This window comes from Streptomyces aurantiacus (assembly GCF_001418335.1).
GTDB classification, from domain to species: domain Bacteria; phylum Actinomycetota; class Actinomycetes; order Streptomycetales; family Streptomycetaceae; genus Streptomyces; species Streptomyces aurantiacus.
This window is the reverse complement of the sequence record NZ_LIPP01000037.1, coordinates 40,902-82,925: the sequence shown is the minus strand read 5'-3', so window position 1 is coordinate 82,925 and position 42,024 is coordinate 40,902. Positions and strand designations below refer to the sequence as shown.

General features: G+C 68.2%; 36 protein-coding genes and 1 pseudogene. 22 read left to right on the top strand and 15 right to left on the bottom strand.

Annotation, left to right across the window (positions count from 1 at the left end; translation table 11 throughout):
- Positions 1–646, top strand: a pseudogene (locus AOK01_RS06425) (serine/threonine protein kinase); the annotation flags it as partial.
- Positions 647–714: 68 nt separating this feature from the next.
- Here the strand turns inward: AOK01_RS06425 and AOK01_RS06420 are convergent.
- Positions 715–5,352, bottom strand: a complete 4,638-nt coding sequence (locus AOK01_RS06420) for an FtsK/SpoIIIE domain-containing protein (RefSeq protein WP_055509335.1) — start codon at positions 5,350–5,352, stop codon at positions 715–717.
- 364 nt (positions 5,353–5,716) lie between these two features.
- On the opposite strand from AOK01_RS06420, the gene AOK01_RS06415 reads away from it, so the two are divergent.
- A complete protein-coding gene (locus tag AOK01_RS06415; protein WP_063792743.1) occupies positions 5,717–6,016 on the top strand; it encodes a WXG100 family type VII secretion target in 300 nt (99 codons plus the stop codon).
- 93 nt (positions 6,017–6,109) lie between these two features.
- On the opposite strand, the gene AOK01_RS06410 is transcribed toward AOK01_RS06415, so the two are convergent.
- The 5 genes from AOK01_RS06410 to AOK01_RS06390 form a co-directional block, all read right to left on the bottom strand.
- Positions 6,110–6,709, bottom strand: a complete 600-nt coding sequence (locus AOK01_RS06410) for a hypothetical protein (RefSeq protein WP_055509332.1) — start codon at positions 6,707–6,709, stop codon at positions 6,110–6,112.
- Positions 6,706–7,344, bottom strand: a complete 639-nt coding sequence (locus AOK01_RS06405; protein ID WP_055509330.1) for a hypothetical protein — start codon at positions 7,342–7,344, stop codon at positions 6,706–6,708. The genes AOK01_RS06410 and AOK01_RS06405 overlap by 4 nt, the downstream gene beginning before the upstream one ends.
- Positions 7,337–7,729 (bottom strand): hypothetical protein, encoded by a 393-nt coding sequence (locus AOK01_RS06400; RefSeq protein ID WP_157871203.1) that lies wholly within the window; start codon positions 7,727–7,729, stop codon positions 7,337–7,339. The genes AOK01_RS06405 and AOK01_RS06400 overlap by 8 nt, the downstream gene beginning before the upstream one ends.
- A gap of 34 nt (positions 7,730–7,763) precedes the next feature.
- Positions 7,764–9,119 carry an AAA family ATPase gene (locus AOK01_RS06395; protein WP_157871202.1) on the bottom strand — a complete coding sequence of 452 codons (1,356 nt, stop codon included), beginning with the start codon at positions 9,117–9,119 and terminating at the stop codon, positions 7,764–7,766.
- A gap of 86 nt (positions 9,120–9,205) precedes the next feature.
- Complete coding sequence (locus AOK01_RS06390; protein WP_055509325.1) at positions 9,206–9,508, bottom strand: hypothetical protein; 303 nt, start codon at positions 9,506–9,508, stop codon at positions 9,206–9,208.
- A gap of 350 nt (positions 9,509–9,858) precedes the next feature.
- Between AOK01_RS06390 and AOK01_RS06385 the strand changes: the two genes are divergently transcribed.
- Entirely contained in the window at positions 9,859–10,422 is a 564-nt protein-coding gene (locus AOK01_RS06385) for a hypothetical protein (RefSeq protein ID WP_055509323.1), read from the top strand.
- Positions 10,423–10,502: 80 nt separating this feature from the next.
- Here AOK01_RS06385 and AOK01_RS06380 read toward each other — a convergent pair whose 3' ends face one another.
- The 8 genes from AOK01_RS06380 to AOK01_RS06345 form a co-directional block, all read right to left on the bottom strand.
- Positions 10,503–11,258, bottom strand: a complete 756-nt coding sequence (locus AOK01_RS06380) for a hypothetical protein (protein ID WP_055509322.1) — start codon at positions 11,256–11,258, stop codon at positions 10,503–10,505.
- 38 nt (positions 11,259–11,296) lie between these two features.
- Positions 11,297–12,214, bottom strand: coding sequence for a hypothetical protein (locus tag AOK01_RS06375; RefSeq protein ID WP_055509321.1), 918 nt, complete (start codon positions 12,212–12,214; stop codon positions 11,297–11,299).
- A gap of 106 nt (positions 12,215–12,320) precedes the next feature.
- Positions 12,321–13,556 carry a hypothetical protein gene (locus AOK01_RS06370; protein WP_055509319.1) on the bottom strand — a complete coding sequence of 412 codons (1,236 nt, stop codon included), beginning with the start codon at positions 13,554–13,556 and terminating at the stop codon, positions 12,321–12,323.
- Positions 13,557–13,558: 2 nt separating this feature from the next.
- On the bottom strand, positions 13,559–13,864 hold the full coding sequence (locus AOK01_RS06365; protein ID WP_055509316.1) for a hypothetical protein: 306 nt from the start codon (positions 13,862–13,864) through the stop codon (positions 13,559–13,561).
- 72 nt (positions 13,865–13,936) lie between these two features.
- Positions 13,937–15,004: a hypothetical protein gene (locus AOK01_RS06360; protein ID WP_055509314.1), complete on the bottom strand. Its 1,068-nt coding sequence runs from the start codon at positions 15,002–15,004 to the stop codon at positions 13,937–13,939.
- A gap of 14 nt (positions 15,005–15,018) precedes the next feature.
- Positions 15,019–15,687, bottom strand: a complete 669-nt coding sequence (locus tag AOK01_RS06355) for a hypothetical protein (RefSeq protein ID WP_055509313.1) — start codon at positions 15,685–15,687, stop codon at positions 15,019–15,021.
- Between the two features lie 222 nt (positions 15,688–15,909).
- Positions 15,910–16,266 (bottom strand): hypothetical protein, encoded by a 357-nt coding sequence (locus AOK01_RS06350; RefSeq protein WP_055509311.1) that lies wholly within the window; start codon positions 16,264–16,266, stop codon positions 15,910–15,912.
- Positions 16,263–16,520: a hypothetical protein gene (locus tag AOK01_RS06345; RefSeq protein ID WP_055509309.1), complete on the bottom strand. Its 258-nt coding sequence runs from the start codon at positions 16,518–16,520 to the stop codon at positions 16,263–16,265. The genes AOK01_RS06350 and AOK01_RS06345 overlap by 4 nt, the downstream gene beginning before the upstream one ends.
- 159 nt (positions 16,521–16,679) lie before the next feature.
- Between AOK01_RS06345 and AOK01_RS06340 the strand changes: the two genes are divergently transcribed.
- The 15 genes from AOK01_RS06340 to AOK01_RS06270 all read left to right on the top strand — a co-directional run bounded on the left by AOK01_RS06340 (position 16,680) and on the right by AOK01_RS06270 (position 35,649).
- The gene (locus tag AOK01_RS06340; RefSeq protein WP_055509307.1) at positions 16,680–16,961 is read left to right on the top strand and encodes a winged helix-turn-helix domain-containing protein; all 282 of its coding nucleotides are present in this window, start codon (positions 16,680–16,682) and stop codon (positions 16,959–16,961) included.
- Positions 16,962–17,162: 201 nt separating this feature from the next.
- The gene (locus AOK01_RS06335) at positions 17,163–17,810 is read left to right on the top strand and encodes a hypothetical protein (protein WP_055509305.1); all 648 of its coding nucleotides are present in this window, start codon (positions 17,163–17,165) and stop codon (positions 17,808–17,810) included.
- 288 nt (positions 17,811–18,098) lie between these two features.
- Positions 18,099–22,565 (top strand): RHS repeat-associated core domain-containing protein, encoded by a 4,467-nt coding sequence (locus AOK01_RS06330; RefSeq protein WP_157871201.1) that lies wholly within the window; start codon positions 18,099–18,101, stop codon positions 22,563–22,565.
- Positions 22,562–22,927, top strand: coding sequence for a hypothetical protein (locus tag AOK01_RS06325; RefSeq protein WP_055509301.1), 366 nt, complete (start codon positions 22,562–22,564; stop codon positions 22,925–22,927). The genes AOK01_RS06330 and AOK01_RS06325 overlap by 4 nt, the downstream gene beginning before the upstream one ends.
- Before the next feature lie 406 nt (positions 22,928–23,333).
- Positions 23,334–27,833: a DUF6531 domain-containing protein gene (locus tag AOK01_RS06320; protein WP_055509299.1), complete on the top strand. Its 4,500-nt coding sequence runs from the start codon at positions 23,334–23,336 to the stop codon at positions 27,831–27,833.
- A complete protein-coding gene (locus tag AOK01_RS06315) occupies positions 27,817–28,341 on the top strand; it encodes a hypothetical protein (RefSeq protein WP_157871200.1) in 525 nt (174 codons plus the stop codon). The genes AOK01_RS06320 and AOK01_RS06315 overlap by 17 nt, the downstream gene beginning before the upstream one ends.
- A gap of 483 nt (positions 28,342–28,824) precedes the next feature.
- Positions 28,825–29,559: a hypothetical protein gene (locus AOK01_RS06310; RefSeq protein WP_055509296.1), complete on the top strand. Its 735-nt coding sequence runs from the start codon at positions 28,825–28,827 to the stop codon at positions 29,557–29,559.
- A 21-nt stretch (positions 29,560–29,580) separates the two neighbouring features.
- Positions 29,581–30,432 carry a hypothetical protein gene (locus AOK01_RS06305; protein ID WP_055509294.1) on the top strand — a complete coding sequence of 284 codons (852 nt, stop codon included), beginning with the start codon at positions 29,581–29,583 and terminating at the stop codon, positions 30,430–30,432.
- Positions 30,433–30,508: 76 nt separating this feature from the next.
- Complete coding sequence (locus AOK01_RS06300) at positions 30,509–31,819, top strand: TadA family conjugal transfer-associated ATPase (RefSeq protein ID WP_055509292.1); 1,311 nt, start codon at positions 30,509–30,511, stop codon at positions 31,817–31,819.
- A gap of 70 nt (positions 31,820–31,889) precedes the next feature.
- Entirely contained in the window at positions 31,890–32,858 is a 969-nt protein-coding gene (locus tag AOK01_RS06295; protein ID WP_055509346.1) for a type II secretion system F family protein, read from the top strand.
- Complete coding sequence (locus tag AOK01_RS06290; RefSeq protein ID WP_055509290.1) at positions 32,855–33,781, top strand: type II secretion system F family protein; 927 nt, start codon at positions 32,855–32,857, stop codon at positions 33,779–33,781. The genes AOK01_RS06295 and AOK01_RS06290 overlap by 4 nt, the downstream gene beginning before the upstream one ends.
- 134 nt (positions 33,782–33,915) lie before the next feature.
- Positions 33,916–34,167, top strand: a complete 252-nt coding sequence (locus AOK01_RS06285; protein ID WP_055509289.1) for a hypothetical protein — start codon at positions 33,916–33,918, stop codon at positions 34,165–34,167.
- 52 nt (positions 34,168–34,219) lie between these two features.
- The gene (locus AOK01_RS06280) at positions 34,220–34,669 is read left to right on the top strand and encodes a TadE family protein (RefSeq protein WP_055509286.1); all 450 of its coding nucleotides are present in this window, start codon (positions 34,220–34,222) and stop codon (positions 34,667–34,669) included.
- Complete coding sequence (locus AOK01_RS06275) at positions 34,670–35,098, top strand: TadE/TadG family type IV pilus assembly protein (protein WP_055509284.1); 429 nt, start codon at positions 34,670–34,672, stop codon at positions 35,096–35,098.
- A 59-nt stretch (positions 35,099–35,157) separates the two neighbouring features.
- On the top strand, positions 35,158–35,649 hold the full coding sequence (locus tag AOK01_RS06270; RefSeq protein WP_055509282.1) for a pilus assembly protein TadG-related protein: 492 nt from the start codon (positions 35,158–35,160) through the stop codon (positions 35,647–35,649).
- 35 nt (positions 35,650–35,684) lie between these two features.
- On the opposite strand, the gene AOK01_RS06265 is transcribed toward AOK01_RS06270, so the two are convergent.
- Complete coding sequence (locus AOK01_RS06265) at positions 35,685–36,032, bottom strand: hypothetical protein (protein WP_055509280.1); 348 nt, start codon at positions 36,030–36,032, stop codon at positions 35,685–35,687.
- Between the two features lie 339 nt (positions 36,033–36,371).
- On the opposite strand from AOK01_RS06265, the gene AOK01_RS06260 reads away from it, so the two are divergent.
- The 4 genes from AOK01_RS06260 to AOK01_RS06245 all read left to right on the top strand — a co-directional run bounded on the left by AOK01_RS06260 (position 36,372) and on the right by AOK01_RS06245 (position 41,962).
- The gene (locus AOK01_RS06260) at positions 36,372–39,437 is read left to right on the top strand and encodes a BTAD domain-containing putative transcriptional regulator (protein ID WP_055509278.1); all 3,066 of its coding nucleotides are present in this window, start codon (positions 36,372–36,374) and stop codon (positions 39,435–39,437) included.
- Positions 39,434–40,216 (top strand): prepilin peptidase, encoded by a 783-nt coding sequence (locus AOK01_RS06255; protein WP_055509275.1) that lies wholly within the window; start codon positions 39,434–39,436, stop codon positions 40,214–40,216. Before AOK01_RS06260 ends, AOK01_RS06255 begins: the two co-directional genes overlap by 4 nt.
- A 71-nt stretch (positions 40,217–40,287) precedes the next feature.
- A complete protein-coding gene (gene mqnC, locus AOK01_RS06250; RefSeq protein ID WP_055509272.1) occupies positions 40,288–41,487 on the top strand; it encodes a cyclic dehypoxanthinyl futalosine synthase in 1,200 nt (399 codons plus the stop codon).
- A 25-nt stretch (positions 41,488–41,512) separates the two neighbouring features.
- A complete protein-coding gene (locus AOK01_RS06245) occupies positions 41,513–41,962 on the top strand; it encodes an imidazolonepropionase-like domain-containing protein (RefSeq protein ID WP_425424721.1) in 450 nt (149 codons plus the stop codon).
- Positions 41,963–42,024: the final 62 nt, after the last annotated feature.

Sequence of the window (42,024 nt, the reverse complement as noted above, 5' to 3'; positions counted from 1 at the left end):
TCCCACCCATGTGCCGGCACCGCGGGAAGCCGCCGGTTCGACCGCCGGTTCGACCGTGGGTCCGGCCGCCGCGGCAGCCGGCAAGGTGTCCGTCAGCGTGGCCGCGACGTCCGTGCCGGGCGCGGGAGGCCGGGGCCGCAAGCTGAGTTGCACGGTCGCCCTCGCGGTGGCGGGAGCGCTGGCGGCGGTGACGTTCGGCTCGGTGTTCGTGTTCGACCTGCTGCCGGGCAGCGACTCGGAGGACAGCGCCGACGCGGGAGCCGCGGACCCGGGGCCCGGGGCCGGCGCGCGTTCCGCCGTGCCCAAGTCCTACCTCGGCACCTGGGAGGGCGACGGCTTCGCCCTCGACGGCAAGCTCCCCATGGGCACGTTCCGCGTCACGGTCCACCAGGCCGGGAAGGGCGACCGGCTCGGCACCTTCCGCCAGACCGACCTCATAGGCGGCACCTGCGAAACCGACCTCTTCCTCAAGAAGGTCGCGGCGGGCCGACTGGTCGCCACGAGCGTGGCAAAGCCGTCCACCACGTCCAAGTGCACGACGGGCCGACACGAGGTCCGCCTGACCCCGACCGACACGGACCTGCGCTACGAGACTGACAACGCGGAGGCGGGGGACCCGGTGGCCCGCATGTCCAAGGTCGAGTAGCCGGGCGGGGGGGGCCGCACNNCGTCAACACGTCAACACGTCAACACGTCAACGTGTCAACGGGACTCCTACAGCGGCACGGTGACCGTGACCGTCTCGCCGTTCCCCAGGTGCAGCATGCCCTTGCCGGGGGTGACCGGTCCGCCGACCATGCTGCGGGTCGTACGGATGCCGATCAGTTCGCCGGCGCCGGAGTCCTGCGGGGAGAGCAGGAGACCGCGGCGGCCCTTCTTGGCCTCGACCTGCCAGCCGGAGAAGCCGCTGCACACCTCCTCCTCGTCACCGCCGATGACCAGGGCGAGACCGCGGTCGGCGCCGCGCTGGACGAGGCGCTTCAACTCGCGCTCGCAGTCCGCGTCCTCCAGGACCTCACCGTCGTCGACGATGACCACGACGGGTTCCTCCGGGCTCGCCGACTCGATCGCCTCGTTGAAGTCGTCGCTCTCGATGTCGTCGTCGGTGAAGACCTTCAACACGCCGTCCTGGCCGTCGAGTTCGCGCAGCGGCGACGGGCGCGGGGCCGCGATGACGAGGCGTACGCCCTGGAGGAGGTACGAGCGGGCGAGGTTCAGCAGTGCCGTGCTGCGGCCGGACTTCGCCGGACCCGCGACCACGAACGTCGGCACCCCTTGCGAGAGGTCCGGGCCGAAGGCCATGACGTCGTCGCCGCCGATGCCCGCCAGGCCCCACATGCGGGACTGCGCGACCGCCGGGTCCCGCATCTCCCAGGCCTCGGTGAAGCCGATCCGGGAGGGCAGCGAGTCCACCCTGAACGGCCCCCGCGCACGCGGGACTTCGGCGTCACGAGCCGCGGCGGCCTCGCCGATCACGGCGAGCGCGGCGGCCTGGCCCTGCCCGGTCACGTCGTCGGAGAGCAGTGCGAACTGTGTCTCGATCGCCGACTCGTTCTTGAAGCCGCGTCCGGGCGGGATCTCCTCCGGTACCTTGCGCGCGTTGATGCCGAGCATCGTGAAGTCGGAACGGTCGGCGAGCCGCAGACCGTACTTCTCCTCGGTGAGCGAGGCCATCCGGCCGAGCAGCACCTGCCGGTCACCGGTGACCACGAGGTGGATCCCGACGCTCGCGCCCTCGCGCATCATCGTCTGCAACTCGTCCGTCAGCTCTCCGTGGTTGTACTCGCCGAGCGTCGGCAGCCAGCCCTCCCACCGGTCGAGCAGCACGACGATGTGCGGCAGGCGCTCCTCCTCGGTGACGGACGCCCGCTGCTCGCCGATGTCGGCGAACCCCTTGTCGGACAACAGGTCCTGGCGTCGGGTCAACTCGCCCTTGAGGCGGGTGACCAGCCGTACGGCCCGCTCCGTCTGGTTGCGCGCGACGACGGCCCCGCAGTGCGGCAGCCGCGTCAGGGCGTTGAGCGCGCCGTTGCCGCAGTCGATGCCGTAGAGGTGCACGTCCGCCGAGGAGTTGGTGCGGGCGAGGGAGCCGGCGAGGGTCCGCAGGATCTGCGAACGGCCACTGCGGGGCGCACCGCCCACGATGAGGTGCCCGAAGGAGGAGAAGTCGACGAGCACCGGACGGCGTGCCTGGTCGGCGGGGATGTCCTCGACGCCGAACGGGGCCGGGGGCAGCTTGCCCGGCGCCAGGGCGGCGACGGCCGGTACCTCGACCTCGTCGAGCAGCAGTGTCTCGGAGAGCGCGGGCAGCCACGGGCTGTGCTGCGAGGGGATGCCGAGTGAGGTGTTGGCGTCGCGAACGGCGTCGACGAGCACCTTGAGGTCGGTGATCTCCTCTTCCTGGCGCGCCTCGACCTTGGGCTTGACCAGTGCGGACCGTCCCAGGTCCGCCCAGCTGAGCGGTCCCGCCCAGGGCGCGAGCAGTTGCGGGTCGGCGGCTCCGGGCCGCCGGCCGCCCACGCGGCCGGACTGGAAGGGTACGAGCGAGGCGTGTCCGAGCCGGACGTACGCGCGGCCGGGTGTGTTCTTGGAGATGTGCCCGGCCTCGGGCGAGTCGATGACGTCGCTCGACTCGCCGCCGTCCGTCACCCGCAGTGCGATACGGAGGTTGGTGTTGGCCCGGATCTCGGGCGACACGACACCACTCGGGCGCTGGGTGGCGAGCAGCAGGTGGATACCGAGCGAACGGCCCCGCTGGGCGATGTTCACGAGTCCCGTCACGAAGTCGGGCAGGTCGCGCACCATCGAGGCGAACTCGTCGATGACGATGAGGAGTCGGGGCAGCGGCCGGTTCGAGGGCTCGCGGCGTACGAGGTCCTGGTAGTCCTCGATGTCCTTCGCGTCGGCGGCGGCCAGGATGTGCTCGCGCCGGTGCAGTTCGGCGCCGAGGGACTCCAGGGCCCGCTCGACGAGGTGGGCGTCGAGGTCGGTCACCATGCCGACGGTGTGCGGCAGGTTGACGCAGTCCTTGAAGGCGGCGCCACCCTTGTAGTCGACCAGCACGAACGTCATGTTCTCCGGCGTGTTGGCCACGGCCAGCGCCGCCACGATGGTCTGCAGCAGCTCCGACTTGCCGGAACCGGTCGTTCCGGCGATCAGGCCGTGCGGTCCGTCCCGCCGGATGTCGATGCCGAAGGCCCCGTCGTACGACTCACCGACGACGGCCATCGTCGACTGCCCACCCATGCGCCAACGGGCGGAGATCGCGTCACTCGTCGGCGGCTCCAGCTGGAGCACGTCGAGCAGCCGGCTGGAGCCCGGCAGCGCCGAGTCCTCCGTCTCGCCGCTGATGTCGCGGAGGGGGGACAGGGCGCGGGAGAGGCGGGCGCACCAGGCGGAGGACACGAAGTCCGGCCGTACGTTCCTGACCCGGGCCGTGCCCGTCTGCTCGACGCGCAGCCGCAGTTCGAGCGGCTTCTGGTCGCCCTCCTGCTGGTCGTCGGCCTCGGCGGTGTGCCAGGCCTGGAAGGAGGGGAAGCCGCCGGGGCCGGCCTGATAGCCGCGGCCGGCCGACGCGGCGGTTCCGCGTTCCAGATGCCCCTGTCCCTGGTGTCCCTGGTGTCCCTGGTGTTCTTGTGGCTTGGGCTCGGCGATGACGATGGCCTGGCACTCGCCGGGCAGGAACCGCTCCTCCGCGTCGAGGCAGATCGCGTACATGCTGACGGCAGGGCCCTCCCGCAGCAGTCGTACGACGCCGGGCATGGACCGCAGGCGCCGCGAGCCGTCCCAGACGACCACGATGTCCGGGTCGGTGAAGTGGGACTGGCGGCCGTTCTCCTTGGCCGCCTTCTGGCGGGCGTCCAGGAGCTGGGTCAGTTCGCCGATACGGGCGCCGACGGTCTCGGCGTCCGTACCGATCAGGATGTTGGTGTCCTGGGCGCCGGAGGGCCGGGAGTGCGGCAGCCACCGGACCCAGTCCCACGTGCTCTGGGCGCTGGTCTCGGTGAGGACGTAGAACTGTACGTCCAGCGGGCTGTGCAGCACGGCGCTCTGCGCCACGATCCACCGCCCGATGGCCTGCGCCGAGTCGCCGGGCCCCGCGATCCCGACGACCCCGCGCTCGCGCAGCGGTACGGCGACGGGGGCGTCCTCGATCTTCCAGGTGACCTCGCGCTTGTGGTCGTCCTGCTCGGGGTCGTCGAGCACGACCTCGGAGGACAGTTGCCCCGTGCCGACCCTGATGACCAGATGGTCGGCGTCGGTGCGGCGGCGCTCCCACAGGCGTGTACGGGGGCCGGTACTCATCGACAGCACGGCGGCCGGGTCGGGTACGGCCTGCCGCCGGTCGAGGCGCTCGTCGATGAGGGCGTCCTGCGCGTCCTTCTCGATCCGCTCCTTGTGCTCCTTGTACTCCTTGACCTGCTTGGCATGGGACTTGCGCCCGTGCTTCTTGTCCATGAAGTAGTTGCCGAAGAGGATGAGCGGGCTCAGCAACGCCATGATCAGGTAGTACCAGCGCCCGAAGATCATCACGGCCACGACGGCGCCGACGAGCGGGGTCAGTGCCATCAGCCAGGGCAGCGGCCGGGCCTCGAAGTCATGCGGCGGGGCGGGCAGCTTGAACCGGGTCTGGCGTTCCGGGGGCTGGAGCCGGGGCGGCCGGTTGTAGTCGAGGCCGGTCCCGTCCTCGGACCACTTCAGCGCGGCGTTCGGCGGGGTGTACCGGTCGAGTTCGAAGAGGGTGTTGCCGACGGCGATCTGGGCCCCGAGCGGCCAGTCCGTCCCCTTGACCGGCTCACCGTCGAGTGTGACGCCTTCCTTGTCCTTGTCGTCCCCGTGCAGGGCGACCTGGCATGTTCCGTCCGTTGCAACTGACAACGTGAGCGCTCGCGCGGCGAGCTCGGGGTCGTCGACGCGGACGGAGGAGGCGGGGCCGCTGCCGATGTCGTAGCGCCCGATGCCGAGCCGGTGCACGGAGCCGGCGGCGGGCCCGCCCGCCACGCGCAGTTCGACGAGCCCGGTCGGCTCGCCGGGCAGGCACCCGGCGGGGTCGTGCAGGCTGACGACGGCGCCCTCGCGCAACGCCGAGGTCCCGACGGTGGCACTCGGGTCGACGGGATGGCCGTCGACGTACGCGACAGGCGCACCGCCGCCGGGCTGCGGCCCATACTGCCCATGTTGTCCGTGCTGCCCGTGTTGCCCGATGGGGATGATCTGCGCCCCGCCGCTGTAGCCGACGTGTGCGGCCAGCTCCTTCGCTATGTCCCCCATGGAGGACTCAGGATCCGCGTCGAGCACCACGTCGGCGCTGGCGCCGCCGAGCGGATCGACGACGGTCAGAGTCAGGCGCACGATCGTCCTCCCCGAAACCCCTGGGCCGCGGTCCCCGACGGACCGCGCACCACAGTGACCACTGAACTGCTTGCGGGCTGCATGTCGGCCGCATGCCGGTCGCTGGTCGACCGTCGGCCGACCGCCGGTCGGCTGCCTGTCGAGCGCCTCATGCTGCCGAATACTGCCCAGTGACGATATCCGCTCCACCCTTCCCACAGGCAACGGCGTAGGTGCTGATTCCCCGAAGTCTCTTGCAGGATCCGGGGTGTGCGGCTGCAAGCGTCCTGCGTAAGCTGCAGGCTGAGCGGACGATCGCATCATCCGCAACGGGAGCCACGGGGGTTGGCCCTGCGGCAAGTCGAGTTGTTACGGAGGACGCCACATGGCCAAAGACGCAGATATCACATATGACGAGATGAACAAGGCAGCTACCAAGCTGACCGATGCGAAGGACAAGATCGACGAGAAGCTCGACGCCCTTGAGCGCTACATCCAGGGCCTCGTCAAGGACGGCTACACCACCCGCAAGGGCTCGCAGGCCTTCGAGGACGCCTTCACGGAGTTCAAGAAGGGCGCGAAGGACACGATCGAGGGCCTGACGGGCATGTCCAAGTTCCTCACGAGCGCCGCGAAGGCGTACCAGGACCTGGACGACGAGCTGGCCAAGGGTGTCAAGGGCTGAGGTTGCCTCCGGGTGACTTCGACTGCCTCTGGTGACTTGGGCTGCCGAGCAGCGGTACGGCGAGGGACTTGTGGCCCTCGCCGTACCGCTCGGTCAGGCGGGTGGCGTGTCCTCAGCGGCGGATGTCAGCCACAAGCTCCGCGCAAAGACGTCCACCTCGTCGAGGTGGGCCGCCAGCCAACCGGGATCGTCGGCCACTGTACGTACCGACAGGTCGATGCCGAACTGCTCGGAACGCCATGCGAAGTTGAGTGACATCATCAGCGCACCCTCGCGGGAGCCCCAGTACCGGAGGGAGCGGAGCCCTTCGCCCAGCCGCTCGGTGGTGAATGAGTCCACCTCGGTCGGGCGCACCGGGCTGTCCCGATCCGCCTGCACCGCCTCGCGGAGTTGCGCCAGACGGTCGCCCTCGGCGGGAACTGTGACGGCGAAAAAGGCCAGCGGGACGCGACGCGGGTCCGGTGCGTAGAGGAAGACCTGGTGCGCGGGAACCCGTCCGGGAATTCCTTCCGCCAGCATGTCCAGCCGCTTTGCCAGCGCGCGGATCTCACGCCGTTTGGGCCGTTTCTCGCGCAGCCGCCAGAGCATGTCCGCGTTCTTCTGTGCCCAGTCCTGACGTTCGTCGGAGCTGTCCCACTTCAGTGGCATGAGCAGCCATTCCGTGGGATCCGAATCGGTTTCAAGAAAGATCACGAATAGCTCCAGCGGAACGTGGTCATCACGGCATCGAAGAGTTCGACGAGGACTTCGGCGAACTCGCTGTGGGGGTTCCCGTCGGCGATGGTGCTGAAGCAGACTGTCACCCACTGGGCGACGCTGGATTCCGGGACCGGAAGCACATAGTCGATGCGGCGGGAGGAGTGCTCCACTTCCCGATCCGGGTCGGCGGCCACGGTCTTGTCCACGCGGACTCCGTCGGCTCCGTCGACGGAGACCGGCTCGCTACCCGCTCCGTCCGCAAGCAGGTGAGCAACGACCTGCCCGCTTCCGGTTCCTGTTCCTGGGCCGGTGAGCGCTTCCGAGACGACGATCGAGGCGGCGATGAGAGTGCCGTGAATTCGCTCCACCGGCAGGTAGAGCGTGAGCCCGTCTGCCTTGCGTGCCTGCTGCACCGCTTTGTTGAGTCGCTTCATCAGTTCCAGACGCGCCTTGATGACGTCGTCCTTGGGGATTTCCTCGGACAGCTGGCTCACGCCCCGGTCGACGATGCGCTTGACGGCTTCGGCCGCGCCGTCGCGCAGCGGGATCATGTCCCAGCCCGGCGGTGGGACCAGCCGGTAGCCGATTGGCATCGTGGACGTACGTACGTCGTCGGAGACCTCAGGCATGCCGGAACCTCTCCACCAGGACAGAGCCGGCCACCAGTACCGGAGTGACGAACGCACCGATGACGGCCGGCCAGAACCCTGTCACCAACGCCGGCAGCAGGAGAGCGACGGAGACGAGGAGGGCGTGGGTGAGGCCTTCCGGTCGCCGACTGTGCCAGGGATGCCGAATGAAGATCCAGAAGACTCCGAGGATGCCTGCGGACACCACCGCTCGCTCCGTCCAGACCCAGACGTGCACGAATGACTGTGGGCTCACGACGGCCAGCAGGAAGTACACGAGAATGAAGACGGCAGGAACGATGACGCACAGCCGCGCCGCTGCCACGACACCGCCGCCGAGGCGGGTCACCACTGACGAGGTGGGCGGTGATTGGTTGGGGGGCATCAGTTCTCGACCTTTGCTCGGGCGTCCTGACGGCCTACCAGTGCGTGTCGACGGGTGGTAGCCACGTGTTCGCCTTCCAGTCGTTGTAGGTCTCGCTGAACGGCTTGTCCGCGGTGCCCAACGCGTCGTGCGCGGCGGCGATGGCGTCACTCTGCCCGAGGCTCTTGTCGATGACGTCGGCGGCGGTTCCGACATACGCGCCGGCGAGGGACAGGCCGTACCCCGCATTCGAGCCGACACGTGCGACGGCCGAGACCGCCTCGGGGAATGCCTCCCCGTTCTTCGCGATGTTGGCGTACAGGCCGGCGGCCTCGTCATCGCCCAGGTGAGCGGCTTTCGCGAGCTTGCTGAGCTGCGGGGAATCCATGGACACCCGGCCCGCGTCGTCGAGGATCTTCTTGCGGACGAAGAGCCGCATCTCTTTGGCGAAGATCTTGGTCGCGTCGTCCGAGGATGTGGCGGCGAGCCGGCCGAGTTCGTCCATGAAGCGAGAGTTGGCTCGGATACCGTCCTTGAGCTTGCCCACACGGGACAGTGAGGCCGCCACCTTGGTGGAGGCGTTGGCGCCCTTCAGCAGGGACACCCCGAGCCGTCCCATACCCATGGTGACCAGACCGATGGAGTCCATGGCGACGTCCATCCAGCTGGCGTCGCCGGAGGCCACGAGGAGAACTCTGGTACCCAGGACGAGAAGTCCCGCGACCACCAGGAAGACTGCGATGTTGAGGCCGGGAACGAACATGGCGATGACGCCCACGATGGTTGCGATCCACCCCAGGACGTCAATGACGACCTTGATCCAGTCCGCGTTCTCGTGGACCCAGCCCTTGACGTTGTCCCACCAGCTGTCTTCGATGACGTCGTCGAGTTGATCGCGGATCTTCTTGGCGTAGTGACGCGCACGTTCGTCGCGATCGCCTGTGATGCGGTCGAGCTGGTCGCGGAATCCTTGCAGTGGATCTTGCTCGGTTCCGCTTTCGGACGGCTTGGCTGCCTTGTCGTCCGCAGATCCTTTTTTGGCTTTCTCCGCGTCGACCTCGTCCTGCTTCTCCTGGGCTTTGCGCAGAACGGCGTCGGCTTCGCCTTGGTAGTGCTCCAGGTCATTGGCCCAGTTGCTCAAATGACCGTGTACGCGTTCGTAGCGGCCGGCCACCTCGCGCAGATGCTTCTCCAGGGCGCCTGACTCATCCTTCAGCTTTGCGGCGAACTTTCCCTTGAGCTCGTCGTCGTCGCTGATTCCGCGCAGCAATCGGGACTGTTCACGGAGCGACTCCGCGACGCCCTTCATGTGCTTCACTTCAGCGCGAATCTCTTCGGCATCCCCGGGGACCGGGTCGGACTCTGCGAGCGGATGCCATTCACGCGGCCTGACTCTGGCTGGTGCGGCCACTGTTGCGTCTCCCCCTTGCTGAACTTGCCGAATCCGGTTCGCGGCTGGTGCGCTGGTGCAGGTCCGGGCGCACGACGGGCAGGAGTTTACTTCTTCTTGCCCTCTTGCAAGCCTTTGGCCAAGTCCCCGTCCAGTCCACCGAATCCATCGATGGTTGATTTGACCAGCTTGCCCACGGTATCAATGCTATTGATCATTTTCGCTCGGTAGTCGTCCCAGTTGTCCACAAATTCGTCCATGGAGTCTGCGATCTCACTACTGCCCCAGTGGGAGTGCATATCGTCGGCCCGGTTCCCGAGGTTGTTGAATTCCCTCTTTAGATTCTTGAGTCGGGACTCGGATTCCGATAGCAGCTCGGCATTGACCCTGAGGTCGGCATCTTTCCCCATTGGTAACGTACCCCCGTGACGTGAGTTGGTTCGGTAGCAACGGCTGGCGGGACGGCGAGACTTGCTCTTCCCGTTGCCCTGCACCGTACCGAGCGGACGTGGCAGGCTTGGCGGCAACGGGGACGACGGTATCTGTGAGGTGCGGGATCTCGCCAGTGCGGGCCTGGAGCGAAAGTGCAATGACCTCACCGGGTGAATGGCGCTCCCCTGGTTGACGCGTTCGAGCGGCAAGTCGGCCCTCCACCGGCGCCGACTTGGGTGAAGTGTTGGTGCGGGCTTTGTGGTCGAAGACTCACCGAATCATCAAATATGCCGTCTATGCGTCGGCTGAGGGACAGGGGGAGCCACCGTTGACCGGACAGACTGACGGAAAATTTCAGATTCGCGAGGGGGTCGGGCTCGCGGTCGGAGCGCTCGTGTTGCTGGGCATGGCCGCCGTGGGACTGTGGATCCTCGGAACCGGCAAGCGGTTTGTGCGGGAGACGGCGCCTGCCCTGCTCGACTGGCTGGGCGGTGCCTGGGGGCTCGGGTTCACCTTCGGGCTGGTCACCGCCTTCGGCGGTTTCGCTGGGCTGTGGTTCTGCGATCAGGCTACGAAGACGACCCGGTTGCATCGAGCGGCGCGCATCGTGGGCATGACGGTCTGCTGGGGCACGGCGTTCGGGGTGCTGATGTACCTGTTGGGATCTCTGCCGGGGAAGAACTGCCCTTCGTCCGAGGAGCATTGCTCGTACATTCCGGGCTCGGGCACCGCGCTTGTCGCTCATCTTCTGACAGCCGGGCTGGTCGGGTGGGCTGTCCATCGTGCGGTGAACTCGCGAGAGGAGAAGCGGAACGCACGTGAGCGGCAGCGGCTACGGAAGCTTCGCAAGAAGGGCAAGGGAAGGAGTCGGGCGGCTGCGCGGCGGAGCTGACCGGGCGGGTGTCTTCGTGAGCCTTGGCTTCGACTCTGCGCACGTCGTCGGCGGAGCCGACTGCCCTCCACTAGATCTTGTCAGGAACTGGGAGAGGCGATCGTGTTCGCGGACGGCTCCTCCATGGGATCCACGAAGGACACCGTCTGGAGGACCGCGGTCATCAACCCGTAGATCTCGGACCACTGGTCCATGGAAGCCGTGTAAAGGGTGAAGACCGCAGTGAACGGGCCCGTGGGGAAGGGGACATGGACCTGGATCTGACCGGTGACGAGCGACGTCTCCTCGCCGCTTGCCGTAACTTCCGGACCGAGGCTGTACTCGCGCACCGTGATGCAGGAGACCGCCGGACCGCACGGCAGGTCGAGCCAGATGGCGTCGTTGTACGGGTCGTTGGAGAGCGTCGCGAGAATGCCCTGAGCGATGACGTCCGGATCGGGTTCGGCCTGGTCCGTGGGGGCGATGGCTATGGAAAGGGCGCATTGGGCGACGCCGTCGGAAGGTTCGTGCCTGACCACTTCCCCGTCTGCGGCCCCTGTCTCTTCCGTCTCCTCCTCCGCCGTGGAGAACAGACCCATCGCGGCGTAGGAGACACCGGTGTCCCCCATGAGCTCGGCCACTGCCGCGTAATAGGGAGCGGCGGGCTCCCAGATGCTTTCGTCACCCCGGGAGTACAACTCCCTTACGAAGGACAGGGCGCGTTCGCTGCGTTCCTCGGCGGTGGCGGCGATGGGGAGGGCGAAGAAGCCTTCCGGGGCGAGGAACCAGAGGGGCGGGAGGGTCCCGTCGGCGGGGCTGACGTGCAGGGTGTTCGCGGAGTCGGCGGCGGGACTCATGTGAAGTGGCGGGCCATTCTGGTCGTGTGCGGCGAGTGTCAGGACAGGAAGTCTTCCGGGTGGTACTCCGTGAGTTCTAGTTCGTTGCCCTGTTCATCCATGACCGTGTCCAGGCCGGAGTGGCCGAAGAGCGCGTTGATTGTGCTCGGTGCCAGAACCTCGATACGGAAACAGCCGCACGGGTTTCGCTTCACCAGCGGCGGCTGGGAATCGGGTGCCTGGGCCAACGCAAAGGATTCTGCGGTGTTTCGTTGCGCCGCTGTGAGGGATGCCAGTGGAATGAAGTCAGGAGGTTCGATCAGGTACCGGGTCAGTCTCTCCCGGCTCACGCTGCCCAGCCTGCACCATGAACCATCCGTAAAGAAAATCTTCGCGTCGTGGCCGATTTTGAAGTTTCGCAGTTCAACTTTCGTGATGGCGGACCGGGGGATTTCCCAGAGGAACTCGTCGTCAATGAGGCGGTCGTTGCCTTTGACGTTGGGGAATCCCACGATCACGAGTCGACGGTCGGTGACCACCGCGTGTGTGCGGTAACGCTTCTCGGAGGAGCGGCCGGGGTCCAGCTGCCAAGGCAGGGTACGGGCGATGGTACCCGGCGCCGCCCACATGACAGGGAAGTCGTCGACCTCGTCCGCATGGTCGTGCGAGGTGTTCGTGCCGTGACCGGTGCCCGGAGTGCCTCCGACATTGCCGCCGTGAGACGAAAGGAAGCCCAGGACGGCGACGCCCGCGGCGATTGCGGCACCCTTGACGGTATTTCGTGCGACTGTGCTGCCCGTTGAACGGGCAGTGTATTCCGGTCCGGCGGGCCACCCGACCAGTTCATCCTGAATGTCGTTGCGCTGAGTGTCACGAAACCATCGCATTCCACTGACACGCATTGCCTCGCCCGTGGCAAAGGCAACCGGAGCGCGGGTGAGAAGCGTTTCGCCCGAATCGGGCTGCCAGACATTCATGTCGATGCAAATCCTCCCTGACGATAGGTGGGGGACCGGAATGCTTTCGCACGCCACCTTGCCACGCCGTGTCAAACACTCAGCTGTCCGAGGCGGATGTCCCGAATTAGTCACCAGCCACATGTCCGTAGATCTTGGGCGCAACTTTGAGGCCGGCGTCGACGGCCATGGCGCCGGCGCCGAACGGATTGATGGCCACCCCGGGGATGAGGTTCGCCCCCTTGGAACCGATCAACTGGCCTTGGTGATAACCCGCGACAGAGATGCCTCCCATGCGCGACATCAGACCGCTGCTTGCATGGGCGACCTCGTAGACGTGTTCGGACGTGCCTCCGATCTTGACCAAGCCAGGCTTGCCGAGCCCTCCGATGATGCCCGCGGAATCATCGCCGAAGGACAACAGGACTCGTGTGTTACCGGCGATCTTGGTTGACCGAAAACCCGCCCCCAGCTTGCCCGCCGTGGTCGCCGCCTTGGCCGCTCCGACCACCTTGATCCCCTTGCCGAACATCCCGATGCCCGGCAGCAGCCCCACCGCGTCGAGTCCGAGCTGTGCCCAGCTCACGTCCGCGCCGGCGGCCTTGGCCACGCCATGGGCTACCAGCGTGAGCCCCGCGCCGATGAGTGCGGCCGTGCCGAAGATGGCCGCGAGGGGCGGGAACGGCAGCGTGACGATGGCCAGCATGCCGAGCACCGCGGTGATGTCTCCGAGCACGTCGCCGATCGTCTTGATCAGGTCGGCGTGCTCCTTGAGCCAGTCGCCGGTGGCGTCCCAGCTGTCCGCGATCCCCTTGCCCAGCTTGTCCCAGAAGCCCGGCTCGTCCGGGGCTATGTCGCCGGCCCTGTCGAGTTCCTTGCTGATCCTTCCGGCGGCCCGCTTGTAGCGGTCCTCAAGGTCGTGGACCTTGCCCGTGACCTCGTCGACCGCGCCGGAGGCCTTGCCGAGTTCCTCGCTGCCCTTGCCGTCGCCCTTCTCGTCGGCCTTCTGCTGGGCCGTCTCCCTGGCCTCCAGCTTCTCGCCCGCTGACTTCTCCAGGCGGTTCGCCTCGTCCTGGAAGTCCTGGAGTTCGTTCGCCCACCGGTGCAGGGCGCGCGACGCCTTGTCGAAGGAGTCGTGGCTCTTGCGGATGAGTGGCGTGACGTCCTTGCCCACGTACTCGGTGAACGCAACCGCGGTCTTGCCCTTCCAGGCACCGGCCTCGATCCGCTCCAACTCGCGCAGGGTGGTGCCGAGATCGCCGGCCAGGCCCCCGAGTTTCTTGGCCAGATCCCGGGTGTCCTCGACGTCTCCCGGCGTCGGATCCCAGCCTATGTGGGGGAAGCCGGGGCGCTTGCCGGCCACGTCTACTTGCCCTTCTTCTTCGTCTTCGTCTTGAGGGACTCGGCGAGGTCGTGGTCGAGCTTGCCGAACTCCTCACCTATCTTGTTGATCATCTTCACGGCGCCCTGCGTGTGCTTGCCGAGCTGCTTGATTCCGTAGCCCCATTCGTCGGCGAACTCGTGCACGTCCTCGATGAGTCCGCTCTCGCCGACCGAGGAGCCGTCGGTTCCGCGGAGCGTGCGGCGTGCCTTGTCCATCCGGTCGCTGATCGTCGCGAAGGTCTTCTTCAGGTCCTCGAAAACGGTGTCCTCAAGGCGCAGGTCACTCATGGTGTGGTCCGGGCTTTCTGAGTGTTTGAGGGTGGGGGAATCGGCCGGAGGGTGGTGGAAGGAGAAGGGTGGTCAGCGGTTGACCGACTGGATCTCCTCGACCGTGATGTTCTGGACCGCCTCGATCGTGCCGTCCGGCATGTCGACCGCTCCCGCCTGGCCCGTGCCCGTCCAGCTGATCTCCCAGGTCAGTGCCGCCTTGAGTGGGAATGTTTCGCCGCCGGACGAACGGCGGTAGACGATGCCACAGGGAGGCGTCTCCCCGGCCTTCCCCTTGGCGTACGGCTCACCGATCCTGCCGTCCACGATGGGGCACCCGCCGTCGGCGGGGATCGTCGTCGCGTCCGCCGTACCCGGGCTGAGCGTCAGGGACTTGGGCTTCGCGGTTGTCGTCGCCTGGATGTTGAACCCGGGCACGTTGATGGCCGCCGTCGCCTGGACCTCGTCGAACACGGCCTTGTCCAGCCACGCCCAGGTCGGCAGGTTCACCTTGGTGATCGCCTCGGGAGCCAGAGTCACCTTGGTTCCGGGCAGTTCCATGTGCTGGTACGCGAGAGCCGCCAGCATCTCCGAGGTGATGGCCTCCTCGTACTGCGGCGGCGGGGCCTCGCCGTTGTCGACCCAGAAGGGCAGGTCGGAGCACGAGGTCCGCTTGAGGTAGTCCGGCTCGTTCGGGTTCTCGACACCGGCCCAGAACATCCCCTCGCCGTCCTTGTCGACGTTGTAGTCCTTGTAACCGGGGGTGTCGGTCCAGCCGTAGTCGTCCTCGTAGTGGCGCTCCATCTCACCGACCGCCGAGCCCGCCGAACCGGTGATGTCGGGGTTGTTCTTATACGATTCGATGGTGCCGGACATCTTCTTCTTGAAGTCCTTGGCGCCGAGGTAGGGGGCGTACCAGCAGGACGGCGGTGTCCAGTTGACGTCGGAAGAGGCTACGTTCCCGGCGCCGCCGCTCTTTGTCACGGCTCCGGAGTACTGGACGCTGGCCGCGGCGTAGATGCCGTCGTCGTCGCTGCCGCCCTTTTGGTCGGTGCTGGCACCGTGGCCATCGGCAGGGTCCTCGCCCGCATGGGCCGGTGCCGCGAGGATGAGGGTGCCGAGGGTCAGCGTCAGTGCAGCAGTGCTGATGCTGAGAGGCATACACCGTATTGCGTTCACTGGCACTTCGCCGCCTTCTCCTCGACGAACACCTTGGATGCCTGCCACAGATCGTCGCCCGTGGGGAACTTGACCATGATGACCTTGAAAAGGCTGAAGTCCCTGGGGCTGGGTTCGGTCTTCAGGACCTTCCCTGTTTTGATCTCTTTGCCGTAGAACTTGCTCGCGTCCGAGCAGAACGCGACCTCCACGGACTTGCCGTTCGAGGCGGACCGGGTGGAGACGTCGTAGTAACGCCGGGTGCCAGTGGCCGTCCAGTCGCCGTCGAGCCTGTCGCCGATCTGTACCTGCGCGTAACGCAAACCCTCGCCGGTGGCGTAGGTGGTCACGGCCGCTTCTTTGATTGTGCGCTTGTCGACGCCCCGGTAGATGGCACGGAAGAAGTTCGCGGCGTCATCCATCGCCGCCGCCTCGTTCTTCGCCTTCGGCTTGTCCCAGTCGAAGACCAGGTTCATGTCCTTGGGCAGGGACACGTCCACACCGTCCGGCTTGTCCTGCGACGCTCCCGCCGGCTCCGCCGATTTCGTCGGCTTCTTCGAGCCCTGGTCGGCGCCGGCGATCTTGTCGTTGTCGCTGGGCTTGTCGTCCCCACCGCCACACGCCGTGAGCAGCAGGGCTGCGGTCGCGGCGAGCGCGGCGGTAACGGGCAAAGAGCGGCGCTTCACAGTGAACCCCCGTGAGATTTGGACGCATTCGAGAGATGCGACGGTATCCGCGAGGCTGACGGTTTCGCTACCGCGAACTTCCTTACATGGCCGGTCGGACGTGGAGGAACTGGGGCAAGTCGATGGCGCAAGTGACCCGATCGTGTCTGAGTACGCAGTGGCGCCGGACATGCCTCGGGCCCCAGACGCCGACGCGCGTCCGGGGCCCGAGGGGCCTCGGTTCTACTGAACCCTGCTGCGCTCCGGCGCCCGGCAACGTGGGCACCCGCACGGTGGATACGCCGACGTCTGCGGCAACGGGGTGGCCCAGCTGTCGGTCCGGACTTCGATCGCTCCCCGTTCCCCGGTCACGGTGCCCTGCGTGTCGACCGTGTAGACCCGCAGGGTGAGGCGGGAGCGGCGGCGAGGTGTTTCCAGGAGGTCCAGTACGTCCGTCATGGGCGGGTACTGGTCGGCGCACCCGGGGCACGCGTAGACGTTGAAGCCGGGGCCCGTCGCCGCGTGCACCTCGTGGACCAGGACCGGGTTGCTCGTCGTGCGGTGGCAGCGGGCGCACATCCGCACGGCCGGGCGCGTCATCGGGCCGTCACCGGAACGCCGGGGATGCGGTCCGGGCCGACGTCGACGCCGACCGTCGCGAGGTACGGAGCGCGGCGTCGTTCCCGCTGGCGGCGGTGTTCCGGTACGAGGCCGCCGCGGAGCGAGCCGAAACGGGGCGGCGGGACCGGTGTGAACCGGAGTGGTGGGAGTGCTCCCAGGCGGTGACGGCCGCGCGGGCGAGGGGTGCACACATTCAGCACCTTGGCGAGGAGACGGAGGGTAAGGTCCAGCATGTTGACGCTCCTTGTAAGCGTTGGCCATGCCCCGGGACGGTTACCGCCGTCGCCGGGGTATTTCACGTTGTGAGCCTACATTGCTGCGCATGTCAGTGCATAGCAGTCTGCAGCTTTAGGACTATTACTGCAGCTCAGTGCTGTTTTACGGTGGTAGTCATGGCAGCAGACACAGGCGATTCACCGATCGATCCGAACAAGATCGCGTACGTCTATATGCAGGTGGCTGACCACATCGCTGCCCGGATCGCGTCGGGGGACTTGCAGCCAGGGGCGCGGTTGGCGGGGGAGCGGGACCTCGGTACGGAGTACGGGGTCGCTTACCTGACCGCCCGCCGAGCTGTCCGCGAACTCCGCGAACGCGGACTCGTCGTCACCCTCCCCGCGAAGGGCACCTTCGGCGCGTACCCCGAGACGACAGATGACGGCCAGGAGCCGTAGAAGTTCGCGTTCACCACGCGCGGGCAGAAAATAGGCATGCCATGCTGCCTCTCCGCTCCCCACGACATCCTCCGATCCGCTTCGTGCAGCTGTGCGGATGCGGAGCTGCGCGTACGAACCCGCGACGCGTAGGTTCGTACGCACGTCCTATGGGACGATCGTCCCCGTCGAAACGGCCGGAACCGGGGGAGAGCAGCCAACATGGCCCGCTACATGGAAACGCTCACCATCGAGCGCGGTGGCTTTCGGATCAAGGTGCCGGAGTCGTGGTGGGAGTTCGATGTGCGGCCCGAGTCGCGAAACGACTCGATCCGCCGCATGGTCGCCGAACGAGTGCGACAGCAACCTGACTTGGCGAAGTACAAGGACACGTACGCCGCCTTCCTGCAGAAGGCCGCGGCGGATGCCTGGAAGTCGGGCGCGCTGTACTGCGGCTGCATGGCCGAGAGCTTCGGCGGCGACACGCCGATCACCGGGTCGATCACCGTCTCCCTGGTCGGGGGGCGTACCAAGGACGGCGAGCCCCTCTCCACCGACCCTCAGGTCATGGCCGGCCAACTCGCCGTGCGAGAGGCCAAGAAGGAGGGCGACGCGTGGCGCAAGGTCACGACGGTCGACATCCCTGGCGTCGGCCCGGCCGCGCGTACGTACGGCATCGAGGACATCCCCGTACCCGATGACGCTCTCAAGCGCACCATCCGTGCCGTACTGATGCAGACGTTCGTTCCCGTGCCCGGGCAGGAGGGCAAGGTCGCCCTCGTCGCCGGGAGCAGCCAGGTGCTCGACCTCGCGGACTCGTTCTTCGACATCTTCGACGCGATCACGTCGACGTTCCGTTTCGCGGAGTAGGACGGCGGAGCGGGGCCGTGATGACACGGCCGCCCTCACCACCTCCACTGCCCTCGTGACCTTTCCATCGAACATCCGTAACCAGTAACTTCACTTGTGCGTACGTGAGGTTGACGAGGTTGGCGTGACGGGGGTTGCGGCGTGGCGGGTTATCGGCCGACGGACTGGCATGTGCTGGATCTGGAGAAGGATCCGACGCCGGGGGATCCGGTCCGGGTGAAGTCTCTGGCGAAGAGCCTGCATGACTTTGCCGATGACGTGCAGGATGCCCTGCGTCTGGTGAAGGGGATGGCGGAGGAGGATGCCGTCCTGACGATGGTGGGCAAGACCGCTGAGGTGTTCCGGGACGAGTTCTCCGGGGTTCCGAAGGATCTCAAGAAGCTGAAGAAGTCGTACGACCTGGCCGGGGATGCGCTGGCCGGGTACTGGCCGAAGCTGGAGCGTGCACAGGCTCTGGCCGACAAGGCCCTCGTGAAGGGCCGTGAGGCGCAGGCCGATCTCTCCTCCGCCAAGTCCCGTCTGTCCTCCGCCGATTCCTGGGTGACCCGGGCCAACAAGGAAGCGGACAAGTACAAGGACGATCCAACCGGCGGCAAGGACGTCGAGAAGCCGGACGAGGCCAAGGTCCGGGCGGCGACCCGGGACGCGCAGAGCGCCAAGGACGCCCACACTTCCGCCCAGTCGGATGTGACCACGGCCCAGAGTGCGCTGGACGCGGCGAAGAAGATGGCCGGCGATGCTCGCGCGATGCGTGAGGAGGCCGCCGGCGAGGCCAAGCGGAAGCTCGACGAAGCTTCCGACGCGGGGATTCAGAACCGTAAGTGGTACGAGGAGGTCGGGGACTGGTTCGTCGACAACTGGGACACCATCGTCGCCGTGTGCAAGGTCGTCGTTGCTGTCCTTGGCATCATCGCGTTGATCATCGGGGGGCCGATCCTCGGCGCCATCGTGCTGATCGCCGCGCTCGTCGTTCTCGCCGACACCCTCAACAAATATATGAAGGGCCAGGCGTCCCTGTGGGATGTGGCGTTCGCCGCCCTTGACTGCATACCCGGCATGAAGGGGCTGACCACCCTCGGCGGGCTCGCCAAAGGCCTCAAGGGCCTTGGCAAGATGGGCCTCAAAGGCATGGCCATGGGGCTCAAGGGTCTCGGTCCGCGGATGCAGGGTCTCGGACGTCAGATGAAGAACCTCTTCACCTGCGGTGATCCGATCGACATGGCCACCGGCCAGCTGGTGATGTCGATACCGGATGTCTCGTTGCCCGGCGTTCTGCCGCTCGTCGTCGAACGCAGCCACCGGACCGGAGTGAGAGCCGGACGCTGGTTCGGCGCCGAGTGGATCTCGACCTTGGACCAGCACCTGCTGATCGATGAAGAGGGCATCCGATTCATCGCGGACGACGGCACGGTGCTGTACTACTCCATCCCGGAAGCGGACGAGCCGGCGCAGCCGATAGTCGGCCCCAGCTGGCCGTTGAGCTGGGACGGCACCCCCGACGGCGAGATCACCGTGTGGCAACGGGACAACGGCACGACACTGCGTTTCAAGCGGGTACCGAACGGCCGGCCGGACGAACTGCTGATGGCCGGTGTCGAAGACCGCAACGGCAACACCATCGATATCCGGTACGCCCCCGACGGCTCCCCGAAAGAACTGGTTCACCACGGCGGCTATCGACTCGGCGTCACCACGGATTCGGACCGCGTCACCGCCATCACCCTGCTCAGCGCTCCCGGGCAGCCGTGCCTCACGACCTACGAGTACGACGAGCAGGGCCGCCTCACCGGTGTGAGCGATTCTTCCGCGGTGCCCCAGCACTACAGCTACGACGACCGGCAGCGGATCACGGGCTGGCAGAGCAGAGAAGGCGGCTGGTACCGCTACGCGTACGACGACGCCGACCGGTGTGTTCGCTCGGGCGGCGCTGACGGCGTCCTCGCCTACTCCTACGCGTACGACGACGAAACGCATACCACGGTCGCGACCGACTCCCTCGGACATTCCCTTGCGTACAGCTTCGACGCGGCGTACCGGCCCGTCAGTGAGACCGACCCACTCGGTCACATCACGACGCGTACCTGGGACGATCGCGGCCGGTTGACCGCTCTGACCGATCCGCTCGGGCGCACGACGCATTACGCCCATGATGTGGCAGGCAATGTCACGGAGGTCGTCCGCCCCGACGGTGGCGTCATCCTCACCGAGTACAACGAACTCGGTCTGATCACCAAGGTGACGCAGCCGGACGGCACTTCATGGGAGTCGGTCTACGACGAGTGTGGCAACCGGGTGGCAGTCGTCGACCCGCTCGGTGCCACGACTTCCTTCACGTTCGACGAGCGCGGCGGTCTCACCGGCGCCCTGGACCCGCTCGGCCACCGTCAGCAGACGGTCGTGAACGACGAGGCCGGCCTGGTCGTCGGCACGAAGGATGCGTTGGGCGCGAAGAGTTCCTTCGTGCGGGACGCCTTCGGCCGGATCAACGAACTCACCGACCCGCTCGGGGCAGTCACCCGGGTCGGATGGACGGTCGAGGGTCAGATCTCCTGGCGTGAGCTTCCGAACGGGATCACCGAGCGCTGGTCGTACGACGCGGAGGGCAATCCCCTTCAGTACTCGTCGTCGGCCGGCCGCCGGACCACGTACCAGAACACCCACTTCGATCTCTGCTCCTTGCGCGAGAACGAGGACGGGACGCTGGAGCGCTTCGAGTACGACACCGAGCTTCGGCTGCGGAGCGTCACCAACGGCGCAGGGCAGGTCTGGCACTACGAGTACGACCCAGTGGGCCGGTTGTCAGCCGAGACGGACTTCAACGGCCGCAGACTGACCTACCGTTACGACGCCGTGGGCCGACTGGTCGAGCGTGTCAACGGAGCAGGACAGACCACGGCGTTCGGCCACGACTTGCTCGGCAACGTCGTGACCATGGACGCTGACGGCGCGACGACGACGTACACCTACGATCCGCTCGGCAGGCTCACCCAGGCACAGAACACCGAGGTCGCCCTCGGTATCGAGCGCGATGCGACGGGACGAATCCTGGGGGAGCGGTGGAACGGACAGGAGGTCCGCACCGAGTACGACATCACTGGGCGTCGCACTTCCCGCAGGACGCCGAGTGGCGCGGTCACGAACTGGACGTACGAGCCCGAGAGCCGTTCGCTGACGCAGCGGCTCGGACAGCATGACATCACCTTCCAGTACGACGTCGTGGGACGGGAGATCGAACGGACACTCGGCGATGCGGCGCGTCTGACGTACGACTGGGACGCGGACCGCCTGCGGACGACGCAGCAGCTGAGGTCGGCGGGCTCGGGCGAAGTACTGCGGCGTACCTACCGGCACGGTGTCGACGGCGGCCTTGTCGGGGTGTCCGACCTGCGGCTCGGCGAGCGTTCCTTCGAACTCGACCGGGCTGGACGAGTGACGGCGGCACGGGGCGGCGTCGGCTGGGACGAGACGTATCGGTACGACGGCCTCGGCAATCTCACGGGCTTCGGCACGTCGGCGCCGGTGGGCGACGACGGCGAGGCGGGACCTGGGGACCGGACGTATTCGGGCACCCTCATCGACCGGGCGGGCCGTACGTTCTACCGGCACGACGGTCAGGGGCGGGTGGTCCGGCGGGTCACGAAGCTGCTGTCCGGCGGCAGGCGTGAGTGGCGGTACGTGTGGAACGCCGAGGACCAGCTCACGGACGTCCGTACGCCGGACGGCAGTCACTGGCATTACGTCTACGATCCGCTCGGCAGACGTGTGGCGAAGCAACTGCTCGGCGACGACGGCACGACCGTTGACGAGCAGGTCACGTTCTTCTGGGACGGTGACCGGCTGGCGGAGCAGACGGACGGCGTTGTCAGTACGTCGTGGGACTGGGACAGCGGAACCACACCGGTCGGCCAGCGGGTCCGCGGCTGCGGACCTCGTGCGCCGCAGGAAGAGATCGACGAGCGCTTCTACGCGATCGTCACCGACCTCATCGGGACGCCGACGGAACTGGTCGACGAGGACGGGGGTGTCGTCTGGCGGCAGTCGTCGACGCTGTGGGGTGTGCCGGCCGGACCGGCCGGTGGTGACAGGCTCGTCGACTGTCCCTTGCGTTTTCCGGGCCAGTATTTCGACACGGAAACCGGGCTGCACTACAACCATCACCGCTACTACGAGCCCGGCACCGCACGCTATTTGAGCCCTGATCCCCTGGGGCGTACGCCGGCACCGAACCAGCACGCGTATGTGAAGAACCCGTTGCAGTGGACAGATCCGCTGGGGCTCAAGGCTCCGTGCATGGTGGACCTCTATCACGGGACGATCGGGCAGCACGCCGACAACATCATGCGTAACGGAATCGATGTCTCTGCTTCCACGCGTAAGATGGACTTCGGTAGGGGTTTCTATGTGACCAATGATCCAGGACAGGCCCTTACTTGGGCCAAGAGGCTCGCTCTACGTAATGGCGATGTTCCTGCTGTTATCCATTTCCGAGTTCCCCGGGCGGAGCTGGACAATTTGAGTAGCAGGATATTCAACGGTCCGAGTGATGATCTCGCGTCCTTCATCAGGCATCATCGACAGGGAGGCGCCGGTCACAACTTCGACCTGGTCGAAGGTCCGATGCTGATGAACCCGGGGCCCTTCCTGAAGGGTAAGGATGCCGTCTTCGACGGGCATCAGATCGCCATATTCGGAGACCGGGCAGCCGAGCTCTTCAGTAATTCAATTCATAGACGAGTAGGACCTCCGACATCGTGACGGCAGAATTTGTTTTGCAGCTTGACGAAGGAATGCTCGATTATTTTCGTGAGATGGCGAGCGAAATGGTGGAGCGTTTCGGTATTTCCCGCGCAGAGGCGGTGGCGAGGATCAATGAACGATACGGAGAAATGGAGGTCTCCGCATACCCCGATCTCATGTGTCATGAGCTACCCGAATTCTGGGCCTATGGCGCGTACTATCAGCGCGACGAAGAGGGTCGCCTCCCGACGGGCGATGCGGACGACGACGCGGCCATCGACTTCACCAAGCTGTCGATCCACCCACTGCCGTCCAAGGACTCGCCGGTCTGGACCCTGAAGGGCGAACAGGGCGAACAGGGCGGACGAGACGACGGATGAGCCATTTGACGAATTTCTCTGGATCTTCTCAGACGGCGCAGAGAACGAAAACCTCGATATCGCCTCACGCGCCGCAGCCCTACGCATCGAGTTCTTCCCCGAAGATTTTCCGAGTCCCCATCCAGAATCTTCGCCGAACCCATACGCGTAGGCAGATCCCCCCGAACCCACCCGCGCATGAGGCGCACCCCGTACCTGACGAGATCACGGCGGCCACCGCATCCGTAGCCGTACTGGCCGGCTGGGACCTGAAGTGACGTCGACCTGTCCTCGCCACCTTCGTTGCTCTTGTGACCTTTCCATCGAACGTCCGTAACCAGTAACTTCACTTGTGCGTACGTGTGGGTGACGAGGTTGGCGTGACGGGGGTTGCGTGGTGGCGGGTTTTCGGCCGACGGACTGGCATGTGCTGGATCTGGAGAAGGATCCGACGCCGGGGGATCCGGTCCGGGTGAAGTCCCTCGCCAAGAGCCTGCATGACTTTGCCGATGACGTGCAGGATGCCCTGCGTCTGGTGAAGGGGATGGCGGAGGAGGATGCCGTCCTGACGATGGTGGGCAAGACCGCTGAGGTGTTCCGGGACGAGTTCTCCGGGGTTCCGAAGGATCTCAAGAAGCTGAAGAAGTCGTACGACCTGGCCGGGGATGCGCTGGCCGCGTACTGGCCGAAGCTGGAGCGTGCTCAGGCGCTGGCCGACAAGGCGCTGGCGAAGGGGCGTGAGGCGCAGGCGGATCTGTCGTCCGCCAAGTCGCGGTTGTCGTCGGCCGATTCGTGGGTGAGCCGGGCCAACAAGGAGTCGGACAAGTACAAGGACGATCCGACCGGTGGCAAGGATGTCGAGAAGCCGGACGAGGCGAAGGTCCGTGCGGCGACCCGGGATGCGCAGAGTGCCAAGGACGCCCATACGTCCGCTCAGTCGGATGTGACGTCCGCGCAGAACGCCCTCGACGCGGCGAAGAAGATGGCCGGCGACGCGCGCACCATGCGTGAGGAGGCCGCCGGCGAGGCGAAGCGCAAGCTCGACGAAGCCTCCGACGCGGGGATTCAGAACCGTAAGTGGTACGAGGAGGTCGGGGACTGGTTCGTCGACAACTGGGACACCATCGTCGCCGTCTGCAAGGTCGTCGTCGCCGTCCTCGGCATCATCGCGTTGATCATCGGGGGGCCGATCCTCGGCGCCATCGTGCTGATCGCCGCGCTCGTCGTTCTCGCCGACACCCTCAACAAATATATGAAGGGCCAGGCGTCCCTGTGGGATGTGGCTTTCGCCGCCCTTGACTGCATACCCGGCATGAAGGGGCTGACCACCCTCGGCGGTCTCGCCAAAGGCCTCAAGGGCCTTGGCAAGCTGGGCCTCAAAGGCATGGCCAAAGGCCTTGCGAAGGGGCTGCGTCGTGGTGGGGACGACGCACTCGCGAAGAGCAAGCCTGCGAAGGGGCGTTGCAAAGGCGGCGACCCGATCGACATGGTCTCCGGCGAAATGCTCATGGAGCAGACCGATGTGGTGCTGCCCGGTCTCCTCCCACTGGTTCTCCGGCGTACGCACCTGTCGACCTATCGGTGGGGCCGCTGGTTCGGACCGTCCTGGGCCTCCACGCTCGACGAGCGTCTGGAACTCGATGCCGAAGGCGCTCTGTTCGCGACCGAAGACGGCATGATCCTGGTTTATCCCGTACCGTCGCCAGGTACTTCGGTGCTACCGGTCGAAGGGCCGCGCTGGCCGCTGGACTGGGACGGAGACCCCGGCGCCCCCATCCGCATCACCGATCCGTGGACGGGTCACGTCCGGGAGTTCGCCCCTGCTGGGACGCCCTCGGCCATGGACGAGGCGTTCACCCTGCCGCTGGCCGCGCTGTCGGATCGCAACGGTCATCGCATCGAGTTCGACCGGGCCGACGACGGATCACCCGTGGCCGTCCGGCACTCAGGTGGTTACCACGTCGACATCGACATCGAAGACGGTCGTGTCTCCCGGCTGCGGCTGCGCAACCCCGAGGACGGCCCGGACGGCAGCACCCTGCTGCGCTACGGATACCACGACGGTGACCTCACCGAGATCCGCAACTCCTCCGGGCTGCCACTCCAGCTGACCTACGACGACCACGCACGCGTCACCTCCTGGACCGACCGCAACAACTCCTGGTACCGCTTCACGTACGACGACCAGGACCGCTGCGTCCGCGGCGAGGGCATCGACGGCATCCTCAACTGCACCATCGAGTACGACACCGAGCGCCGGGAAACGCGTTACACCAACTCCCTCGGGCATACGACCACACACTCGTACAACGAACTCCTCCAACGCACGGCCGTCACCAACCAGCTCGGCGCCACCACACTCAGCGAGTGGGACCGGCACAACCGGCTTCTCTCCAGCACCGATCCGCTGGGGAACGTCACGCGCTTCGCCTACGACGACGCCGGTGATCCCCTCGCCATCCACCACCCCGACGGCACGATCGAAACGGCTGAGTACAACGAGTGGCACCAACCCACTGTGGTCGTCGACGCCGACGGCGCCGTGTGGCGGCACGACTACGACGCGCGGGGCAACCGGATCGCCACCACCGACCCTGCCGGTGCCTCGACCACGTACACCTACGACGAGCAGGGGCGACCGTCCGAGGTCGTCGACCCCTTGGGCCGTACCCGCCGTTTCGGGTCCGATGCGGCGGGGCTGGTGGTCTCCGCCGCCGATCCGCTCGGCAACTCCGCCCGTATTCGGCGGGACGCGTTCGGGCGGCCCAAGACGGTCGAGGACGTCCTGGGCCGTGCGATCCACATGGGTTGGTCCGCCGAGGGCAGACTGCTCTGGCGCACGACACACGACGGGCGTCGCGAGCGATGGACGTGGGACGGCGAGGGAAACCTCGTGGACCACACCGATGCCGCCGGGCGCGCCACACGCTTCGCGACCGGCTCCTTCGACCTGCCGAGCGTACGCACCGGTCTCGACGGCAAAACCTACGCCTTTACGTACGACACGGAGCGGCGGCTCACCCGCGTCACCGATCCGCAGGGGCTCTCCTGGACCTACGCCTATGACGCGGGCGGGCGACTGGTGTCCGAGGCCGACTTCAACGGCCGGCCGGTCGAGTACTCCCACGACGCCACGGGAAAACTGGCTTCGCGAACCAACGCGAGCAGCGAGACGGTCCGGTTCACCCGCGACGCCATGGGGCGGACCACATTGCTGGAGACCGCCGACGGCCCGACTGCCTACGCGTACGACGCCGTCGGCCGACTGATCCACTCGGTGACCCACTCGGCCGGCACGGACTGTGAACTCCGCATCGAACGGGATGCGTTGGGCCGCGTCGTCACGGAGCGGGTGAACGGCCGCAGCACGAGGTACCTGTACGACGCGATCGGTCGGCGTGTGTCCCGGACCACACCTACCGGACACGTCTCCACCTGGTCCTACGACGACGCCGACCTGCCCGTCTCCCTGGAGACGGCCGGGCGGACACTGTCCTTCGGCCACGACGTCCTCGGCCGCGAGACCGACAGGCGCCTCGGTGACACGTTCGCCCTCACCCAGACATGGGACTCGGTCGACCGGCTCATCAGCCAGACCGTCGAGGCACACCCGGACAGTGTGGCCGAGCTCCTTCAGGAACGAGTCTTCACCTACGAGGTGGACGGGCGCCTCGCCGGGATCACCGACCGGCTGGCCGGAACCCGCCGCTTCGACTCCGAGCCCGACGGCCGCGTGACCGCAGTCGTCGCCCAGGACTGGACCGAGCGGTACGCCTATGACGGCACAGGGAACGTCACCCACGCGGACACACCGGCCGACGGCGCGACGGACGGGGCCCGGGAGTTCACGGGCACCCTGATCCGGCGCGCGGGCCGCACGATCTACGAGCACGACGCCCAGGGCCGACTGGTGCGGAAGACCCGCCGCCTGCTCAACGGCCGGCGCCGGACGTGGACATACACCTGGAACGCGGAAGACCGGCTCATCGGCACGGTGACGCCGGAAGGACAGCGGTGGAGCTATCTCTACGATCCCGTCGGTCGCAGAATCGCCAAACGACACGTGGCCGAGAACGGCAAAACCCTCCAGGAGATCCTGTTCAGTTGGGACGGCACGCGGGTCGCCGAACAGGTCGACGACGCGGGGCGGGTCCAGACCTGGGACTACACCCCGGGGAGTCATCGGCCGGTCGCCCAGACGGTCGGGGACGGCGACACCGACGCCCGCTTCTACGCCATCGTCGCGGACCTGGTCGGCACACCCATGGAACTCGTCGACGAGGACGGCGACATCGCCTGGCGCCGGCTCGCCACGGTGTGGGGAGCGGGCCTCCGGGGCGGCCCGGCACCGGCGGAGTCCGGCGCGGTCGACTGCCCTCTGCGCTTTCCCGGCCAGTACGCCGACGCCGAGACGGGCCACCACTACAACTACCACCGGCACTACGACCCCGAGACGGGCCGTTACCTATCGCCTGACCCGCTCGGCCTCGAAGCGGCGCCGAACCAGCACGGGTACGTGGCCGCCCCTCAGCAGACATCCGATCCGCTGGGCCTCGCTCCGGACGATTGTGTCCCAGAAGGGATGGACCCGGATTTCCCGACCATTCGGCTGGACAATTACCGCGGCCGGTTCCAGGCGTCACTCCACCGCGACGGCAGACAGCGACTGCCTGCCGACTGGGACGCTCATCACGCGATACCGCAGGAGTATCGTGGACATCCCGATTTCGCCGACTTCGATTTCGACCATCCGTCGAACATGCGAGGAATTCTCGGCAGCAGGTCGGGAGGACGCACAACCAATCACCATCAGGACATAACCAACCACTGGGCAGACTTCCGAGCCGCGAACCCGAACGCGACGAGGACCGAGATCGAGAGTTTCGCCCGGACGATCGACGAGGGATTCCGTGACTATTACTGGTGAGTGGATCGGTGAGTGGGCCGGGCGCATGGACGCGCTGAGCTCCACCTTCATGGAGCAGTTCACGTCCAAGTTCGGGTATCCGCCGGACGAGAACTACGTGGCGCGTACCGCGAGTTCGGGCTCCGCGGAGGTCTCAGGCGTAGAGGGCGTAGAGGGCGTACCCGATGATCTGATCACGTTGTACCGGCATGTGGAGCAGGTCAGCCTTCCGGACGTGGACTCGGGGTTCTTCGTACATCCGGAAGGCCGGACCGTGGCCGGGTTGCGGGGGGACCTTCCGACGCGGATCGCCGGCTCGCGGGAGGACTCCGTAGTCGTCTTCGGATCCGACGGTGGAGGGTCACTGTTCGCTCTGAGCGCCACCGACGGGTCGACCGTGTACCGGCTGCCCCCTTCGCGGGTCGAGGGGGACGTCTACACGTCAGGACCGATCCCACCCGAGGTCGTCGCCTCGGATCTGGCCGGATTCCTGTCGCTTCTGGAACGCGAACTGGAAGCCGGGATCTAAGGGCTGTCCCGGCTCGTCCGGTCCGAAGACCGGTCTCTCAGCCCGCACCCCGACCCGTGGGGTTTCTGACGAGGCACCTTCACTTTCCCGCCTCCCGTGAGCGTGTCGTGCAGGGTCGGTGGACGCAGCGTGACCAACGCCCGCCGCGGTAGAGGCAGATGATTCGCTGGTGCACAGCCGTAGCCTCGTACGCAGCCCCTTTCCCCACCGGGAACCGAACGCCCCGCATTGCGCGTGGATAACGTCGGGCAGTGTGGGGTTCGCAGGCGTGGGCGTGCCTTGAGGGGCTTATGCGCTGCTGATACGGTGCGGTGGCTTGACACGTGTTCCGGCCGTGGCTATTCGACCAGGTCGGGCGGTACGTCCGGTGCGGGGCAAGTGTGCCAAGTGTCCTGGATGAGAGTCCTGGGCCCTGGGCCTGAGGGCTGGCGCGCGTGTGTCCTGCAATGACGAAATCTTCTTGGGTGTACGGGGAGCGGTTGCGTGAAGATCCAAGAGCGTACGGGGGCGGGCAACAACCGTTCCTCCGCGCCGGTTCAGCCGACGATGGGGGAGCGACTTCCCTCGCCGCCTCGCGAGCGCAAACCGGCGCTGGCCGCGCTCGCGGTGCTGCTGATCCTCGTGGGCGCACTCGGGGCGACCATGCTGGTGCTGCGCGCCGGCGACCGTGTCGAGGTCGTCCAGGTGACCGGCGACATCAAGGCCGGTGAGTCCGTCGGGGACAACGTGGGCTCGGTCCTGGTCGCCGACGACGCCGGGGTCAACTACGTCAAGTGGGCTCAGCTCAAGGCCCTGCAGAAGCTCAAGGCCAAGTCCACCATCTACAAGGGCACCCTCGTCATCGGTGAGATGTTCGCCGCCGAGAGCGGCGTCCCGGACGGCAAGGCCGTCGTCGGTCTCTCCCTCAAGGAGGGGCAGTACCCGGAAGGCCTGGACGTGGGCGACCTGGTCGCCGCCTACCAGGTCGGCAACACCGGCTCCTCCAACTCCAACTCCGACGACGAGACGAGCTCCGGTTCCACCGGCTCCGCGGGCGGCGCCGACACGCCGATCGTCGAGAACGCCCGCGTCAGCAAGGTGCCGTCGGTCAACAGCGACTCCACCATCAGCAGCACCAACAAGCGGTACACCGTGACCGTCGACGAGAGCGATGCCGCCGCGCTGGCCCGCGCCGCCGCGGCGAACCAGGTCGCCCTCGTCAAGGTCCCCGGCAACTAGCGGCGGAGAGTCACACACACCATGGCCCTCATCGCCCTCGCCGCGGACAAAGGCTCCCCCGGCGTCACCACGACGGCCGTCGCCCTCGCCGCGGTCTGGCCGCGTCGCGTGCTGCTCGCCGAGACCGACCCGGCCGGCGGCGACCTCGTGTACCGCAGCGCCGCCGCGCACGGCGGACCGCTGAACCCCAACACCGGCATGCTCTCCATCGCCGCCACGGCCCGCCGTGGCCTCGTACCGGATCAACTCTGGGACCACGTACAGCCGTTGAGCGGCGGTCTCGAAGTGCTCGTCGGGCTCGGGAACGCCGAGCAGGCGGCCGGGCTCGCGGGTCTGTGGCCCATCCTCGGCCGTGCCTTCGCGCAGCTCGCCGACTCCGAGCACGCACCCGCCGACGTCATAGCGGACTGCGGACGGATCAGCGGGGACACCCCGGCCGTCGAGATGTTCTCGCAGGCCGCGCTCGTCCTGCTCGTGTCGCGCACCGAGCCGGAGGCCATCGCCCGCGTACGCGACCGGGCCGCCGCGCTCACCGGCAAACTGCACGGCGGACCGCGTGGCGCCTCCGCGCTCGGCACCCCTCTCATCGGCGTCGTCCTCATAGCCGACCCGGGCGACTCCGCCAAGATCGTCCACCAGGTCAACGACATGCTGGTGGCCGCGCAGACCGGCGCCCGCGTCGTCGGCACGGTCGCCGAGGACCCCACGGGCGCCGACCAGTTGGCCGGCCGCAAGCGTGGACGGCTCGACAAGTCGCTGCTCATCCGCTCGGCCCGCAAGGTGACCTCGGACCTCTACCAGCAGTTCGGCGCGGCCTGGTCCGTGCCGGCCGGCGGCCCCAACGGCTCGCCCTCCGCCGGAGCCCGCCGATGACAGCGGGGACGTACGGGAGTGAGAGCGGGACCGGGACCGCCGACGCGTACCGGCGCGGGACAGCGGGAGGCCGGCGATGACCGCCGTCGATCACCAGCTGGTCAAGCGGTTCCGGCAGGACGCCGGTGACCGTATCTCCGAGCAGCGCCGCCTCGACCAGGTCTCCGGCGTCACGCCGATGTCCAACGAGGACGAGCGGCAGTACGCCCGCGCAGTCATAGCCCAGATCCTGGAGGACCACGCCCGGACGGAGATCAACTCCGGCCGTACGCCCCTGGACGCCGAGACCGAGGAGCAGTACGCGGCCGCCGTGCACGCCGCGCTCTTCGGCGTCGGCCGGCTGCAGCCGCTCCTCGACAACCCCGAGGTCGAGAACATCGACATCAACGGGTACGACCAGGTCTTCGTCGGCTACGCGAACGGCCAGGAGGTCAGGGGCGATCCCGTCGCCGAGACCGACGAGGAGCTCATCGAGCTGATCCAGATCCTCGGCGCGTACTCGGGCCTGTCCTCCCGCCCCTTCGACTCCGCCAACCCGCAGCTCGACCTGCGGCTGCCGGACGGCTCGCGCCTCTCCGCCGTCATGGACGTGACCCGCAGGCCCGCCCTGTCCATCCGCCGCGCGCGCATGGGCAAGGTCTTCATGTCGGATCTCGTGGGCAACGGAACGCTCACCCCCGAGGTGGGACACTTCCTCGCCTGCGCGGTCCGGGCCCGCAAGAACATCATGATCGCGGGCGCGACCAACGCAGGCAAGACGACGCTCCTGCGCGCCCTCGCGAATGAGATCCCGCCGCACGAGCGCCTCATCACCGTCGAACGCGCCCTGGAACTCGGCCTCGACACCTTCACCGACCTGCACCCGAACGTCGTGGCGTTCGAGGAGCGGCTGCCCAACTCCGAGGGCCAGGGCATGATCTCGATGGCGGAACTGGTCCGGCGCTCGCTGCGTATGAACCCCTCCCGCGTCATCGTCGGTGAGGTCCTCGGCGACGAGATCGTGACCATGCTGAACGCGATGTCGCAGGGCAACGACGGCTCGCTCTCCACGATCCACGCCAACAGCTCCCACGAGGTCTTCAACCGTATTTCCACGTACGCGCTCCAGGCCACCGAACGCCTGCCCATCGAGGCCAGCCAGATGCTCGTCGCGGGCGCCGTGAACTTCGTCGTCTTCGTCCAGCGGCGCAACAACTTCGAGTCCGGCGGCCGGCTCCAGCGCGTGGTCACCTCCATCCGGGAGGTCAACGGCGTCGACGGGCGCGTCCTGTCCAGCGAGGTGTTCGCCGAGACACCGGACGGCCGGGTCCTGCCGCACGCCCCCCTCGCCTGCCTCGAAGACCTGATCCAGTACGGCTATCGCCTGCCCGGCGGGAACTGGGGGTGAACCGATCATGCGTGCACCATCCGTGAGCGAACCGACCATGAACCTGGCAGCGCTCGACTCGCTCGGTTCCATGGGCGGGCTGTTCTCCACGACCGTCCTGTACGCGCTCGCGTGCGGCATCGCCGTCGGCGGCGGACTCGCCCTGTTCGCCGTCGCGGTCCGCGGACTGCCCGTCAAACCCGAGCACGAGAAGCACAAGGCGAGCGAACGGGCCGCCGAGCTCGTACGGTTCGCAGGGCGCCGCGGTTCCATCGCCGCCGGCGCCGGCATCGTCGTCCTGCTGCTCACCCGGTGGGCCGTCGCCGGTGCCGCGACCGCCATCCTCGTCTTCTTCTGGGACAAGCTCTTCGGCGGCGCCTCCGAGGAGAAGTCCGCCATGCGCCGCGTGGAGGCCCTCGCCTCCTGGACCGAGTCGCTGCGCGACACCATCGCGGGCGCGGTCGGCCTGGAACAGGCCATCCCCGCCTCCGCCCGCGCCTCGGCACCCGTCCTGCGCCCACACCTCGACGCCCTCGTCGACCGCCTGCGCTCCCGTACTCCGCTGCCGGAAGCACTCCAGCAGCTCGCCGACGAGATCAACGACGCGTCCGCCGACATCATCGTGGCCGCGCTGATCCTCAACGCCCGCCTGCGCGGCCCGGGTCTGCGCCAGGTCCTGGGCGCGCTCGCCAAGTCGGCGCGCGAAGAGGTCGACATGCGCCAGCGCGTCATGGCCCAGCGCGCCTCGACGCGCCGCTCGGTGCAGATCGTCGTGGCCGTGTCGATCGCCTTCGTGCTCGGCCTGTCCATCTTCAACCGGGAGTTCGTCGAGCCGTACGGAACGGCCGTCGGACAGCTCGTACTCGCCTGCGTCTGCGGCCTGTTCGCGCTCGGCTTCTGGTGGCTGCGCAAGCTGTCGACCATCGAGACGCCGGAGCGCTTCCTGGTACGGGACGAGTCGTCGGTCCAGTTCGTCCGCCCGCGCACACCGTCCCAGTCCCCGTCCCCATCACCTTCGTCCCCGTCGCAGTCGCTGCCTGAAGAGGGGGTACGCCGATGAACTCGACCCTGACCCTGCCGGTCCTGGTCGGCGCCGTCCTGGGCCTGGGTATCTACGCGTTGGTCCGCGCCCTGATGCCGGCCAAGCGCAGCGCCGTCGCCCAGGTCGCGCGCATCGACGCGATGAGGGCACGGGGAGCGGCGTACGAGTCCGCGCACCGCACCTCCGACGCCGGGCGGCTCGACAGCGTACGGGCCCGGGTGGGCCGGCGCGTCGCCGAGCTCTATCTGCAGCAGGGCTGGGAACAGCGCTCGCTGCGGGCCGACCTGGCGGTGCTCGACCGGAGCTGGGAGAACTTCCTCGCGACGAAGGTGCTGCTGGGGGCCGCGGGACTGTTCTTCGGGCCGCTCATGTTCGCCGTGGTCTGGACGCTCGGCTTCGGGCGCAGCCCCGCCATCCCGGTCTGGCTGGCCCTGCTCTTCGCGGTCGTCTTCTTCTTCCTGCCGGATCTGGAGGTGCGCCGGGACGCGGCCGAGAAGCGGCGCGACCTGCGGCGCGTGATCGGCGCGTACCTCGACCTGGTGTCGATGAGCCTGGCGGGCGGCCGCGGTCTCCCCGAGGCCCTGATGGCGGCCGCCGAGGTCTCCGACGGCTGGGCCACGCAGCGCATCCGTAACGCGCTCGCGGACGCCCGGATCACCGGCATCAGCCAGTGGCAGGCCCTCGGTTCGCTGGGGGAGGAGATCGGGGTCGAGGAGCTGAAGGACCTGTCGGCCTCGCTGGCGCTCGTCGCGGACGACGGCGCGAAGGTGCGCGAGTCGCTCGCCTCGCGCGCCGAGACGATGCGGCACCGCGAACTCGCCGAGATCGAGGGCAGCGCGGGCGAGAAGTCGCAGTCGATGCTCGTGGCGCAGCTGCTGCTCTGTGCCGGCTTCCTGGTCTTCCTGATCTTCCCGGCGGCGATGCGCGTGTTCCAGGTTTGAGGCCCCTTCAAAACCGACCCCGGCTCCGACTCCGAATTCCGGCTCCGGCTTCCGACAACTGCTTCTCCGAACCCTTCTGAACTGTTCTGAACTGTTCCGAACCGCTACGAACTGCCTTGAGAGGACAACTCACCATGAACGGACGTAACTACAGCACCGGGATCCCGGGGGTGGACTTCCTGATCACCTTCCTCCAGGGCCGGGTACAGCGCGCCCGCTCCGGCGAACTCGACCGCGGTGCGTCCGCGGTGGAGTGGGTCATCATCTCGGCGGTCGTCGTGGCGATCGTCGGCGTGGTCGCCGCGATCATCAACGCCGCGCTCAGCGACGGCGCCAACAAGGTCGGCGACTGCATCAAGGGCGCGGACGCGGGCAGCACCTGCTGATTCGTGCCGATTCGCCCGTTCCGTCGCCGACTTTTCTCTTACGCATACGGGGTTGCTGGTGAGCGTACGACGTTGGGTACGCCGCCGGGTGGAGGCCGCCTCCGCCCGCGGTGACTCCGGCATGACCGCGATCGAGTTCGTGCTGCTCACGCCCGTCCTCTTCTTCATGATCTTCGCTACGGTGCAGTTCGCGCTGTATTTCTTCGCCGACCACGTGGCCCAGGCGGCGGCCCAGGCCGGCGCCCGCAAGGCCCGCGCCACGGCCGACGAGTCGCCGGGCGCCTGGCGAGGCGATGCGCGGGACGTGGTGGAGAGCTACATCGCGCAACTGGGACCGCAGTTGGTGCTCGGACCGGATGTGAAGACGGTCCAGCCGGCTCCGAACACGGTCGGGGTGGAGATCACGGCGAAGGTGCCTTCGGTGTTCCCGGGGCTGGACCTGACCGTGCACGCGCAGTCGGTGGGGCCGGTGGAGCGGTTCGTCGAGGAGGGCGAGAACTAGATGCGCTCACTCGTAAGGCGCTCCCTTGCAAACGCGGCCGGCGACCGGGGGCTGTCCACCGTCGAGGTGGTGATCCTCGCGCCGGTGATGATCCTCTTCATCCTCGTGCTGGTGGCCTTCGGGCAACTGGTGGACGGACGAGGGGCGCTCGACGGCGCCGCCCGGGACGCGGCGCGCTCCGGGTCGCTCCAGCGGGACGCGGGCTCCGCGATGGCGGAGGCGCAGAAGGCGGCGGACGCCGACCTGTCGGACGTCTGCTCAGGGCCGGTGTCGGTGAACCAGACCAGTGCCGGCTTCGAGGACGCCGACCTCTTCACCGTGGAGGTCAGCTGCGAGGTGCGGGGCCTGGCCATGCTCGGTCTGGACGTACCGACCCGGCTGACCGCGTCGTTCACCTCGCCGCTGGATCCCTTCAAGAGGAAGGCGTGACGGGGACCGTGAGGGGAGGAGAGAGGGGCACCGTGAAGGGAGGCGTGAGTGGAGGCGTGATGGCGGGTTTCGTACGGCGTACGGCGGACATCGTGCGCGGCTGGCCGGTTGCGCGCCGCGTGCGCAGCGTGCCTCTCGACGACCGCGGGTCGGGCGCCGGCGCAGTGATCATCTTCGCGCTCGTGTTCCTGTCCCTCTCCGCCTTCGTCATCGACGGCGGCCTGTCCATCTCCAAGCGCGAACGCGCCGCCGACATCGCGGAACAGGCCGCCCGTTACGCCGCTCAGGACGTCGACCTCGAAGAGCTGTACCAGAACGAGGGTGGCGGTGCGCCGATCCTCTTCGAGAACTGCGGCGCCCGTGTGAAGGCCTTCGCCCGGGAAATGGGCATGACCGCCGCGGACACGGCCGCCACGAACTGCGTCGCCGCGGACGCCGACCAGGTCGAGGTGGAGGTCCAGCTCACCTACTCGCCGGTCTTCACGGGCATGTTCTACGGCGGCGACGTGACGGTGCGGGGCCGGGCCGTGGCGGAGAACGAGGTCGGCTGAGACAGCCGCGGCGACGGGCCCTGCCCCCCCCGCTGCTACTTGCCGTCACCCTTGCCGCCGTCCTTACCGCCGCCCTTGCCGTCGGACTTCACGCCCTCGGAGACCTGCTTCGCCAGGTCGTCGTCCAGCTTCTTGAACTCGCGGACGATCGCGTCCGACATCTGGGCCAGGGCGTCGAGAGCCTGGTTGATGTCCTCGCGGCCGTCCTCCCAGTTGGACTCGAAGTCCTCCAGCTTGTCGTAGACGCCGCCGTCGCCGATGTCGTCCTCGTAGGACTGGAAGAGCTTCTTGGTGTGGTTCATCCGCGACTTGATGTCACGCAGCCGGGTGCCGTAGTCCTCCAGCTCGCTCAACGGGAGCGCGAGGTCCGGTTTGCCGCCCATGTCAGGTCCCCCTCCTGATGGTCCGTGTCCTGGCCCATGGCTTCCTGGTCCGGTGGCTTCGTGGTCCGTGGCTTCTGTGGCGGAAGTCTACGTCCGGGCCCGGTCGGCCAACCGGTCGATCGGCCAGCCGATCGCCAGCCGATCGCCGGTCGATCTCCGGTCGTTCAAAGCGGGCTTAGGGGGCAGATGCTGACGAACCAGTCGCGGGGAAAGTTTTCCGCCCTCCCTGCCCTTCGACACCCTCAATAAGATCTAAGTAGGCTCAGCACACCCCCCGCACTCCTGCCCCTCCCTCCGCTCTCCTGACCCCCCTCCACACACAACATCAGGACACCCGCCATGGCGCGACGTACCACTTCCAACTCGCCGGGAAGCTCGCCGGGGCCCTCGCAGGGTCCGAGGAACCGGACGCCGCAACCCCTGCCCCGGCGCCGCCGCTCGGTGGGGGACTTCGCCAAGGCGTTCCTCGCCCTCGTCGCCCTGCTGGTGCTGCTCATCGGCGTGCCCGGGGCGCTCGCCACCCAGATCGGCTGGCCGCTGCCCTCCGGGGCGCCGAAGGTGGAGTGGCTGCAGCAGGAGATCACCGTCGACACGTTCATCAACGTGCTGACCGTGGTCGTCTGGCTGGCCTGGGCCCAGTTCACCGCCTGCGTGCTCGTCGAGGTGAAGGCCGCGCTGTCCGGTGTCGGACTGCCGAACCGGGTGCCGGGCGCCGGGCCGAGCCAGCTGCTCGCACGGCAGCTCGTCGCCGCGCTGCTGCTGGTCGGCGCCGCCGCGGCGAGCTTCGCGCCGGGTCTTTCGCAGCTCGGCCAGCAGTTGGAGGGGAACCAGCGGCCGGCCGTCGCCGCCGCGGCTCAGCAGACGCCGGGCGGGCTGCTGGGACAGCAGCAGGAGCAGGCCGCCGCGAGCGCCGCCGCGCTGGCCGAGCAGGCCGCCGATGCCGCCGCGCACGCGGAGGGCGGGAGCGGCGCCCGGGCGTCCGAGGACGACACGAAGTTCTACCGGATCCAGCCGCCCGAGGGCCGCCACCACGACTCCCTCTGGGAGGTCGCCGAGCGCCACCTCGGCGACGGGCGCCGGTACAAGGAGATCTACCAGCTCAACAAGGACCGTACGCAGCCCGACGGTTCGAAGCTCTCCGAGGCCAGCCTCATCCGGCCCGGCTGGATCATGGAGATGCCCGGCGACGCCCGCGGCGGCGAACTGGTCGAGATGCCCGACGAGGCCCCGAAGGTCTCGCCGGAGGTCCAGCGGCAGATCTCCGACTACTCCAGGACCGGCGGCGACCACCAGCAGGGCGGCGGACAGCAAGGGGCCGGGCAGCAGGGCCAGGGCGGCGGCTTCGGGGCCCAGGACCGCGACACCGCCCACATCAGCCTCCCCGAGCAGCGGCCCGCCCCCGACCGGGGACACGACCAGGGCCGGCCGGGACAGCCCGGCCAGCAGGGCCAGGGCCAGGGTCAGGAACAGAGGCAGGGCCAGGAGCAGGCCACCCCCGCCGCCGGCGAAGGCAGCGGTTTCGGGCTGCCCCAGGCGCTGCTCGGCGCGCCCCTCCTCGCCGCCGGCCTCCTCGGCGCCCTCGGCCGGCGCCGCCGCCAGGCGCTGTGGCAGTCCGCGCTCGGTGCCGTCGGCGGACGCCGCGGCATGGAGCCGCCCACGCCCACCGGAGCCGCCGCCGACGCGCAGGACGCGCTGCTGGTGGGGGCCGACCCCGAGGGCGTACGGCTGCTCGACCGGTCGTTGCGCGGGCTCGCCGCGGCGCTCGCCGGTGAGTCCCGTGCGCTGCCGACCGTGTACGCGGCCTGGATGAGCGGCAACGGCGATCTGCACCTCCAGCTGGCCCAGCCGGCCGGCAAGCCGCCCACGCCCTGGCAGCTCGGGCAGGACCAGACGTTCTGGATGCTGGCCCGCGCCGACGCCGAACGGTACGAGGACGTGGACACGGCTGCCCCGTACCCCGGGCTCGTCAGCCTCGGCACGATGGACGACTCGCGGCTGCTGCTCAACCTGGAGTCCGTGCCCGGCATCGTCTCGCTGAGCGGCCGCGAGCAGGACCGGGCCGGAGTGTTCGCCTCCGTGGCCGCCGAGCTGGCCACCAACGGCTGGTCCGACCGCATGACGATCACGCTCGTCGGCTTCGGCGAGGACCTGACGCCGCTCGCGCCCAACCGGCTGCGCCACCTCGACGACATCGAGGCGCTCGTCGAGACCATGGAGGCGGAGACGCGGCAGCGGCGCGGCGCGCTGGGAGCCGCAGGGCACGACTCGGTTCTCACCGGGCGTACGGGCCCGGCCCAGCACACCCGTTGGGCCCCGCACCTCGTGCTGCTGGCCGCCGAGCCGTCCGCCGAGGACGCCGTCAAGCTCGCCGAACTGGCCGCCGACGCGAGCCGCCTGGGCATCGGGTACCTCGTCGGCACGCAGTCGGGCGACCTGCCCGGGGCCGCCTGGGAGATGGAGATCACCAGCGAGGGCAAGCTCCTCGCGCCGCTCCTCGGGCTCGAACTCGACGCGCAGCTCCTGCCGGTGTCCCAGCAGCGTGCCGTCGTCGAGCTGTTCACGGACGCCGACCCGGAGCGCGACGACGACCGCCCGGCCACCACACCGCCGTTCCTCGTCGACATCAGTGAGCAGGGGCGTCCCGCGGTGTACGCGCGGCTCGTCGGCCCGTACGAGATCATCGGCCTGGAGACGCCGGACGGTGAGCGCAGTCCGCTGCTGCACGAGGCGCTGGCGCTGCTGCTTCTGCACCGCGAAGGGGTGCACCCGCGGGTGCTGTCCTCCGCGCTCTGGCCGCGCGGGGTCACGGACGACGTCCGGGACGCGCTCGTCGAGCGGCTGCGCGCCTGGCTCGGCGCCGACCCGGACGGCACACCGCGGCTCGCCGCCGACGCGACCGGGCGGCTCAAGCTCGCCAAGTCCGTCGTGTCCGACCTGGACGTGCTGCGGTCGCTGTACCACGAGGCCACCCAGGGCCGGGGCGCGAACAGCCGTGCGGTGCGCGGCCGTCTGCTGACCGACGCGCTGGTGCTGGTACGGGGTCCGCTGCTGGCCGAGCGGCCCGAGGGGCGGTACGGCTGGCTGACCCACGAGATCATCGACGCCCAACTGCCGCTGCTCGTCGCGGACATCGGCCTCGCCCTCTCCGCGTTCCACCTGGAGAAGAACCGGGCCGAGAAGGCGATCGAGGCGCTCGACGCGGCGCTGGGCTCCGCGCCGGGCGACGAGCGGCTGTGGCACGAGCTGCTGCGGGCCACGCACTCGACCGGCGACAGCGACCGGCTGAAGCGCCTCGCGGCTGACCTGGTCGCGCGCAGCGGCGCGCGCGGGCTGCCGCCGCGGACCGAGGCCCTCCTCGACGAACTGCTGCCGACCTGGCGCAGCGGCGTCGCCGCCGCGGGATGAACGAGCTCCCGCTGATCGACCTCGACCAGGTGGTCATCGTCGGCGCCGCCCTGTGGGGCGGCGTCGCCGGTCTGTTCGTCCCCCGACCCGCCCACCGTTTCTCGGTCGACCCCGACGAGCCGTGGCGGGACCGCTGCCCCGAGGGACACCTCATCGGCGGCTGGACGGGACCGGCTCGCTGCCGGGAGTGCGGGCGCCCCGGGGCCGGGGAGGATACGTACGGTCGGCGTCGTACGTACGGCCCCGGCACGCTCCTCGTCTCCCTCGCCACCGCCCTCGTCTGCGGGGCCCTCGCCGCGGCGACCGGTACCCGGCCCGAGCTGGCCGTCTGGCTGCTGCTCGCGCCCCTCGGCGTACTTCTCGCGGTCGTGGACTTCACGGTGCAGCGCCTGCCGGACGTACTGACGCTGTCCCTGGCGGGGGCCGCCCTGCTCCTCCTCGCGGGCGCCGCGGCCGTACCCGAGCACGCCGGCGACTGGCTGACCGCGCTGTACGGGGCCCTGGCGCTCGGCGCCGCCTACTTCGTCCTCTTCCTCATCAACCCGGGCGGCATGGGATTCGGCGACGTGAAACTCGCCCTCGGCCTCGGTGCCGTCCTCGGCTGGTACGGCTGGGCGACCGTACTGCTCGGCACCTTCGCGGGGTTCCTGTTCGGCGGCCTGTACGGGATGGGCCTCGTCGTCGCCCGCCGAGCCGGCCGCAAGACGTCCATCCCCTTCGGCCCGTTCCTGATCGCCGGCGCGTTCACGGGCCTGCTCATCGGGGCGTACGCCGCCTGACGTCGGGTGATCACATCGCCTGGCGTACGCTGGATCAGTCTGTCCACACCCCCATGAAAGGGACCGCCCCGGTGACCGAGAAGGCCGACCTTCAGTCCGTCCTCGACCGTGCCGCCGAGGGTGGGCGGATCACCCCGGAAGAGGCGCTCGACCTCTACCGCGACGCCCCGCTGCACGCGCTGGGCTCCGCCGCCGACGCCGTACGCCGCCGTCGGTACGCCGGTACGGAGCACATCGCGACGTACATCATCGAGCGGAACATCAACTACACGAACGTCTGCGTCACGGCGTGCAAGTTCTGCGCGTTCTACGCGGCGCCCAAGGACACCGCCAAGGGCTGGACGCGGGACCTCGACGACATCCTGCGCCGGTGCGCCGAGACCGTCGAACTCGGCGGCACGCAGATCATGTTCCAGGGCGGGCACCACCCGGACTTCGGCGTCGAGTACTACGAGGAGCACTTCGCCGCGATCAAGGCCGCGTACCCGCAGCTCGTCATCCACAGCCTGGGGGCGAGCGAGGTCGAGCACATGGCCCGTATCTCCAAGGTGAGCGCCGAGGAGGCGATCCGGCGGATCCACGCCGCCGGTCTCGACTCCTTCGCCGGCGCCGGCGCCGAGCTGCTGCCCGCGCGGCCCCGCAAGGCCATCGCCCCGCTCAAGGAGAGCGGCGAGCGCTGGCTGGAGATCATGGAGACCGCGCACAACCTGGGCGTGGAGTCCACGTCCACCATGCTCATGGGCACCGGCGAGACCAACGCCGAGCGCATCGAGCACCTGCGGATGATCCGTGACGTACAGGACCGGACGGGCGGCTTCCGCGCCTTCATCCCGTACACGTACCAGCCCGAGAACAACCACCTCAAGGGGCGTACGCAGGCCACGCTCTTCGAGTACCTGCGGATGATCGCCATCGCGCGGCTGTTCATGGACAACGTCGCCCACATCCAGGGCTCGTGGCTCACCACCGGCAAGGAGGTCGGCCAGTTGTCGCTGCACTACGGCGCGGACGACCTCGGCTCGATCATGCTGGAGGAGAACGTCGTCTCGTCGGCCGGCGCCAAGCACCGCTCCAACCGTATGGAGATCATCGACCTGATCCGCAAGGCGGGGCGGGTGCCGGCGCAGCGGGCGACGACGTACGAGCACATCGTCGTCCACGACGACCCGGCGAACGACCCCGTCGACGATCGGGTGCAGTCGCACATCTCGTCGACCGCGATCGAGGGCGGGACGGCGCACCCCGAGCTGAAGCTGCTCGCCTCCAACTAGGCCTGGAGCGGAGGGGGTCCGGCCGGTGGCGCTGACGATCCACGCGGCGGACGAGCTGCGTCCGAGCTGGGACGGCCCCGAGGTGGTCGCGGGCGGGGCTGTGGTGGTGGAGGGTGACCGGGTCGCCGCGACGGGTTCCGTGGCGGAGCTCGTGGAGCAGTTTCCGGGGGCCCGGGTGCGGCGGTGGCGCGGGGTGCTCGGGCCGGCGCTCGTCCACGGGGGGCCGCTGCCGGATGCGCCGACGCCGCGGGAACGTGTGCACGGGCTGTTGAAGCTGGGTGCGGTGGCCTGTCTGGCGGAGTACGCCGACACACCCGAGCTTCGGGCTGCCGCCGGGCGCAACGACGTGGCGGTGCTGCCGCGGGTGCGCGTCGCGACGATCGTCGCCGGGGGGCGGGCCGACCTGGCGGTGTTCGCCGCGGGCGGTGGGTGTGTGGCTACGGTGTGCGGGGGGCGGTTGGTGCACCGCAGATAGCTTCGCTGGTTGGGCGGGTTCCCTTTGGCTGCGGCCCGGTGGGGGCTGGCCGCGCAGTTCCC

Coding starts and splice junctions, on each gene's coding strand:
- AOK01_RS06415 (WP_063792743.1), top strand. CDS start 5,717: ATGGCCAAAGACGCAGATATCACATATGACGAGATGAACAAGGCAGCT.
- AOK01_RS06405 (WP_055509330.1), bottom strand. CDS start 7,344: ATGCCTGAGGTCTCCGACGACGTACGTACGTCCACGATGCCAATCGGC.
- AOK01_RS06400 (WP_157871203.1), bottom strand. CDS start 7,729: ATGCCCCCCAACCAATCACCGCCCACCTCGTCAGTGGTGACCCGCCTC.
- AOK01_RS06390 (WP_055509325.1), bottom strand. CDS start 9,508: ATGGGGAAAGATGCCGACCTCAGGGTCAATGCCGAGCTGCTATCGGAA.
- AOK01_RS06380 (WP_055509322.1), bottom strand. CDS start 11,258: ATGAGTCCCGCCGCCGACTCCGCGAACACCCTGCACGTCAGCCCCGCC.
- AOK01_RS06375 (WP_055509321.1), bottom strand. CDS start 12,214: ATGAATGTCTGGCAGCCCGATTCGGGCGAAACGCTTCTCACCCGCGCT.
- AOK01_RS06365 (WP_055509316.1), bottom strand. CDS start 13,864: ATGAGTGACCTGCGCCTTGAGGACACCGTTTTCGAGGACCTGAAGAAG.
- AOK01_RS06360 (WP_055509314.1), bottom strand. CDS start 15,004: ATGCCTCTCAGCATCAGCACTGCTGCACTGACGCTGACCCTCGGCACC.
- AOK01_RS06350 (WP_055509311.1), bottom strand. CDS start 16,266: ATGACGCGCCCGGCCGTGCGGATGTGCGCCCGCTGCCACCGCACGACG.
- AOK01_RS06345 (WP_055509309.1), bottom strand. CDS start 16,520: ATGCTGGACCTTACCCTCCGTCTCCTCGCCAAGGTGCTGAATGTGTGC.
- AOK01_RS06340 (WP_055509307.1), top strand. CDS start 16,680: ATGGCAGCAGACACAGGCGATTCACCGATCGATCCGAACAAGATCGCG.
- AOK01_RS06335 (WP_055509305.1), top strand. CDS start 17,163: ATGGCCCGCTACATGGAAACGCTCACCATCGAGCGCGGTGGCTTTCGG.
- AOK01_RS06330 (WP_157871201.1), top strand. CDS start 18,099: ATGGCGGAGGAGGATGCCGTCCTGACGATGGTGGGCAAGACCGCTGAG.
- AOK01_RS06305 (WP_055509294.1), top strand. CDS start 29,581: ATGGCCCTCATCGCCCTCGCCGCGGACAAAGGCTCCCCCGGCGTCACC.
- AOK01_RS06300 (WP_055509292.1), top strand. CDS start 30,509: ATGACCGCCGTCGATCACCAGCTGGTCAAGCGGTTCCGGCAGGACGCC.
- AOK01_RS06295 (WP_055509346.1), top strand. CDS start 31,890: ATGGGCGGGCTGTTCTCCACGACCGTCCTGTACGCGCTCGCGTGCGGC.
- AOK01_RS06290 (WP_055509290.1), top strand. CDS start 32,855: ATGAACTCGACCCTGACCCTGCCGGTCCTGGTCGGCGCCGTCCTGGGC.
- AOK01_RS06285 (WP_055509289.1), top strand. CDS start 33,916: ATGAACGGACGTAACTACAGCACCGGGATCCCGGGGGTGGACTTCCTG.
- AOK01_RS06275 (WP_055509284.1), top strand. CDS start 34,670: ATGCGCTCACTCGTAAGGCGCTCCCTTGCAAACGCGGCCGGCGACCGG.
- AOK01_RS06270 (WP_055509282.1), top strand. CDS start 35,158: ATGGCGGGTTTCGTACGGCGTACGGCGGACATCGTGCGCGGCTGGCCG.
- AOK01_RS06265 (WP_055509280.1), bottom strand. CDS start 36,032: ATGGGCGGCAAACCGGACCTCGCGCTCCCGTTGAGCGAGCTGGAGGAC.
- AOK01_RS06260 (WP_055509278.1), top strand. CDS start 36,372: ATGGCGCGACGTACCACTTCCAACTCGCCGGGAAGCTCGCCGGGGCCC.
- AOK01_RS06255 (WP_055509275.1), top strand. CDS start 39,434: ATGAACGAGCTCCCGCTGATCGACCTCGACCAGGTGGTCATCGTCGGC.